Annotated in this window: 54 protein-coding genes, 1 tRNA gene, 2 rRNA genes and 1 riboswitch (2 of these 58 only partly in view); of the genes, 13 read left to right on the top strand and 44 right to left on the bottom strand. The window is 56.8% G+C overall.

Annotation, left to right across the window (positions count from 1 at the left end; translation table 11 throughout):
* Window positions 1–25, bottom strand: partial view of a translocation/assembly module TamB domain-containing protein gene (locus tag BCS37_RS01825; RefSeq protein ID WP_069179879.1) — the 5' end (the start) only. The gene continues 4,307 nt to the left of window position 1, outside the view; only the first 25 of its 4,332 coding nucleotides appear in the window; it begins with the start codon at window positions 23–25; the stop codon falls past the left edge of the window.
* Window positions 26–99: 74 nt separating this feature from the next.
* Window positions 100–1,620, bottom strand: coding sequence for a TolC family protein (locus BCS37_RS01820; protein WP_069179878.1), 1,521 nt, complete (start codon window positions 1,618–1,620; stop codon window positions 100–102).
* Window positions 1,621–1,951: 331 nt separating this feature from the next.
* Between BCS37_RS01820 and BCS37_RS01815 the strand changes: the two genes are divergently transcribed.
* Window positions 1,952–2,731 carry an enoyl-CoA hydratase/isomerase family protein gene (locus tag BCS37_RS01815; protein WP_069179877.1) on the top strand — a complete coding sequence of 260 codons (780 nt, stop codon included), beginning with the start codon at window positions 1,952–1,954 and terminating at the stop codon, window positions 2,729–2,731.
* Between the two features lie 312 nt (window positions 2,732–3,043).
* Here BCS37_RS01815 and BCS37_RS01810 read toward each other — a convergent pair whose 3' ends face one another.
* From BCS37_RS01810 to serS, 7 genes are all read right to left on the bottom strand, one after another.
* On the bottom strand, window positions 3,044–4,324 hold the full coding sequence (locus BCS37_RS01810) for an MlaD family protein (RefSeq protein WP_069179876.1): 1,281 nt from the start codon (window positions 4,322–4,324) through the stop codon (window positions 3,044–3,046).
* Window positions 4,321–5,067, bottom strand: a complete 747-nt coding sequence (locus BCS37_RS01805) for an ABC transporter ATP-binding protein (protein ID WP_069179875.1) — start codon at window positions 5,065–5,067, stop codon at window positions 4,321–4,323. Before BCS37_RS01805 ends, BCS37_RS01810 begins: the two co-directional genes overlap by 4 nt.
* Window positions 5,068–5,076: 9 nt before the next feature.
* Window positions 5,077–5,844, bottom strand: coding sequence for an MlaE family ABC transporter permease (locus BCS37_RS01800; protein ID WP_069179874.1), 768 nt, complete (start codon window positions 5,842–5,844; stop codon window positions 5,077–5,079).
* Between the two features lie 234 nt (window positions 5,845–6,078).
* Complete coding sequence (gene rnhA, locus BCS37_RS01795) at window positions 6,079–6,762, bottom strand: ribonuclease HI (protein WP_069179873.1); 684 nt, start codon at window positions 6,760–6,762, stop codon at window positions 6,079–6,081.
* 10 nt (window positions 6,763–6,772) lie between these two features.
* Entirely contained in the window at window positions 6,773–7,396 is a 624-nt protein-coding gene (locus BCS37_RS01790; protein WP_107528576.1) for an acyloxyacyl hydrolase, read from the bottom strand.
* A 5-nt stretch (window positions 7,397–7,401) separates the two neighbouring features.
* Window positions 7,402–7,956, bottom strand: coding sequence for a UbiX family flavin prenyltransferase (locus BCS37_RS01785; RefSeq protein ID WP_069179872.1), 555 nt, complete (start codon window positions 7,954–7,956; stop codon window positions 7,402–7,404).
* On the bottom strand, window positions 7,953–9,224 hold the full coding sequence (serS, locus tag BCS37_RS01780) for a serine--tRNA ligase (protein WP_069179871.1): 1,272 nt from the start codon (window positions 9,222–9,224) through the stop codon (window positions 7,953–7,955). Before serS ends, BCS37_RS01785 begins: the two co-directional genes overlap by 4 nt.
* A gap of 134 nt (window positions 9,225–9,358) precedes the next feature.
* On the opposite strand from serS, the gene BCS37_RS01775 reads away from it, so the two are divergent.
* Window positions 9,359–10,465 carry an A/G-specific adenine glycosylase gene (locus BCS37_RS01775; RefSeq protein ID WP_069179870.1) on the top strand — a complete coding sequence of 369 codons (1,107 nt, stop codon included), beginning with the start codon at window positions 9,359–9,361 and terminating at the stop codon, window positions 10,463–10,465.
* A gap of 59 nt (window positions 10,466–10,524) precedes the next feature.
* Here BCS37_RS01775 and hutW read toward each other — a convergent pair whose 3' ends face one another.
* The 3 genes from hutW to BCS37_RS01760 all read right to left on the bottom strand — a co-directional run bounded on the left by hutW (window position 10,525) and on the right by BCS37_RS01760 (window position 13,897).
* Window positions 10,525–12,177, bottom strand: coding sequence for a heme anaerobic degradation radical SAM methyltransferase ChuW/HutW (gene hutW / locus BCS37_RS01770; protein ID WP_069179869.1), 1,653 nt, complete (start codon window positions 12,175–12,177; stop codon window positions 10,525–10,527).
* A complete protein-coding gene (locus BCS37_RS01765) occupies window positions 12,174–12,674 on the bottom strand; it encodes a flavodoxin family protein (protein ID WP_069179868.1) in 501 nt (166 codons plus the stop codon). Before BCS37_RS01765 ends, hutW begins: the two co-directional genes overlap by 4 nt.
* Window positions 12,675–13,036: 362 nt before the next feature.
* Window positions 13,037–13,897, bottom strand: a complete 861-nt coding sequence (locus tag BCS37_RS01760) for a DUF134 domain-containing protein (protein ID WP_069179867.1) — start codon at window positions 13,895–13,897, stop codon at window positions 13,037–13,039.
* A gap of 135 nt (window positions 13,898–14,032) precedes the next feature.
* On the opposite strand from BCS37_RS01760, the gene BCS37_RS01755 reads away from it, so the two are divergent.
* On the top strand, window positions 14,033–14,257 hold the full coding sequence (locus tag BCS37_RS01755) for a hypothetical protein (protein WP_069179865.1): 225 nt from the start codon (window positions 14,033–14,035) through the stop codon (window positions 14,255–14,257).
* A 74-nt stretch (window positions 14,258–14,331) separates the two neighbouring features.
* Here the strand turns inward: BCS37_RS01755 and BCS37_RS01750 are convergent, their stop codons facing one another.
* Window positions 14,332–15,600 (bottom strand): methyltransferase, encoded by a 1,269-nt coding sequence (locus BCS37_RS01750; RefSeq protein WP_069179866.1) that lies wholly within the window; start codon window positions 15,598–15,600, stop codon window positions 14,332–14,334.
* 437 nt (window positions 15,601–16,037) lie between these two features.
* Here BCS37_RS01750 and BCS37_RS01745 point away from each other — a divergent pair, with 437 nt between their 5' ends.
* Window positions 16,038–16,262, top strand: coding sequence for a hypothetical protein (locus BCS37_RS01745; protein WP_069179865.1), 225 nt, complete (start codon window positions 16,038–16,040; stop codon window positions 16,260–16,262).
* A gap of 74 nt (window positions 16,263–16,336) precedes the next feature.
* On the opposite strand, the gene BCS37_RS01740 is transcribed toward BCS37_RS01745, so the two are convergent.
* A complete protein-coding gene (locus BCS37_RS01740) occupies window positions 16,337–17,581 on the bottom strand; it encodes a methyltransferase (protein WP_069179864.1) in 1,245 nt (414 codons plus the stop codon).
* A gap of 237 nt (window positions 17,582–17,818) precedes the next feature.
* Between BCS37_RS01740 and BCS37_RS01735 the strand changes: the two genes are divergently transcribed.
* The gene (locus BCS37_RS01735) at window positions 17,819–18,190 is read left to right on the top strand and encodes a cupin domain-containing protein (protein WP_069179863.1); all 372 of its coding nucleotides are present in this window, start codon (window positions 17,819–17,821) and stop codon (window positions 18,188–18,190) included.
* Window positions 18,191–18,229: 39 nt separating this feature from the next.
* A complete protein-coding gene (locus BCS37_RS01730) occupies window positions 18,230–18,589 on the top strand; it encodes a hypothetical protein (protein ID WP_069179862.1) in 360 nt (119 codons plus the stop codon).
* 49 nt (window positions 18,590–18,638) lie between these two features.
* Here BCS37_RS01730 and BCS37_RS01725 read toward each other — a convergent pair whose 3' ends face one another.
* A complete protein-coding gene (locus BCS37_RS01725; RefSeq protein ID WP_069179861.1) occupies window positions 18,639–18,899 on the bottom strand; it encodes a type II toxin-antitoxin system RelE family toxin in 261 nt (86 codons plus the stop codon).
* Window positions 18,868–19,122: a type II toxin-antitoxin system RelB family antitoxin gene (gene relB / locus BCS37_RS01720; protein WP_069179860.1), complete on the bottom strand. Its 255-nt coding sequence runs from the start codon at window positions 19,120–19,122 to the stop codon at window positions 18,868–18,870. The genes BCS37_RS01725 and relB overlap by 32 nt, the downstream gene beginning before the upstream one ends.
* 130 nt (window positions 19,123–19,252) lie before the next feature.
* On the opposite strand from relB, the gene BCS37_RS01715 reads away from it, so the two are divergent.
* Window positions 19,253–19,984, top strand: coding sequence for a hypothetical protein (locus BCS37_RS01715; protein WP_069179859.1), 732 nt, complete (start codon window positions 19,253–19,255; stop codon window positions 19,982–19,984).
* Window positions 19,985–20,064: 80 nt separating this feature from the next.
* Here BCS37_RS01715 and BCS37_RS01710 read toward each other — a convergent pair whose 3' ends face one another.
* From BCS37_RS01710 to BCS37_RS01690, 5 genes are read right to left on the bottom strand one after another with little or no spacing between them, the layout of a single operon-like run.
* Window positions 20,065–20,829 (bottom strand): amino acid ABC transporter ATP-binding protein, encoded by a 765-nt coding sequence (locus tag BCS37_RS01710; RefSeq protein WP_069179858.1) that lies wholly within the window; start codon window positions 20,827–20,829, stop codon window positions 20,065–20,067.
* A gap of 10 nt (window positions 20,830–20,839) precedes the next feature.
* Window positions 20,840–21,544 (bottom strand): amino acid ABC transporter permease, encoded by a 705-nt coding sequence (locus tag BCS37_RS01705; protein WP_069179857.1) that lies wholly within the window; start codon window positions 21,542–21,544, stop codon window positions 20,840–20,842.
* On the bottom strand, window positions 21,528–22,289 hold the full coding sequence (locus BCS37_RS01700; protein ID WP_069179856.1) for an amino acid ABC transporter permease: 762 nt from the start codon (window positions 22,287–22,289) through the stop codon (window positions 21,528–21,530). Before BCS37_RS01700 ends, BCS37_RS01705 begins: the two co-directional genes overlap by 17 nt.
* An 18-nt stretch (window positions 22,290–22,307) precedes the next feature.
* Window positions 22,308–23,168: a transporter substrate-binding domain-containing protein gene (locus BCS37_RS01695; protein ID WP_069179855.1), complete on the bottom strand. Its 861-nt coding sequence runs from the start codon at window positions 23,166–23,168 to the stop codon at window positions 22,308–22,310.
* A 14-nt stretch (window positions 23,169–23,182) separates the two neighbouring features.
* A complete protein-coding gene (locus BCS37_RS01690; RefSeq protein WP_069179854.1) occupies window positions 23,183–24,190 on the bottom strand; it encodes a uroporphyrinogen decarboxylase family protein in 1,008 nt (335 codons plus the stop codon).
* A gap of 179 nt (window positions 24,191–24,369) precedes the next feature.
* On the opposite strand from BCS37_RS01690, the gene BCS37_RS01685 reads away from it, so the two are divergent.
* Together BCS37_RS01685 and BCS37_RS01680 are read left to right on the top strand one after the other, a co-directional pair.
* Window positions 24,370–25,524: a trans-sulfuration enzyme family protein gene (locus BCS37_RS01685; protein ID WP_069179853.1), complete on the top strand. Its 1,155-nt coding sequence runs from the start codon at window positions 24,370–24,372 to the stop codon at window positions 25,522–25,524.
* 5 nt (window positions 25,525–25,529) lie between these two features.
* Window positions 25,530–26,699, top strand: coding sequence for a MalY/PatB family protein (locus BCS37_RS01680; protein WP_069179852.1), 1,170 nt, complete (start codon window positions 25,530–25,532; stop codon window positions 26,697–26,699).
* Between the two features lie 121 nt (window positions 26,700–26,820).
* On the opposite strand, the gene cysK is transcribed toward BCS37_RS01680, so the two are convergent.
* The 12 genes from cysK to BCS37_RS01620 all read right to left on the bottom strand — a co-directional run bounded on the left by cysK (window position 26,821) and on the right by BCS37_RS01620 (window position 41,860).
* Window positions 26,821–27,756, bottom strand: a complete 936-nt coding sequence (gene cysK / locus BCS37_RS01675; RefSeq protein WP_069179851.1) for a cysteine synthase A — start codon at window positions 27,754–27,756, stop codon at window positions 26,821–26,823.
* 152 nt (window positions 27,757–27,908) lie between these two features.
* Complete coding sequence (locus tag BCS37_RS01670) at window positions 27,909–29,906, bottom strand: penicillin-binding protein (protein ID WP_069179850.1); 1,998 nt, start codon at window positions 29,904–29,906, stop codon at window positions 27,909–27,911.
* Window positions 29,907–30,019: 113 nt separating this feature from the next.
* Window positions 30,020–30,715, bottom strand: a complete 696-nt coding sequence (locus BCS37_RS01665; protein ID WP_069179849.1) for a formate dehydrogenase subunit gamma — start codon at window positions 30,713–30,715, stop codon at window positions 30,020–30,022.
* 5 nt (window positions 30,716–30,720) lie between these two features.
* Window positions 30,721–31,545 (bottom strand): 4Fe-4S dicluster domain-containing protein, encoded by an 825-nt coding sequence (locus BCS37_RS01660; RefSeq protein WP_069179848.1) that lies wholly within the window; start codon window positions 31,543–31,545, stop codon window positions 30,721–30,723.
* Between the two features lie 33 nt (window positions 31,546–31,578).
* Window positions 31,579–32,451: a formate dehydrogenase accessory protein FdhE gene (locus tag BCS37_RS01655; protein ID WP_069179847.1), complete on the bottom strand. Its 873-nt coding sequence runs from the start codon at window positions 32,449–32,451 to the stop codon at window positions 31,579–31,581.
* Between the two features lie 86 nt (window positions 32,452–32,537).
* The gene (gene fdnG, locus BCS37_RS01650) at window positions 32,538–35,555 is read right to left on the bottom strand and encodes a formate dehydrogenase-N subunit alpha (protein WP_069179846.1); all 3,018 of its coding nucleotides are present in this window, start codon (window positions 35,553–35,555) and stop codon (window positions 32,538–32,540) included.
* A gap of 97 nt (window positions 35,556–35,652) precedes the next feature.
* The gene (fdhD, locus tag BCS37_RS01645) at window positions 35,653–36,450 is read right to left on the bottom strand and encodes a formate dehydrogenase accessory sulfurtransferase FdhD (RefSeq protein WP_069179845.1); all 798 of its coding nucleotides are present in this window, start codon (window positions 36,448–36,450) and stop codon (window positions 35,653–35,655) included.
* A gap of 24 nt (window positions 36,451–36,474) precedes the next feature.
* Entirely contained in the window at window positions 36,475–37,608 is a 1,134-nt protein-coding gene (gene mobB / locus BCS37_RS01640; protein ID WP_069179844.1) for a molybdopterin-guanine dinucleotide biosynthesis protein B, read from the bottom strand.
* Window positions 37,605–38,528 (bottom strand): MOSC domain-containing protein, encoded by a 924-nt coding sequence (locus BCS37_RS01635; protein ID WP_069179843.1) that lies wholly within the window; start codon window positions 38,526–38,528, stop codon window positions 37,605–37,607. The genes mobB and BCS37_RS01635 overlap by 4 nt, the downstream gene beginning before the upstream one ends.
* A 1-nt stretch (window position 38,529) precedes the next feature.
* The gene (moaA, locus tag BCS37_RS01630) at window positions 38,530–39,525 is read right to left on the bottom strand and encodes a GTP 3',8-cyclase MoaA (RefSeq protein WP_069179842.1); all 996 of its coding nucleotides are present in this window, start codon (window positions 39,523–39,525) and stop codon (window positions 38,530–38,532) included.
* 19 nt (window positions 39,526–39,544) lie between these two features.
* Window positions 39,545–40,750, bottom strand: a complete 1,206-nt coding sequence (locus tag BCS37_RS01625; protein WP_069179841.1) for a molybdopterin molybdotransferase MoeA — start codon at window positions 40,748–40,750, stop codon at window positions 39,545–39,547.
* Between the two features lie 81 nt (window positions 40,751–40,831).
* Window positions 40,832–41,860 carry a molybdopterin-binding protein gene (locus BCS37_RS01620; protein ID WP_069179840.1) on the bottom strand — a complete coding sequence of 343 codons (1,029 nt, stop codon included), beginning with the start codon at window positions 41,858–41,860 and terminating at the stop codon, window positions 40,832–40,834.
* 301 nt (window positions 41,861–42,161) lie between these two features.
* On the opposite strand from BCS37_RS01620, the gene moaC reads away from it, so the two are divergent.
* From moaC to BCS37_RS01600, 4 genes are all read left to right on the top strand, one after another.
* The gene (gene moaC / locus BCS37_RS01615) at window positions 42,162–42,644 is read left to right on the top strand and encodes a cyclic pyranopterin monophosphate synthase MoaC (RefSeq protein WP_069179839.1); all 483 of its coding nucleotides are present in this window, start codon (window positions 42,162–42,164) and stop codon (window positions 42,642–42,644) included.
* Between the two features lie 19 nt (window positions 42,645–42,663).
* Window positions 42,664–42,800: riboswitch (molybdenum cofactor riboswitch) on the top strand.
* Window positions 42,794–43,597: a molybdate ABC transporter substrate-binding protein gene (gene modA / locus BCS37_RS01610; protein WP_069179838.1), complete on the top strand. Its 804-nt coding sequence runs from the start codon at window positions 42,794–42,796 to the stop codon at window positions 43,595–43,597. It overlaps the preceding riboswitch by 7 nt.
* Entirely contained in the window at window positions 43,597–44,268 is a 672-nt protein-coding gene (gene modB / locus BCS37_RS01605; protein ID WP_069179837.1) for a molybdate ABC transporter permease subunit, read from the top strand. Before modA ends, modB begins: the two co-directional genes overlap by 1 nt.
* Window positions 44,265–45,311 (top strand): sulfate/molybdate ABC transporter ATP-binding protein, encoded by a 1,047-nt coding sequence (locus BCS37_RS01600; RefSeq protein WP_069179836.1) that lies wholly within the window; start codon window positions 44,265–44,267, stop codon window positions 45,309–45,311. Before modB ends, BCS37_RS01600 begins: the two co-directional genes overlap by 4 nt.
* Before the next feature lie 44 nt (window positions 45,312–45,355).
* On the opposite strand, the gene BCS37_RS01595 is transcribed toward BCS37_RS01600, so the two are convergent.
* The 11 genes from BCS37_RS01595 to BCS37_RS01545 all read right to left on the bottom strand — a co-directional run.
* Window positions 45,356–46,036, bottom strand: a complete 681-nt coding sequence (locus BCS37_RS01595; protein WP_083205750.1) for an ABC transporter ATP-binding protein — start codon at window positions 46,034–46,036, stop codon at window positions 45,356–45,358.
* Window positions 46,033–47,238, bottom strand: a complete 1,206-nt coding sequence (locus tag BCS37_RS01590; RefSeq protein ID WP_069179834.1) for an FtsX-like permease family protein — start codon at window positions 47,236–47,238, stop codon at window positions 46,033–46,035. The genes BCS37_RS01595 and BCS37_RS01590 overlap by 4 nt, the downstream gene beginning before the upstream one ends.
* A complete protein-coding gene (locus BCS37_RS01585) occupies window positions 47,235–47,651 on the bottom strand; it encodes a DUF4418 family protein (protein WP_069179833.1) in 417 nt (138 codons plus the stop codon). Before BCS37_RS01585 ends, BCS37_RS01590 begins: the two co-directional genes overlap by 4 nt.
* A gap of 123 nt (window positions 47,652–47,774) precedes the next feature.
* Window positions 47,775–47,850 (bottom strand) — tRNA-Gln (locus BCS37_RS01580).
* Between the two features lie 79 nt (window positions 47,851–47,929).
* Window positions 47,930–49,327, bottom strand: a complete 1,398-nt coding sequence (scfB, locus tag BCS37_RS01575; RefSeq protein WP_069179832.1) for a thioether cross-link-forming SCIFF peptide maturase — start codon at window positions 49,325–49,327, stop codon at window positions 47,930–47,932.
* A 162-nt stretch (window positions 49,328–49,489) separates the two neighbouring features.
* Window positions 49,490–49,627, bottom strand: coding sequence for a six-cysteine ranthipeptide SCIFF (gene scfA, locus BCS37_RS01570; protein ID WP_006691237.1), 138 nt, complete (start codon window positions 49,625–49,627; stop codon window positions 49,490–49,492).
* 54 nt (window positions 49,628–49,681) lie between these two features.
* Window positions 49,682–50,977, bottom strand: a complete 1,296-nt coding sequence (gene murA / locus BCS37_RS01565) for a UDP-N-acetylglucosamine 1-carboxyvinyltransferase (RefSeq protein ID WP_069179831.1) — start codon at window positions 50,975–50,977, stop codon at window positions 49,682–49,684.
* Window positions 50,978–50,988: 11 nt separating this feature from the next.
* Window positions 50,989–52,935 (bottom strand): SpoIVB peptidase S55 domain-containing protein, encoded by a 1,947-nt coding sequence (locus BCS37_RS01560; protein ID WP_237142740.1) that lies wholly within the window; start codon window positions 52,933–52,935, stop codon window positions 50,989–50,991.
* 165 nt (window positions 52,936–53,100) lie between these two features.
* Window positions 53,101–54,441 (bottom strand): MFS transporter, encoded by a 1,341-nt coding sequence (locus tag BCS37_RS01555; protein WP_069179829.1) that lies wholly within the window; start codon window positions 54,439–54,441, stop codon window positions 53,101–53,103.
* Window positions 54,442–54,647: 206 nt separating this feature from the next.
* A 5S ribosomal RNA gene (gene rrf, locus BCS37_RS01550) occupies window positions 54,648–54,764 on the bottom strand.
* A 415-nt stretch (window positions 54,765–55,179) separates the two neighbouring features.
* Window positions 55,180–56,838, bottom strand: a 23S ribosomal RNA gene (locus BCS37_RS01545); it runs 1,410 nt beyond the window's last position.

The following is a 56,838-nucleotide window of genomic DNA, read 5'->3' as shown; positions in this document are numbered from 1 at the left end:
TTCCGACACACGCCTTCCGTCTCATAGAACTCCTCTATTGTTCTCTTTAAAGATCCCCTATCACCGCAGTGGAATCAGCACACCGCTCGGAGCGCCCTCTTATTTGCTCATCTCCGCCTCATAGGCAGCATTCGCCGCCTTCACACGCGCCGCAGCAGCCGCTGCGGCGTCCATCGGCGCACGCGCAGGAACAGGCCGCACTGCCGCATCCTTCGGTGTCTCAAAGAGCGCTCCCTCATGCAGCTGTGCCTCCGCACGTGCCTCTGCTGCACGCGCACCATCCTCCTCTGCTGTACGATAGCGTACGGCATCGAGATCGACGGGCACGCCCATCGCATTGTCGAGGCTCGCCTTGCCCGTATTGTAGCTGTAGAGCGCCGTCGAGTAGTTCATGCGCGCCGTCGTCAGATTGTCCGAGGCACGCATGACCTCAAGATTCGTCCCCACGCCTGCATTGTAGCGGACACGCGCGATATTGTAGTCCTCTTCCGCCTGCTTGACTGCCTTCTCCGTGGTCTTGATGTTCTGCTCTGCCGCACGCAGGTTCAGATACGCCGTGCGCACATCGAGACGGATCTTTTCATCCGTCTCCGCAAGCGACTCCTCCGCCTTGCGCAGCTTTGCCTTTGCCGCCGTAACCTGCGCCGCCGTCACACCGCTGTCGAAGATATTCCACGAAGCGCTGACTCCAACCGCCCATGTATTGCTGCTCTTGTGATCATCCTTGAACGGACGCTCACCCGCAATCGAACGAGTCGCCGCCGCGTTCACCGTCGGATGATACCCCGCCTGTGCCGTGCGCACGCCCGCCTGCGCCTGCTTTACCGCATAGACGGCAGCAGCACCATCCGCACGGTAGATGAGTCCATAGTCCGTGCAGTCATCCAGCGAAAGGTCGTACCCCGTATAGCGCAGCTCATCGTTGATCGTAAGCATCGTATCCGTCGGCACGCCAATCACGTTGTTTAGCGTCGCAACGGCAACCTCATAGGTATTCTTCGCTGTCGTCAGGTTCTGCTGCGCGTTCGCCAGCTCCACCTCCGAGGCAAGGACATCCGCACGCGCCACCGTACCCACGCGGAACTGCGCATTCACGTCCGCGAGATGCGTCGTCAGCGTCGCCACCGTCTCCTCGCGCACCTTCACCAAATTGCGCGCCTGAAGAATGTTGAAATAATCCATCGTGGCCGTCAGACGGATTGACTGCTTCGTCTGCTCGAGTGCAAAATCTGCTGCATTCAGCCCGTAACGCGCCGCTCTGCGCTGCGCATTCAGCGCCGCATTGTAGACCGGCAGCGCGATCGTGCCCGTATTTCCGTAGTTGTATTTAACGCCCGTCCCCTCATATGCCTCACCGCCAACGCGGTTCGCCGACGTCTGCCACGTCAGCGTCGGCCCCATCGAGCGGTTCGCCTGCGCGAGCGAGGCGTGCGCTGCATCCACATCCGTCAGCGCCTGTTTGATCGTGCGGTTGTTCTCGAGCGCCATCTGCACCGAGCGCCTGAGATCCACATGCATCGTCTCTGCCGAAACGGTCCCCGTAAAAAGCCCGACTGCGGCAGTCAAAGCCAGCGCCCGTACAAGGTGCCCGACAAAACGTTCCCTGTTCTTCAAAACCATTTCCTCCTCAGCCGTTACCAGGATGCACCCAAACGGCGGGCTGTTCCAAACGTCGTCAATACAATGAAATTGTATTGACAGGTTCTTTCATTGTATCAGTTCCCCTATTTTTTTTCAAATAAATTTATTGTTAGCTGACTGGAACAGCACTCACGCAGCGAACACAACAGCTCCTCCTCGCGTTCATCGTCGACAATGACAAAGTTGTTGCCGCACGATAATTTCCGCTTGTACTGCAGGAAAAAATGCGGTACCATAAGGAGAGACATAATTTTTCGAAAACTTCTTTGTCCGATTTTAGGAGGACATCGTTTATTGTGAGGAGGTTTCCATGTACGATCATATCAAGTTATCCGTTCAGGATGGAATTGCAACAATCACGATTGACCGTCCTGCCTCGAACAATGCGCTGAATGCGCAGATGTTCCGCGATCTGATCTCTGCAGTGGAGCACTGCGGTGCGGATGATGACGTGAAGGTTCTCATCGTCACGGGCGCAGGCAAGAATTTCTCCGCCGGCGGAGACATCAAGGAGATGGCATCGTTCGACTTCATCAGCTATGAACTCTCGCTCCTGACGGGACAGGCATCACTTTCCCTGCGTCGCTGCTCGAAGCCCGTGATTGCAATGGTGAACGGCGCTGCCGCAGGTGCGGGCTGCGGGATTGCGCTCGGTGCGGACTTCCGCATCATGACGGAGGAGAGTTATCTGCTCACGGCGTTCTCGAACGTCGCACTCCCCGGTGATACGGGCTGTATCTATCATTTGAAACAGATCGTCGGGCTTGCGCGGACGATTGAACTCATGGCGCTGAGTGCTCCCGTCTACGGTGAGGAGGCACTGCGTCTGGGGCTTGCGACGCGGCTCGCTCCCGATGGGAAGCTCGCAGAGGAGACGCATGCCTTTGCCGCGAAGCTGCTGCGCCGCCCACTCGGCGCACTCGCGATGCAAAAGCAGCTCTGCTATGAGGTGTTCTACCGCGACTACATGGCGTACAGCCGCCTCGAGGCGGAGAACCTCGCGCGGGCGGGCGCGTCTGCCGATCACCGCGAGGCAGTGACCGCGTTTCTTGAGGGACGGAAGCCTGTGTTTAATCAAGACGAACATTGAAATCGAGCTGTTGTATGAGCGTCACTTACTGACCTGTCCGAGAAGCAAGCCCAAAGGGTGCAGCTGAGCGGGTAACAGGTCATATGGGAAAACCTCCCAAGAACACAAGCCGAAAGGCGAAGTGTGATTGGAAGAGATTGACCGCTCCCCCAGCATAACGGAGAAGGGGGCCCGCACAAGCGGTGGAAGGGGCACAATTTTTCACAGTTGATGCAAAATGCGATTCGCAGGGAGTGCGGCATTGGCGTGTAACCCCCCAGCACAAAACGCCGTCTGTCCTTCTGAGACAGACGGCGTTTTGTGCTGCTAAAATCAAAACTCCTGCCGTACACCCGTATAGAACGCACGGCGCTTGCTGTCGTTCACATCGTTCCACTCGCCGAAGAGGTAAGTGCTGTCACGCAGCTGATACTGGGCACGAAGCCGAAGGGTAAAGTCGTTCGGGTTGTAGGCATCGGCGGAGAACTTGAATTTCTCCCCTGCGTACGCATCCACACCGATGCCCGCCGCACCCGCAACGACCCCCGCGCGTGCACCGAAAGATGTGCCGCGCTTGCCGACCTGCGCATTGAACTTGTCACCTCCGCCGATGTCGTCCACGCCGAACGTCGCGTACATTCCCTGTTTCTCACCGACGTCGAGGTTGAAATTCGTACGCCAGTCATCCGCCTTGCCGCTGTACATCGCGTCTACTTTCGGCGTAACCTTGACGTTCTGCAGCCGCCCCATGAGCCCGCCTGCCTTGTCTGTCATAGTGCGTGCATTGTGAATGAGGGCACGCGCGTCCTCCTGTGTCTGCTTGTCACCTGCGACCGCCTCGATGCCCTCGGCGATGTGCAGGATGCGCTCAGAGGAGGCGGTGATGTTTTCAAGCGTCTTTCTGAGATTTTCCGCTGTCTGCGGGTCCGCGCCGACGGTCTCAAGATTCGCCATGATGCGCTCGACGCTCGCGGTGGTCTGCGCGAGATTCGCCGACATCGTGTTCATGTTTGCGAGCATGGCGTGCAGGTTGCCGCGATTCTCGTTCGCCATCTGTTCGAGTGTCGCGGTCAGTCCATCGAGGTGTGCCGTCATCTGCTCCATGTTGACAACGAGCTGCACCATCGAGCTCTGGAAGCCTGGTGCGCCGACGATGTTGTTGATGGAGGTGAGCATTGCCTCGACTTGAATAATCATCTTGTTCAGCTCGGTGAACATCGTGTCCATGCCCATCTCGTTCTCGCCGTAGAGATAGTCTCCATTCGCATAAAAATCGACATTGGACGAGGGTGTGATGATGACGAATTTATCCCCCATGATGCCCGGCTGACCAATGGTGACGGAAGAGCCGCGTGGGATCTTTACACCGTCTCGAATTCGCATGGAGACAGTAACCCCCAGCCCATCGCTCACGATCTCCTCGACCTGTCCAACGGGAACACCCGAGAGAAGCACCTGCGCCTCGGGATTCAGTCCGACTGCACGGCCAAACCCCGCATAGAGCATATAATCCTGACTGCCGCCAAGACGCAGGCCGCCAAAGAACATGACGACAGCGATGAGGAGTGCCGCCCCCCCAAGTGTAAACACTCCGACCTTTGCCTCTGCACTCATGCTCCAACCTCCCTGCGATGATGCAGCGTACGGAAAAACGCCTGCACACGCTCATCCTTGATATCCTGAAATCGCTCCGCCGTATCGACGGCGATGAGCTGCCCCTCGTAAATCATGGCGATGCGGTCGGCAATGCGGCTCGCACTCGCCATATCGTGTGTAACGACAATCGAGGTCACGTCGAGTTTTCGCTGCATATCAATAATCAGCTCGTCAATCTTTGCCGTCATGATGGGATCCAGTCCCGAGCTCGGCTCATCGTAGAAGATGATCTCGGGATCGGTCGCAATCGCACGCGCAAGCCCCACGCGTTTTTTCATGCCGCCCGAAAGCTCCTGCGGCATCATCGCCGCCGCGTCGGGCAGTCCAACAAGCGCAAGTTTTTCCGCCACAATGCGCTGAATCTCATCCTCGCTCTTTGTCGTATGTTCCCGCAGTCCGAACGCGACATTCTCCCCTACGCTCATGGAGTCAAAGAGTGCGGAGTACTGGAATACCATGCCCATGCGCAGACGCACGCGGTCAAGTGCGTCCTCACTCATCACAGCGATATTGTCACCGCCGAGGTAGATCTCGCCCGAGGTGGGACGATCCAGTCCGATCATCAGGCGCAGGAGGGTGGACTTGCCCGAGCCGGAGCCGCCGATAATGGCGATAGTCTCCCCTTTTTCGATGGTGAGGCTGATCCCCTTGAGTGCTTCTTTGTCCCCGAAACACTTTTTGACGTTGTTCAGTCGTATCATCGCGTGTCCTCAGAACAAGAAGAACGTCAAGACGGCGTTCAGAATAAAAATGACAATGATGGAGGTGACAACGGTCTGCATGGTCGCCCTGCCGACTCCCTCCGCGCCGCTTGGCGCGTTCAGCCCGTAATGGCAGCCGAGAACGGCGATGACATTGCCGAAGAAGATCGCCTTGATAAGTCCTCCCGTCATATCGTAGATCTCTGCAAACTGTGTGACGGAGTGTGTGAAGGTGTAGGGCGATATGCCCGAGTAGTGCACCGCTGTAAGGTAGCCTCCGAGAACACCGATCACATCACCGAATACGGTGAGGACAGGAACGACGATCATGCACGCGAGCATACGCGGCACAATGAGGTAGTTCACTGGACTGACCGCCATGACGCGCAGCGCGTCGATCTGCTCCGTGACCTTCATCGTGGAGACCTCCGCCGTAATCGCTGCGCCCACACGCCCGGCGCAGACGACGCCGACGAGGACAGGGCCGAGCTCGCGCCCGATACCGATAGCGATGACCGCGCCGATGGTGCTCTGCGCTCCGTAGCGGATGAACTCGTGCGCGATTTGGAGGGTCAGCACAATGCCTGTGAAGAGAAGTGTAAGCCCGACGATGAGGAGAGAATCCACACCGAGGTGCGCCATCTGGTAGACGATGCTCTTAACGCGAAGACGCTGTGTGACCTGCCGCGCCGTCTCAGCGTAGAGGAGGGTGATGCGCCCTATGTTCGCAAGATGTGTGAGGACAAAGCGTCCCACCGCCTCGAAGATGCGCTGCATGGATTCCCTCCTTTCGTGATAAAAATATAAGGTGTCACCTGCGTGCTCCACGCAAACGCCTCGTTACACAAGCGGTCGGGCACTTATCTGCCTAAATACCTGCGGACTTCTTAAACGCGCTTCGCTTGAACGAAAGAAATCCGTAGGGGGCAGAACGTGCCCTTTGCTCCGCTTGTTCCACTAGGGTTTGCTTTGGAGCACTGCATCGCGACAACTCCACATACGATCTATAACTCAACGAGAAAATCTCTCCGCCTCGCTCCGCGCAAGCTCGTCACAGCGTTCGTTGCGTGGGTTGCCCGCATGTCCCTTGACCCAATGGAATTGTACACGCCGTGCGGCAAACGCAGCATCGAGCCGCATCCAGAGATCCTGATTGAGCACGGGTTCGCCGTCCGCCTTCTTCCATCCGCGCTTCTTCCACGCGGGCAGCCAGAACTTCGTGAATGCATTCTTGAGATACTGACTGTCTGTATAGAGTGCGACACTCGCGCCCTCCGGCACGGCGTTCATTGCCTCAAGTGCCGCCGTCAGTTCCATGCGGTTGTTCGTCGTCTCGGGGTCGCCGCCGCTGCACTCTCTGACCTCGCCTGTTGCGAGCGTCTCAATGACGGCAGCCCAGCCGCCCGCGCCGCCGGGATTGCGGAGACACGAGCCATCCGTGTGGATGATATAGTCCGCGTCAACGGGTTCTTCGACGGTCGGCGCGGATGTTTTTTTCGCGGCTGCGCCGCTCTTTGCAGCACGCGGCGCAGACGAATCCGACGCACCATCCAGCCAGTCACGCGCTTCTGCTTCGGTCATAAAGCCCTTATACACTGCGCCCTGAAAGCCCTGCACCTGCGCGGAACACTCTGCCCATACGGTGAAGATGCCCGTTTTGCGCCCACGCTTCACGGCGTAAAATTTCTTTGCCACAGTACGTCCTTTAGTATGAATACCGATAGCCGATCGAAAAACCAATGCCGTTGTAGCCGGGGTTCTTCGTCCGCTGTCCGTTCGATACATGATGCCCGAGATAGGCAACGCTGAGTGCGCTGCGCTCGTTGAACTTATACGTCATACGCGGCCCGATGCGCCACATAAAGCCGTAGTTGCGCGTGTGCGCAGGATGCACGTCGTTGTATACGAGGACCGCGCCTGTCGCGTCAAACGATGCCTCCCATTTACTGCCGAGCGGCTTCGTCCAACGCACCATATACGCGGGACCTGCACCGACGGCGGACGAGTCGAGGCGCACGTCGGGCGTGTCCTTTTCCGCCCACGAGCCGACGGCACGCGAAACGGTCAGCCCCCAGTGGAGCGACATCCCGTGCATCTCCTTGTACTGGCGAAAAACGTGCAGATTGTAAAGGTCAATGTAACGCCGCTGTCCGCGATGTTCCAGATAGTCCATCTGGATCTCGGCTTTCTTGTCCTGCACCGAGGAATCTCCCATGTGCATCTGCATCGTATGTCCGTCCGCCTCTGCAGGTGCAGCCGCTGCCGTCCCCGCCGCGCTCAGCGCGAGCACAGCCGCAAGTGCCGTCATTTTCGCTTTGAAAAAAGTCATATCCGTCACCTCCAACGTGTAAAGAGCTCCGCCTCGATGTCGAGACGGTCGAGGATCTTGCCTACCATCATATTCACCAGATCATCCAGTGTCTCCGGTCGATGATAAAATCCGGGCGCAGCGGGCATGATGACCGCCCCTGCACGTGCGAGCCGCAGCAGGTTCTCGAGATGAATCTCGTGCATGGGTGTCTCGCGCGGCACGAGAAGCAGCCGCCGCCCCTCCTTGAGCGTCACATCCGCCGCACGCGTGAGAAGATCGTCCGTCATGCCGTGGGCGATTGCACCCGCCGTCTTCATCGAGGAGGGCAGGACGACCATCGCATCCATACGGAACGAGCCGCTTGCGATTGCCGCGCCCACGTCCGTATTCGGGTAGAGAACATCAACGCGCCGCGCAAGTTCCTCCATCGTTACGCCGCACTCGTAGTCCAGCACGCGCTGTCCGCTGTCCGTGATGACGGCGTGCACCTCGATGCCCTGCTCCCGCAGGACATCAATCAAGCGAACGGCGTATACACTGCCGCTTGCCCCCGTGATGCCGACAATAATCTTTTTCATCGAATGACCGTAACGCCGCCCATATACGGCACAAGTGCCTTCGGCACAACGACAGAACCGTCCGCCTGCTGATAGTTCTCGAGGATCGCCGCAACCGTGCGGCCGACCGCAACACCCGAGCCATTCAGCGTATGGAGGAATGCGGGCTTTGCCCCACGCTCCGGACGATACTTGATATTTGCACGGCGTGCCTGATAGTCCGTGCAGTTCGAGCAGGACGATATCTCGCGGTATTTGTCCTGCGCGGGCATCCAGACCTCGATATCGTAGGTCTTCGCCGAGGTAAAGCTCATGTCGCCCGTGCAGAGCTGCACGACGCGGTACGGCAGTTCAAGCGTCTTCAGCACATCCTCCGCCGCCTCCACCATCGTCTCAAGCTCGTCCCAGCTCGTCTCGGGTGCAACAAACTTAATCAGCTCTACCTTGTTGAACTGGTGCTGACGGATCAGCCCGCGCGTGTCGCGTCCCGCGCTGCCCGCCTCCGCACGGAAGCACGCCGTATAGGAGGTATAGTACTCCGGAAGCCGCTCCGCGTCCAGAATCTCATCGCGGTGGTAGTTCGTCGTCGGCACCTCTGCCGTCGGCACGAGGTAGTAGTCGAGCCCGTCGAGCTTGAACATATCCTCCGCGAACTTCGGCAGCTGTCCCGTCCCGACCATGCTTGCCTCGTTCACGATGTAGGGCGCGAGCATCTCCGTGTAGCCGTGCTTCTCCGCATGGAGATCCATCATGAAGTTGATGCACGCGCGTTCAAGCCGTGCGCCGAGCCCCTTGTAGAACGTAAAGCGTGCCCCCGTGACCTTCGCCGCACGCTCCGCATCAAGCACGCCGAGTTTCTCCCCGATGTCCCAATGTGCCTGCGGTTCGAAATCAAATGTACGAGGCGCGCCCCAACGGCGCACCTCTGGATTCTCCGTATCGTCCTTGCCAATGGGCACGTCTGCCTTCGGCATGTTCGGGATCTGGAGCAGCAGCTCACGCAGCTTCAGCTCTACATCGCGCAGATCCTCATCGAGCGCCGCGATCTCATCGCCGAGCGCACGCATCTCCGCAACTACATCATCTGCACTCTCGCCCGCCTTCTTGCGTACGCCGATCTCCTTCGATACAGCGTTGCGGCGCGCCTTCTTCTCCTCCACGTCCTGCAAGATCGCACGCCGACGCTCATCCAGTGCCGCAAACGGCGAGAGATCGAGCGCGTTGCAGCGGTTTTTCAGCATCTCCTGTACCGCCGACAGATTCTCGCGCACAAATTTCATATCCAACATCAGAAATCACTCCATCATATAGTTTGTTATCTGCTATCATAGTACAAAGGGCGCACTTTGTAAAGAAAAGACCACCTTCTTCATCCGCGTTTCACGTAAGGCTAGTAAAATCTCGTAAAAAGGAGAGCTCTTTCATGAAAATTTTACCGTGGGAGGGAAGCACGGTCTTCCCCGCCCTCTGCGCCACTCTGCTCGCATGGCGCAAATCCGCGCCCGATATGCGCGACCTGCCATGGCGCGACGAGCCCACGCCCTATCACGTCTGGATCTCGGAGATCATGCTGCAGCAGACCCGCGCCGCCGTCGTGCGCGGCTACTATCTGCGCTTTCTCGATGCGCTGCCGAGCGTCCGCTCCCTCTCGGAGGTGGACGATGATGCTCTCATGAAGCTCTGGCAAGGGCTTGGTTACTACAGCCGCGCCCGTAACCTCAAGCGTGCGGCAGAGGTAATCGTTGAGAAGCACGAAGGACAGCTGCCAAAGGACTTTGACGCGCTGCTCGCCCTCCCCGGCATCGGACGCTATACGGCGAGCGCGATTGCATCGTTTGCCTACGGGCAGCCACACCCTGCCGTAGACGGCAACTTCCTGCGCGTCGCCGCACGCGTCACGGCGAATCCCATCGACATCGCCAAGGACACATCGAAGCGTGCGCTTGAGGCGGCACTTGCACCCGCCTATCCGAGCGGACGCGACGCAGGGCTTCTCAACGAGGCATTCATGGATCTCGGTGCGACCGTCTGTCTGCCGAACGGAGTACCGCTCTGCCATGCATGCCCCGCTGCACAGCTCTGTCTCGCGCATGATCGCGGCACAGAGCAGGACTATCCCGTCAAGACAGCACTCAAGGCGCGCCGCAAAGAACGGCGCACCGTCCTCCTCCTCTCCTGCGGCGACCGCATCGCCATACGAAAAAGACCTGCGCGGGGACTCCTCGCAGGTCTTTGGGAATATCCGAATCTCGAAGGAAAGCTGTCGCAACGCGCTGTCCGCGCGCACATCGAATCCGAGGGCTTCGATGTGCGTGACATCGCACCGCTCCCGTCCGCACGTCACATCTTCTCGCATATTGAGTGGGAGCTGACGGGCTGGGCGGTCACGGTCGCCGACATGAACGAGCCGCCGCTCATGGCGGCAGAGGAGAATGACGCAGCCCCTTCTGCACTCCTCTGGGTGCGCCGCGAGGAGCTCGCCGATACCTACAGCATCCCCGCTGCGTTTGGGTACTTCACGCCGCAATAACAGACAGCCTGCCAAGATGCCAACGCATCCTGACGGGCTGTCATTCTATCCTATATTTATTACACAGCTTTTCCAAGTTCACGCGACTGCGTGCGCATGACGGTATTGAGATCGAGGGTGGAACGGTCTGCAGCACGTTCCTTCTCCCGTTCCTTTTCGATGAGATTCCGCAGCATTTGCATATGCGGATGGCTCTCGAGCTCGGGGGACGGCTTACCCGAGAGTGCCGCCGCCATCTGCTCCGGCATCCCATCGGGGAACATCGCTTCAAGCATGGAGCGCACGGACTTCGGAATCATGTCCTGCAGGGCGACGTTCTCCTTGCGGAGCTTCACCTCATCCTCCTGCGTGAGGGCATACGCCTCGAGGAACCCCTGGATGAGGTTGTCATGCCAGAACTCACCTGCAAGGGTCAAACGGAACCCCGTCGCCGTACGCGCAACGAGACCATTCCCCGCCCATGCGGCGAGAAGCGGCTCGAGTTCGGTGAGGAGATCGACACCGTACTTCTTCTCAAAGAACGGCGCATAGAGATAGCCATGCTCGATCTGATCGCCGATCTCGCTGTGCATACGGTGCTCGTCCGCCTGCTCGCCCATGAACTGGAACGGCTTCGTCCCCTCCTCCACCATCTTCTCATACGGTGCAAGCGCACCGTGGTTACGCCACATCATCTGACCGATGAAGCCGCCCGCTCCCGAGCCAAATGCGAGAACGTCGTTGCCGCGCTTGGCGAGCGTGTTGTAGATGCTGCGCTCGCGGTGGTCCGTTGTCCAATGCGTCGTGTCGATGCGTCGTGCCATCGGATACTCCGCGACAATCTCAAGTCCGCGCTTGAAATACTCCGCCTGTTCCTCCGTGGTTGGGAGCATCGGCAAATCACCCGTATCGATGCGGCGTGCGAGCTCACTGCCCGGGAAGACGTTGAGCTGGTAGAGGTCGCCGCCCGCAATACCGAGCTCGAACTGCGTGCGCACGTCATTCTCCCAGACCTCCATCGACTGATAGGGCAGCCCGTAGATGAGATCGGCGATGACGACCGCGCCCTGCTTTTCCACCATGCGGCGCAGCGTCTCAATCACAGTCTCGCGGTCATCGATACGTCCGATTGACTGACGAACGCGCGTGTCAAAGGACTGTACGCCGAGCGAGAAACGATTGATGCCCGCGTGCATCGCAGCATCCACCTTGCTCTCGCTGAGGTCATGGATGCGTCCCTCAAGCGTAATCTCGCAGTCGCTCGTCAGCGGCAGACGCTCGCGCACCGTACGCACAAGCCGTGCGAGATCCGCATCACTGAGTGCCGTCGGTGTACCGCCGCCGAAGAACATGGCTTGGAACGGCGCGCCCGTCACATACGGCGTATCCGCCGCTGCCTCGATCTCGTCGATGAGGACGTCGACATAGTGATGCACCGCCTCCTCGCGCGTGAAATTCTGGAAGAAGCCGCAGTAGCTGCATTTCTTGTCACAGAACGGGATGTGAATGTAGACCGCACGCTCATCGGCAGGGTCGGGAGTCTGCGCCATCAGCTCCGCCCAGATCTGCGCCTGCTCCGCCTTGTCCCCGATCATGCGCTTGCCGCCCGCGCCGGGATGCACGACACGCTTTTTCGTAAAGGCACAGCCGAGTGGATTCTCTGACTTCGTACCGAGCAGCCAGCCGCGTGCCTCCTCTGAGAGTGCCGCGAGTTTCGTCTCAAATGTATTCATGCCAGTACCTCCTTTGCCGCTGCAATGACCTGTGCGAAATCGTTTTCATCCGGGTGACTTGCCGCCGCCGCATAACGCGCCGCATTCTCCTCCGTGAACGCGTGTACGTTGTCCTTCGGCATACTCTTGAACATCTCGATAAGCATCGGGTCAATCGCGCCCTGCACGAGAATCGCGCCCAGAATCTCATTGGACGGGTCAAAGAGTGCACGGATATTTTCGATGCACTTCGCGCAGTGCTCCGAATCCGGCTCCGCGCCAAGCGTGCCATAGATGAAGACGCGCCGCCCGCGCAGACTTTCAATGTACTTCTTCGCCGCAGCATCCGCCGTCCCACGGTCAATCCATGTGCCGATGCAGAGCGTCGCACCCTCGGGCACTGCCGACGTATCCTTGACACTGTGGCAGGATGCGTCGAGTGCCTCCGCCAGACGCTCCGCGACCTTTTTCGTATTCCCCGTACGCGAGGAGTAGATCACTGCAATATCGTTTCCCATAAGAATACACTCCTATATATCAACGTGAATATCTTTGTTGTTTGATTCATGTATATAATATAACAGTCCTTTCAAAAAATCAAGAGGTTTTTACAAAAATCATAAACAATAATTATGAATCAAATTCACGTTTTCATTCATCCATAGGAATCTTATAGGTATACATATTCGTTCTCATCTATATTCTCAATTATATCAAGCTATTGAGAATATCTCTGTTCATATTTTCTTCAGAAATCAATTCTGGTTTATTTTTGTATTTTATAACAGTATGATTCATGATTATATTTTATATATAATTTTTAACTATGCTTATTCCAACAAAAAAACACCGCCGAAGCGGTGCTTTCCATTGTGTAAGCTCAGTGTGCGCCGTGTCCGCCATGAGGACCGTGTCCACCATGTCCGCCATGAGAGCCATGACCACCGTGAGGACCATGCCCTTTATGACCTTCGTGCCCCTCATGTGTGCCGTGTCCACAGCCGTGACCTTCATGCCCCTCATGACCGCAGCCATGCCCATGTGCATGATCCTTGCCGTGCTGATGCTGGTGGCGGTGCGTGCACTTGCCCTCATCCGCGCTTCGCTTAAGCGTTCCCGCGAGATGCTGCTGCACGACCTCATCCGCGCTGCCCTTCACGCCGGATACGAGCGTAATACCTGCCTCTGCAAGTGCCGTCTGTGCACCCGCGCCGATGCCGCCACAGATCACAACATCCGCTTTCGCGTTGTGGAGGAAGCTCGCAAGTGCACCATGCCCCTCACCGACCGTGTCCACAACTTCCGAGGCTTGCACCGTACTGTCCTCGACATCATAGAACTTGAACTGTTTTGCTCTGCCGAAATGCTGCTCAATCTTCTCATTTTCATAAGGTACTGCGATTCTCATTGTATGCTCTCCTTTATCCTGAATCCCGAGGACTATCGGATGTTCGATCCGATATGCGCCGCCCGCAATGCGGATGCGCTTCCCGCAGATGATTGCCTCCGCGAGCTTGTAGCGCGCCGCCTCATAGATGCTCGTCACCGTCGCACGGGACACGCCCATCGCGGCGGCACATTCCTCCTGCGTCTGCCGCCCATAGTCGATCTGACGGATCGTCTCGAGCTCATCCAGCTGGAGGATAACGGACTCCTCCGTCTCCTCTTCCGCATCCTCCGGCGCAAAACTCCAAAAATCGGGATAAGCACCGATGCGTCGACATCTCTTTGGTCGCGACATACTTCCTCCATTTCTGTCATATGACAATTATAATCTTAGCAAAGTTTTCAGCATATGTCAATTATATTTTTCTTGCGATTGACAAGTATGATAGAATAGAGATAAAAATCCATTATATTTTGGGAGGAAATGGTTATGAAAAAGATGATTGCAGGACTCTTTGCGGGGCTCATCCTCGCTACAGGTGCACAGGCAATCGCCTATGGCTGCGAGGACGGCGCATGCGAACTGCCGCAGCGTCAGAACACGGCGTACTGCTATGGCGGTAATGCAGGTTACTGCTACGACGGCGACTGCGCACAGACATCACGCGGTGCGTGCGCAAATCAGAGACGCGGCGGCTGTGGATGTGGCCGCTGACGTTAGTCGAGCAAACGAGCGGGTCTGTTTGAAGGATATCTCTTTCAAGCAGACCCGCTCGTTTCTATGTGTATTCACCGCTTGATAAAGACCACGCTCCCCTTCATAACGGAAACCAGCTCTGCCTGCATACCAATGCGATTGATATGCTCTGCATAAATACTGTTGTCGTCAGGTACTTTTCGCGCAGTGATACGCGCAATGCGTGAGCAAACTTCATAAGCATCAAGAGGACAGTCACGGTATGCATCCTCAAATTGCTCAGGATTCAGCGAAGTCTCCAAATCCTCCAAGATATAGACACCACCACTGGGGAGAACATCAAACAGGGTAAACAATGCCAACAATTGATGACTTACGATATGTGAGGCATCGTCAATGATGATTTGCGGTCGAATGTCTTTGAGCCGTATCACAGCATCCACATTCGAAAGATCTGTTTGGATAACATGGATACGTTCATCCTCATATTGGGAGCAACCTTCTCTAATATCTACCCCAAAAATCTCTGCATGCGGGAAATACTCCTGCCACATCCGAAGGCTCGCCCCTTGAAAAATACCAAGTTCCAATAAACGGATTGGCTGGTTGCGAAAGCACTGTAAAAAGAATTCATACTTTCCAAGATAATTATGTATCATGGAGCATTTGTCTGTATGGTGTTTTATGCCGATCACATCAAGATCTGATGCCTCGTCAAAGTATCCACGCGGGAGTTCTCCGTCTATATCTGCTCTCTTTTGGGTTCTTGTGCAGAAAAGCGCTCTGCACCGTGATTCTGCAGCTCCCACGCCACGAGTAAAAACAGCAGCAACAATCTCTCCGTCATCGGAGCTTGTTGTCATCTCCAAAGAGCACCCACCAAACAAACTGGAAAGATCCTGTACATCATAGCGCCAGAGGTCTTCATAGGCATTGATCTCCTGTCGCGCAGAAATGTCCTTTGGCGTCCTTGCTACCACAAAAATCTCCCCTCCAGGGCGGCAGATCTCCTGCAGCTGATGAACTCCTTCACGTATATTTCGCGTTTTCTCCATTCCGCCAAGTACGATAATGCAGTCATAGGAAGCTGTTCCAGCAAATCGCATCACATCTGTCAGATCATAAAACGAATCCAAGACATCCGTGTTAAAAAGCAGCATCTGGTCAGCCGTCGCAGCTCCCATCTCTACGAGTTGTTCCTGCAATGCTTGTCCATAAATCTTCCGCCAAAGGCCAACTCCCCCCATTGCACAGATGACCAAGCACTCTTTACCCGCGATATCTTCCGGCTTCAGTATGTTGCAAAGACGTAACTTTACAAAGAAGAGCTCCTCCGCTAAAAGATTTTCGTATTTTTCCATCTGACACCCCTCATTCATAATATTTTCGTTGTGCTCTTGTCATTTTATCACCATATCGCCAGAATTCCAATCTCTTCCTAGACTTTTCATAGGAAATGTAAGTTGTAAAATAAGCGGGTATACTACGCACATCCTTTCAGCAACTGGGAGCGTGGGAGCAACGAAAACGGGAATCGGATGCTGTGCAATTTTCTTCCCAAGGGGACGGACTTCAGCAAATTGAAACAGAAGGCACTACAGCGGATTGAGGATTGGGTCAATAACTATCTGCGTAAAATCTTCGGCTATAAGACCGCAAATGATATACATGCTGCGATTGTATAATTGGCTAAAAGTTTAACGAGGCCTTGCGACAATTAAACTTGCAATTTACCTTGCGATTGACAAGTATGATAGAATAGAGATAAAAATCCATTATATTTTGGGAGGAAATGGTTATGAAAAAGATGATTGCAGGACTCTTTGCGGGGCTCATCCTCGCTACAGGTGCACAGGCAATCGCCTATGGCTGCGAGGACGGCGCATGCGAACTGCCGCAGCGTCAGAACACGGCGTACTGCTATGGCGGTAATGCAGGTTACTGCTACGACGGCGACTGCGCACAGACATCACGCGGTGCGTGCGCAAATCAGAGACGCGGCGGCTGTGGATGTGGCCGCTGACGTTAGTCGAGCAAACGAGCGGGTCTGTTTGAAGGATATCTCTTTCAAGCAGACCCGCTCGTTTCTATGTGTATTCACCGCTTGATAAAGACCACGCTCCCCTTCATAACGGAAACCAGCTCTGCCTGCATACCAATGCGATTGATATGCTCTGCATAAATACTGTTGTCGTCAGGTACTTTTCGCGCAGTGATACGCGCAATGCGTGAGCAAACTTCATAAGCATCAAGAGGACAGTCACGGTATGCATCCTCAAATTGCTCAGGATTCAGCGAAGTCTCCAAATCCTCCAAGATATAGACACCACCACTGGGGAGAACATCAAACAGGGTAAACAATGCCAACAATTGATGACTTACGATATGTGAGGCATCGTCAATGATGATTTGCGGTCGAATGTCTTTGAGCCGTATCACAGCATCCACATTCGAAAGATCTGTTTGGATAACATGGATACGTTCATCCTCATATTGGGAGCAACCTTCTCTAATATCTACCCCAAAAATCTCTGCATGCGGGAAATACTCCTGCCACATCCGAAGGCTCGCCCCTTGAAAAATACCAAGTTCCAATAAACGGATTGGCTGGTTGCGAAAGCACTGTAAAAAGAATTCATACTTTCCAAGATAATTATGTATCATGGAGCATTTGTCTGTATGGTGTTTTATGCCGATCACATCAAGATCTGATGCCTCGTCAAAGTATCCACGCGGGAGTTCTCCGTCTATATCTGCTCTCTTTTGGGTTCTTGTGCAGAAAAGCGCTCTGCACCGTGATTCTGCAGCTCCCACGCCACGAGTAAAAACAGCAGCAACAATCTCTCCGTCATCGGAGCTTGTTGTCATCTCCAAAGAGCACCCACCAAACAAACTGGAAAGATCCTGTACATCATAGCGCCAGAGGTCTTCATAGGCATTGATCTCCTGTCGCGCAGAAATGTCCTTTGGCGTCCTTGCTACCACAAAAATTTTTCCGCCCACACGACAGGCTTCCTGAAGCTGATAAACTCCTTCACGTATATTTCGCGTTTTCTCCATCCCACTAAGGACAATGATTACGTCATAGCACAGTGAACCAATGGCCTCTTTCGTATCTGTGAGATCACAAAAGGATTCCCGAAAGTGTGGGTCAAAGAGCATGATATTATCACATCGTAACGCCCCCATACGAAGCAAGTGGCTTCTTAACGTAGGTGCATAATTCTCCCCTACAATATATGAACCGCCGACAACAAGACAATTCTTTCCCATAATGTCTTTCTCTTTGAATATGCCTTGCTTCCACAAATATTCTACAAATGCTTCTTCCATAAACAACATGCTGTGCACTCCATCTTTGCTCCACTATTTCTCTCGCAAAACTCATAAAGAATTGTATCGTAAAAGCCCAAGGTTGACAAGTGATAGGCCCTCCCAAAGTGTTTTGGTAGACTAAAGTCGTAACATGATGATCTAAAGTTCGCCCCCTATGAAGTATGCAGGACATTTATAATTTATAGCGAATCATAAATAACAGTAAATATTTTTACAAATGAACAAATAGTAGGAGAATCCATCATGAGCACGGCGATTACAAATGACTTTGAGACACGCCGCTATCGTCTCGCTGACGTGGCAAAGACGGGCGACGTCGCCACGCGCACGCCGATCTACAGTACAGAGTCGACGAGCGGCGTGGTCTGGGTGCTAAAGCCGGGACAGGAAATCAAGCCGCACGGACATGCCAAGGCCGACGATATCTGGATCTGCATACAGGGTGAGGGCGTATTCTATCCCACGCCCAATGAGGAGCGCCCCATCACAAAGGGCGACGTCATCGTCTCGGCGAAGGGCATGTGTCACGGCATGAAGAACACGGGCACGGAGGACTTTATCTTCGTCGGCATCCTTGCGCCCGTTCCGGCAGATTATTCCCCCATTGAGGGGTAACCTGTTCTCTTATTCTACGCACAAGTGGAGGTAAGGAAAATGCCCGCACAATCACACCGTCAAAATACAAAAACAGCCCCTCCGCCAAAGCCGCTCGCATGGTGGAAAAAGCTGCTGATCGCTGTGTTTGGCACATACATCGCGGCAAAGTTTTTCGGGCTCATCGTCCCCGATGTCAGTGCCGCAGGTATATTTCCGTACACGGACGGGGATGGACATACAGAGAAGCCTCCCATCCCAACAGACGAATATCCCGATGATACATGGGACTATCCTGTGGAAGATCAGTACGAGGATGAGGATATCTATGGGCATGAGGATGATCTGCCGCCCGCAGAGAATCTCTATGCCGACTGGAATGACTGGAACGAGGGGTATGACGACGATCATTTCAGCTGAAGTGGGCGACGGTACGAATGTATAACGCATACCATCGCTCTACATACTGTTAGTATATTTCCCGCCGATGCCCGATGGGAAGTGCAAGGATGACAAGGCGATCGTCCTCGATGGCACAGATCAGGCGATAGTCGCCGATGCGGTAACGCCACTGCCCCTTTCGGTTCGCCGTGAGTGCCTTGCCAAATGCACGCGGATTCTCGCAGTGGATAAGATTTTTCGTAATCCAGCCACGAAGGATACGCTGTGTATAGCGATCCAGCTTCTTAAAATCCCGATCAAACAAGGCAGTTGTCTGTACTTCGTACATCTTCAAGATCTAGTTCCTTCCACAACTCCTCAATCGGCTTTGCCTGCTTGCCGTCTTTTAGATACTCCGCATACGCCTCCTCCGCAAGCGCGATATCGTACTCATCCTCGATCTTTTCAAAGAGTGCTCGCTTGAATGCCTCGCCGAGGGAGATCGCATGCAGCTTCGCATAACTCTCCGCGAGTGCCTTCTCTGTGTCTGTCAGTCGAATCGAAAAACTCATTGTCATCCCTCCGTTTTGATTACAATGTACTACGCATGATTCACTTTGTCAAATTCTATTTAAGATGAACACTCCCCCCCCCGATAATGCTATTAGAAGGAATTGTATCCCACGGATTGGAGATGGTAACATGCGTATTGGAGAGAATGCAGGTAAGCTCCCGTTCCTGCAGACGGAGAACGCAGCGGCAGGAAAATCGGAGCAGAAGAAAAGCACGGTGACAGATATCCTGAGCCGCGCGGTCGAGGTCTATATCAGTGCGAAGGGAAAATCCCTGAACGAGAGCGCGGATATGGAGGAAGATCTGACCCCCGCAGAGCTGGCACTTGCGGCGAATGATAAGGAGCTCGCCGATAAAAAGGCAAAGAAAGCGCAGGCGGCGGAGATCGAGCAGCGCATTCAGACGGATGAAGGTCTCACGGACGAGGACAAGGCAAAGCTCCAAAAGCGTGCAGACGAATTGAAGCGTGCGGGCATGACGGACGAGGACAAGCTGAGTGAACTGCACGGAAAGGTGGAGAAGCTCGACAAGCTTGTGACGGATGGTTTTGCCACTGACAAAGAAATCGAAAAACAGCGCGATCTGTATCAGTCGCAGATCGGTCGTCTGGAATCCGAAATGAAGGCGAAAGAACACCACAATATGAAGCTGCGCGGTCAGGCACTGCAGGAGCGTGCCGACCGCGATGCGGAGATCACAAAGGCGCAGGAGAAGGAACGCGCAGCACTTGCGGCAGCGCAGCCGGATGACCTGACCGCACTTGCCGCGCTCAGAGAGTATCAAAAGACTGCCGCTGCAAAAAAACACGCAGACCGCAGCACAATCGTCATCCCGACCAATAAGAGTACAAGCGATACATAGAAGCACTGCACGCAAACGGCGGCAGCCCGCGAGGAAAACCTCACGGACTGCCGCTATTTTATGTTTTATCATGGCATCGTTCAGATCAGTGCCGCCGGCTCATACTCCTCGGGCAGGATACGGCGAAGGAAGCGGCGCGTGCGCTCCTCGCGCGGTGCGGTGAAGATCTCCTTCGCGCTGCCCTCCTCGACGATGACGCCGTCCGACATAAAGACGACGTGGGTCGCGACCTCCTGTGCGAACTTCATCTCATGAGTGACGACGATCATTGTCGTTCCCTCCTCGGCAAGTGTCTTCATAACCTGCAGGACCTCGCCCACGAGTTCGGGATCGAGTGCCGAGGTGGGCTCATCGAAAAGGATGACATCGGGTTTTGCCGCAATCGCGCGCGCAATCCCGACACGCTGCTGCTGTCCGCCCGAGAGCTGCGCGGGATAGTAGTCTGCACGCGCCTCCATACCGACGCGCCGCAGCGCCTCCATTGCGATCTCGTGCGCCTCGTCCTTTGCGATGCCGCGCCCGACGGTCAGCCCGAGCGTCACATTCTCGAGCGCGGTCTTGTTCGCAAAGAGGTTGTAGTTCTGAAAGACGAATGCGGTCTTTTTCCGCACGTCTGCAATTTCACGGTCACTCGCCTCCGCAAGGGAGAGCTGCGTCCCATGAAAGTCCATCGTGCCGCCGTCGGCGCGTTCGAGGAAGTTGAGGCAGCGCAGGAAGGTGGTCTTTCCCGAGCCGCTGGGTCCCAGGATAACGACGACATCCCCCTTGTTCACCGCCAGGCTGACATCCTTCAGCACCTCGGTCTGCTCAAAATTTTTGCGTACATTCTGAACTCCGAATAACATACTCCACCTCCTAGAGACTTCGGAACGCCCCGACACGCCGTTCTGCCGCAGCAAAGAGCAGCTGAACGATGGTGCAGAGCACGAGATAGACGATGAACACATCGAGATACGCCTCGATGTAGTTGTAGCCATAGGACGCAGCGATCTTGCCGACCGCCATGATGTCCTTGACCGTCATGAGGAACGCGAGCGACGTGCCCTTGATGAGATTGACCGTGATGTTGCAGATGCTTGGCAGTGCCACGACAAGTGCCTGCGGAATGATGACATGCAGATAGGTCTGAAATGCACTCAGCCCGCTCGCAAGCCCTGCTTCAAGCTGTCCCTTCGGGATCCCAAGCAGCGCCGCACGAAATGCCTCGGTGAGGAGGGCAATCGTATTCAACGTAAAGATAAAGACCGCGTAATAAAATGGATCGACTGCCTCAAATACGTTGATCGCCAGTCCCAAATCCTTCACTGCAGCATTGACAAGGCTCGGCAGGAGACTGTAGAGCAGGAGAATCTGCAGGATCAGCGGCGTACCGCGTACAAAGGAGACATAAAAGCGTGCGATCGTCCCGCCGACGCGCCGCCCGCGCACGCGCAGGACGGCAAAGTAGAACGCCGCGGGTGCTGCGAGGATGAGGGAAAGGGCGGTCAGAGAGAGCGTCACGCCCGCGCCCTGCCACACGAGCAGGAAGGTTTCCTGCATAAAGTCAAGATCCAGTTCCAACGGTGTCCCCTCCTCTCCCCGTCGCTTCCTTCGTATCCGCAGCGCGCAGACTTGTACCGACATCAAGGCGCTTTTCCACCAGAGCAAAGACCTGCTCCAGCAGGAGCACGAGCACCCAGTAGATGAGCAGCGCGGCAAGGTAGACCTCAATCCCATATGCTCCGAAATTCTGCGCGATGATGAGATTGCCCTTGCCGATCATATCAATCAATCCGATTGTATAGGCGAGAGACCCCTCCTTCAGCAGATTGATCGTCGCATTGCCGAAGTTTGGCAGTGCCACGAGTGCCGCCTGTCCTAGGATCACGTGCCGAAACGCCTGAAACGGCGTCAGCCCCGCACTCACCGCCGCCTCGTACTGCCCGCGCGGAACGGCTGTGTACGCCGCGCGGAATACCTCCGAGATATACGCACTGAAGAGCAGCGTAAATGTGATGATGGCAAAGACCGCACGGTGCAGCTCATTCATGTCGTACCGAAATGCCGCCTCCATGAGCTTTGGCAAACCGTAGAATACGATGAACAGCAGAACAATCGACGGTGTGCAGCGCATGACGTACACATACGAGAGAGCAGACCACCGAAGCAGCGCGTTGCCGCCGAGATTTGCCCACGCAAGAAGTCCCCCAAGAAGAGACCCGAGTGCAATGCTGACGAGAGCCACGAGGAGGGTCACATCGAGATACGCAAGAAGATCGGGCAGCACCTGCGCGATCATTCCTATGTCAAATGCCCGTGTTTCCATCCCGTATGGCTCCTTTCATCAGTTCAGATATGCCGACAGGCTCTCCCCGAAATATTTCTGCTCAAGCTCCGCAATCTTGCCCTCGGCACGCAGCTCCTCGATCGCCTTGTCATATTCATCCGCAAAAGCCTGTTCCTTCTTGTTAAAGATCGGATAGGTCGGAATCCCCTTGTAGCGGATGTACGTCAGCTTGTCGCTGAAGGCATGATAGGGCGCATCCTCCTTCTCGATGTTGTTCTTGTAGCTCAGCTCGACCTCAAGATAGCCGTCGTAACGCCCCTCCATGACCCAGCTGTATGCGTCCGCATTCTGGAAAGCCTCGGACGAGGTCAGCTTAATCTCGTTTCCGGGGTTCTCCTTGTTGTAGGTGTCGATGACCATGTAGCGCGCATCCTGCGGCGCAATCGGGACGAGCTTGCCGCTGAACTTCGCAAAGGACGGCAGATCCTTGATCTCATTCGCCGTATCCTTGCGGATCGCAAGACCGATCACGCTCGCGCCGATGTTGTTCTTCGGAAACACATACTTCTTCTTTCGTGCGTCCGTAATCCAGATCCCCTTTGTACCCACATTGTACTTGCCGGACTCGACACCGATCAGGAGATCATCATCCGAGGTCGGTACAAACTTGAATTCATACTGCGGCAGCTTCTTCGCAACTTCCTTCATCACGGCGACCTCAAATCCATCCGACTCGCCCTGCTCGTTCACGTAGTCATACGGCACATAGTAGTTCGTGTGCGCGACCGTGATGGTCTTCTTGCCGTCTGCGGACTTCGCCCCGTCCGCGCTGTCCTTGCCGCAGCCAGCGAGCCCTGCTGCGAGCGCCGCCGCGAGAAGGCCCGTGAGTGCTGCCTTGCCGATTTTCTCGAAATTCATGTTATTCGCTCCTTTTATCGTGCGCCTGCCGCGCCGCGAACCCAGTCAAAATGCTTCCAATCAATGTCGCGCGGAACGGTGCAGTCTGCCCCGAGCAGGACGCCCGTACGTCCCGCCGCTGCGAGGATACGCTCGGTCTCCGCCTCGATCTCCGCACGCGTGCCGCGATAGAGCACATCCTCGGGCAGATTGCCGAATCCTCCGAGCAGCGCGTGCTGCGGGAAAATCCTGCGCCCCTCCGCAAGAGATACCCCCTCGACAACCGCCGCCCAGTTGATCGTCTTGGCGTCGTAGTCTCTGTACCAGTCGAGCTCGTTGCGGTGCCCTGCGTAGCCGCAGATGTGGAGGATATTGTAGGGGCTTGCCGCGTTCGCGACACGCAGGATCCCCTTTTCGCCCGGCGCGAACACCTCCTCATAGACGGCGCGGTCAGCCCCCTCGCCGACGAGGTTCTGCAGGCTGAAGTAGATGCCCGTCACGCCTGCCTCCGTGATGACGCGGTGCGCGAGTTTTGCGAGGTCAGCGGAGATTACGGCGAATGCCTGCTTTACCGCCTCCTTGTCCTCGCGTACAAGCTGCGCAAGGAATGCCTCATCCTCGGCAAGCGTGCCCGGCTGCATAAACTTGATCGTCGTACCCGCGCAGAAGAGATTGTAGAATGTCGCGATGTCGCTGCCGTAACGCCGTGTAATCTCCTTTGCATACGCGACCTGCCGCGTAAAGAAGGGGTGATCGTCGGGAAGCGGCTGCACCTTTGCAAGCTCCGCAACCGTACGTGCCTTCTGTACGACGGGGTTCGGATAGGAGAAGAAGCCGTCCGTCATGATCTTCACGAAGTCGGGCTGTGCCTCCTCTATGTAGCGAATCTCACCGTCCAGTACCTTCTGCTCCAGCTCCGGATGCGTGTAGGCGTCCGCATGGATCTCATCGTCGAGGAAGTGAAACCAGAAGCCTGCGGGTACGCGCTCCACTGCTTTGCGATCCATCGCATTCAGTACCAGTTCTTTTTTTCCTGTTGCCATGTGATACTCCATTCTGCAAAACATTGTTTGTTTATATGTTTTAATCAACTGTGTGCACATCATACATGGAAATAACATTCTTGTCAAGTATGTTTTATATATTTTCTTATTGACATGGAATGGAACGGGCGCGTATAATGGAAATCACATAAAGAATATATTTGATGGAGGACATATTTATGAAGGATTTCTCTGCCGAGGTACATGGCTGTCACGCGTATGATGCGACAGGGGCACTCACCACGCCCGTCTATTTGTCCGCAACATTCCGCCATCCAGCATTCCGTGAGAGCACGGGCTACGACTACGGGCGTGTCGCCAACCCGACGCGCTGCGATTTTGAGCGCGCGATCGCCCTTCTCGAAGGGGGCGGGCGTGCATGGGCACTCTCCTCCGGCATGGCGGCGGTCAACCTCGTCTTTGCGCTCTGCAGGGCGGGCGATCACGTGCTTCTGCCCGAGGATCTCTACGGCGGCACCGTACGCCTTGCCAACGACATCTACAGCCGTTACGGCATCGACTTTGAGTATATCGACATGCGTGACACAGCGCTCGTTCGGGAAAGGATGCGGAAAGAGACGAAGCTTGTCTTCATTGAAACTCCCTCGAACCCCATGATGTTCGTCACCGACATCCGTGCGCTCGCAGAGACCGCACACGCGCATGATGCCCTCCTTGTTGTAGATAATACCTTCCTCTCACCACATTTCCAAAAGCCGCTCGAACTTGGTGCGGACATTGTCCTAGAGAGCGGCACAAAGTATCTCTGCGGTCACAATGACGTGATCTGCGGCACGCTCACAGTGCGGGATGCGGACTCCGACCTCGCGAAGGAGATCGAGCTGCTCGTCAAATCCGAGGGACCAAACCTCTCTCCGATGGACTCGTGGCTCATGCTGCGCAGCCTGAAGACGCTTGGCGTGCGCGTCGAGCGTCAAGCGGAGAGTGCGCTCACCATTGCCCAGTGGCTGCGCACACTGCCCATAGTCACGGAGGTCTACTATGTGGGTCTCCCCGATCACCCGCAGTACGCGCTCCATCAGTCCCAGAGCACGGGCTGCGGCGGCATGATCTCATTCAAAGTGAAAACGCCCGCCATCGCACAAAATGTTCTCGCGCATCTGAGGCTCATCGCGTTTGCCGAAAGTCTCGGCGGCGTCGAAAGTCTCCTCACCTATCCCATCGTACAGACGCACGCGGAGATGCCGAAGGATCTCATTGAGCGCACGGGACTGGACGACCGTCTCCTGCGCCTCTCCGTGGGGCTTGAGGACGAGGAGGATCTGAAGGAGGATCTGGAACAGGCACTCAAGAAGGCTGCTCAGGAAGGATAATAAATATGCCCATCAACTTTGACGAAATCATCGACCGCAGGAACACCTCCTGTCTAAAACACGACTTTGCCGTCGAGCGCGGCTACCCCGCAGACATTCTGCCGTTCTGGGTCGCGGACATGGACTTCCGCGCCCCTGCCCCCGTCATTGACGCGCTCAGAGCACGCGCGGAGCACGGCATCTTCGGCTATACACAGGTGAAGAACGACTATTTCGCCGTCCTTCAGAACTGGTTCCGCACGCGCCATGACTGGACGGTTGAGCGGCGCGACCTCATCCTCACGCCCGGCGTTGTCTTTGCGATCGCGACCGCCATCCGCGCCTTTACGAAAAAAGGCGATGCCGTACTTATTCAGCAGCCCGTCTACTACCCCTTTGCAAATATGATTCGACAGAATGAGCGCGTGATCGTCGACAATCCCCTGCGTCTGATCGAGGGACGCTATGAAATCGACTTCGCGGACTTCGAGCAGAAGATCATCGAGCATCGTGTAAAACTCTTCATCCTGTGCAGTCCGCACAATCCCGTCGGACGCGTCTGGACACGTGCGGAACACGAACAGATCGCCGCCGTCTGCCTCCGCCACAACGTCATCGTCGTCGCGGACGAGATTCACGAGGAGTTCATCCGCCCAGGCTTCCGTCACATCCCGTTCGCCTCGCTCTCAGAGGAGGCAGCGGCGATCACCGTCACCTGCACCTCACCGAGCAAGACCTTTAACCTTGCGGGGCTGCAGATCTCCAACATCTTCATCCGAAATGCGCAGCTGCGCCGCCGCTTCAAGGAGGAACTGAGCCGCACGGGCTACGACGAGCCGAACACACTTGGGCTTATAGGTGCAAAGGCAGCATACGAGCACGGCGCGGAGTGGCTCACGCAGCTGCTCGCCTACATTGAGGAGAATTATGCACGTACCAAGAGCTTCCTCGCGGCACATCTGCCGAAGGTACAGATCATCGAACCCGAGGGAACCTATCTACTCTGGCTCGATTTCCGTGCCTACGGACTCTCGGATGAGGCGCTCAACGAGAAGATCATCCGCGAGGCGCGTCTCTGGCTCGACGATGGCCCCATCTTCGGTGCGGGCGGCAGCGGCTTTCAGCGCATCAACATCGCCTGCCCGTGGGCGACACTCGAAACGGGACTTCAGAATCTCGCCAAGGCATTTGGCTGAATGACATATAAAAACGAGGAACGACCGCATTTTCGCCGTCATTCCTCTTTTTTTTGTTGTACCACAAAAATATAGACCTCCTCATTAAGAGGAGGTCCTGTGGATTATCTGCAATCAATATTTACTTATCCTGGAACAGATCCGTCGAGAGGTAGCGATCGCCGCCGTCGGGAAGCAGAACAACGATATTCTTACCGGCAAACTCAGGGCGGCGTGCCAGCTGCACTGCTGCTGCAAGCGCAGCACCTGAGGAAATTCCGATCAGTGCGCCCTCGCGGCGTGCGAACTCCCTGCCGTAGGCAAAGGCATCCTCGTTCTTCACCTGAATGACCTCATCGTACGCCTTCGTATCAAGGGTCGTGGGGATAAAGCCTGCGCCGATGCCCTGAATCTTGTGCGGTCCCGGCTTGCCGCCCGAGAGCACGGGTGAGTCTGCCGGCTCCACAGCAACGACATGGATGGAGGGGTTCTGGCTCTTCAGGTAGCGGCCGACTCCCGAAACCGTTCCGCCCGTACCGACACCCGCGACAAACGCGTCTACATTTCCATCCGCGTCTGCCCAGATCTCAGGTCCCGTCGTACGCTCGTGCACCGCAGGGTTTGCGGGGTTTTCGAACTGCGACGGAATGAATGAGTTCGGAATCTCCTTCTGCAGCTGCTCAGCGCGTGCAATCGCGCCCTTCATTCCCTGCGAGCCCTCCGTCAGCACAATCTCAGCACCATATGCCTTGAGAAGATTGCGGCGCTCGACGCTCATCGTCTCCGGCATCGTGAGGATCGCATGATAGCCGCGCGCTGCCGCAACAGCGGCGATGCCGATGCCCGTATTGCCGCTCGTCGGCTCGATCAACGTTGCCCCCGGAGCAATCTTGCCGTCCTTCTCCGCCTGCTCAATCATCGCAGCCGCAATGCGGTCCTTCACCGACCCCGCAGGGTTGAAATACTCGAGCTTCACCAGCAGATTCGCCGGAACATCATACGACTTTGCAAAGTTTTTTGCTGTGAGCAGCGGCGTATGACCGATGAGCTCCGTCACCGACTGATAAACGTTTCCCATAATCCATTCTCCTTTAACAATTCCAATTGCAAAAAGTAAACATACCGAAAAAGTATGTTTACATATTACTCGTTTTTAGAGGATATGTCAATAGCGGCAAGAAAAAAACTGCAGCACGAACAAGATTCATGCTGCAATTCCATATGCAAGATTTATGTCGGCTCAAAATAGACCTTCACATGCGTGCCCTGCTCAACGATATCGTTCACGCTCAGGCTCTGACCGACGGCTGCGCCTGTGCCTTCACTCTCGAAGAAGAGACCGCGCAGCTCCGCCAGACGTGCTGCCTCACGCATGGAGAGCCCCGTGAAGTCCGGTACGATTGCCTTGCCCTCGGGCGGCACGGCGGCCGCCTCCATACGCTTCTCCTCAGCGGCGTTGCGTACCGGCGCCTCCGGCTCTTCAATGGGGGTAAACGGATTGCTGGACGGCTCAACGTGTGCATAGCGCAGCAGCTGTGCGAAGATGCGCGAGGCAACGGGCGCGGCAATCTGACCGCCGTAGAAATTGCCGCCGCGCGGGTCGTCGATCATGACGAGCACGGTGAAGATCGGATCCTCGACAGGTGCAAAGCCGCAGAACGAGGCAATGTAGCGCCCCTCCATATAGCCCGAGGTATCGAGGCGGATCTTCTGTGCTGTGCCGGTCTTGCCGGCAATGCGGTAGCCGCGCACGCCTGCCTTCGAGCCGCCGCCCGTCGCAACAACCTGCTCGAGGAGTCCGATCAGCGTACGGTTCACCGTCTTCTGCAGAGTCTCGCGGATCTCCTGAGGCTTGCGCTCCTCATAGATGGAGCCGTCCGGATTCTTGATCTCGCGCACGATATGTGGGCGCATCAGCATCCCGCCGTTCGCGATTGCAGACATCGCCGTCACAAGCTGCAGCGGCGTCACTGCGATACTCTGTCCGATCGCAGTGGTCGCAATATCCGAGTCACGCATATCTTCGGCTTTGAAAAGGATTCCCTCCTCCTCACCGGGCAGATCAATGCCCGTCTGCTCGCCAAAGCCGAAGACCCGCGTATAGTGCATCAGCTTCTCCGCGCCAAGTGACAGTCCGACCTGTGCAAAGCCTGTGTTGAGCGAGTTCTTCACGATGTCAGTAAACGTGACAGCCCCGTAGCTCTCATTGCTCCAGTTCTGGATGCGCCGCCCCGAGACCATGACGTAGCCTGGATCAAAAAAGACCTGATTCGGTGTGACAATGCCCTCCTGCAGCGCCGCGCCCGCAACGATCGCCTTGAACGTCGACCCCGGTTCGTAGATAAAGGAGACGGCACGATTCTTCCAATTCTCCTGCGGGTATTCCCAGAAGCGGTTTGGATTGTACGAGGGACGCGACGCCATCGCAAGGATCTCGCCCGTCTTCGGATCCATGACGATCGCTGTAATGGACGAAGGGCTATTTTCCGCCATCGCGCGGTCAAGCTCCTGCTCCACCATAAACTGAATCGTACTGTCAATCGTAAGAACGGCCGTCTTGCAGTAGTCGCCGCGATAGGTGCGCCGCCCGACTAAGATGGAGTCGAGGATCGGCCGCCGCTGTCCGTCGACCGTCAGGCGCTCCTCACGCACCTCTCCTTTGAGCAGCGGATCAAGTGCCTGCTCCACACCGTCCAGTCCTTTGTCCTCCGTACCGACAAAGCCGAGCACATTCGCTGCGAGGGCGTCGTTCGGGTAATAGCGCTTCGCCTCGTTCTGAAAGCCAAGACAGTCGCTGTACCCCTTTTCGCGGATCACTGCGCGCACCGCCTCGTACTCACTGTGCTCGAGCCGCCGTTTGACCCAGACGAAGCCGCCGCCGACAGCGATATCATCGAGGACCTCCCTCTCCGTGAGCCCGAGGAGCGGAGCAATATCGGCAGCGATCTGCGCAGGATCGTGCGACTCGTAGACGTGGTTTGGGTCGATAAAGAGGGATTTCGTCATGCTGCTGACGGCGAGTTCCTTGCCGTTGCGGTCAAGGATCGCGCCGCGCAGGGACTGGATGCGGAACTCATAGCCGCTCTGGTCGCGCATGCGCTGTGCGAGTGCATCACCTTGAATCACCTGCAGATAGGCATAGCGGAACGTCAGGACGACGAGTGCGGCAAACATGAGCAGGGCGACGCGCGCAATGCGCCCCTGCACCGTTGCCCGAAGATTCTTCATTGTTTTGCACGCCCCCCGTCAAATCGTTCCCGTGTCATCATACCATAAATCCACATGAAAAAAAAGCCGCCGCAGCGCTCTGCGCCGCAGCGACTTTCGTCAACGGAACGGAATCAGTGATGATCCTCTTTTTCTGCCTGTTCGATCTCCTCGCGGGTGACAACCCCCTGTGCGATGAGTTCGTTCACCCACGCGCCATGGTGATGCGCCGCGTAGGAAGCCTTGATCGTACCGTCCTTCATGCCGTGCAGGGAGTCCGGATTGACCCCCGCCGCAAGATAGATGTGTCCGAGTGCCGCAGCAAAGCAGACCGCAGCCGCGATGCTGTGTACGGGGATGGCAAGTGCCGTGATGGTCGCGGGCAGGATGCTGTCGCCCATCCAGAGAATCACGCCCGAGAGGGCAATGACGAGGGCGAGCGCAAGCTGAAGCGCGATGTTCATCTTCTCACCGCCGTTGTAGAAGCCCTGCGGCGGCATATGGGGATCCTTGCCCATCAGCTCGATCGGGAACTTCTGCATGAACTCCATATCCTTCTGCCCAAAGCGGAAGACTTCCTTGATCATCGTCAGATAGCCCTCACGCGCGATGAAGAAGCCGATGATTGGAGTTGCGATAAAGATGACACCGAACACGCGGTGTGCATACATGAGCGTCTTATCACCAAAGATGTCGTACATGAAGCGGAAGGTGTCCGCATACAGCGGCAGCGCCGTGAGGAAGAGCATGAAGAACGCAAATGCGTTCAGCCAGTGACAGAGCGCAAATGTCTTCTGATGGCGCGGAACAAATTTCTTGTTGATCAGCATTGTGCTCACCCCTTCTCCTGTTCCTTCGCCGCACTCTTGGCGCTCGATTTAACCATCTTGCTGAGCACCATAGCGCCGACGATACCGGCAGCAGCGCCGCCGATGGCAAGTTTCGTAAAGGTGCGGCCTGCCTTCCAGAGGTCGATCGAGAGCGGCGTAACGGGATTTGCCGGCAGACCGAACACCTCCGGTTTGTCGGGCAGGACGTAGATCATATGCGTGCCGCCGACCCCCTCGGGACAGTAGATGTTCGCGTTCGGATGGTTCGGTTGGATCATCGCGAGGCGCTCCGCCGCGAGCTGCTTCATCTCCTCGATCGTGCCGAACTCAAGCGCGTGTGCCGTGCAGGTCTTGGCGCACGAGGGCTTCAGGATCTCCCCCGTTGTCTCATAGCCGTGCGCGATGCGGTCGTAGCAGAGATCACATTTCGTAGACTTATGACGGATCTCGTCAATCTTGGGAATGTGCCACGGGCAGTTGTGCTCGCAGTAGTGGCAGCCGACACATTTTTCCTCATTGATAACGACAGTGCCGTTCTCGTTGCGGTCGATGGCGTTCTCGGGACAGCCCTTCGCGCAGGCGGGATCGCCGCAGTGGAAGCAGTTCTTCTTGAAGAAGTCCCAGTGGAACTTCCCCTTGTCGTCAACACGCTCTTTCATTTCGATGAGCGTATAGACACGAGAGCTGAGATCCTTGTGCGACTGGTATTCGCCCTCGAACGGCGTATCCATATCAGGCGGCAGGTCGTGCCACTGTTTGCATGCCACCATGCAGCCGCGGCACGCAGTGCAGCGCGACATATCATGCAGCATTGCAATTTCCTGTGTCATGACGTTCGCTCCTCTCCTTATCTTAGTACCTGTTTATTCCAGTATCGGGTTGCCCTTTTTATGAAGTCCCTTCTCCTCGGCGAGGAGATCAAGGTGGACGCTCGCCCAGTCCTGACGATAGATCGCGTCGGCATCGCTGCCGTCCACGGGACCGCGATAGGTCTTGATATAGCTGTTGCATTCGTCACAAATATCAAGACGCATCAGATCGCTGTCCGTCGGTTCGAGCATATGCATCTTCTCCAGATCCGTATTGCCGCAGTAGACGCAGCCAATGCGGGCATAGAGCCAACGCGTGCCGCAGCCGCCGCAGACGAGATCGCGCGTGCGCCCTTGGCGGTGCTTGCGAAGATCTGCGATCACAGGCCGCCGTCCACAGACGGGGCAGAAGTTCTCACGGAAACGCGGTTTGTCCCGATCGGGATTCCACCCGTCCGGATCCTTCAGCTCTGCGGGTACAAGTGCCGCAATCATACGCCAGATCGTACTGCGCAGAAAGCCCTCGTTGAGCACGTGCTGTTCGCACAATGCCGCAAATGCCTCCTTATCCTGCGTGAGTACAGCGATGATGAACTCTTCCTTTGCCGCCTTGCGCAGTTTCTTCAGCACGGCGAGATACTCACGTGCCGATTCCTGCATGAGCGGCGGAACATCCGCCTCCGCGATGCGGGCGAACACTGCCTCCTGCATAAGGTAGACCGCACGCACCATGCGGCGGCGATAGGTCTCCTGCTGCAGGATGGGCAGCTTCTCTGCCAGTGTCTTCGTGACAGCGCGCTTCGGCAGCTGGATGGGCTCCGGCTTGCCGACCGCCTCATCGACGAGACGGTGAATGCGCTCTGCCTCCGCGAGAAACGGGTACTTCTTGAGAAAGCGCTTCATCGGATCTGTTTTTTTCGGTTTCATAAAAGGGGTCTCCCCGTCTTTTCAGACGTTATTCCTATTGTTTTTCTGTGCGGTCATGTCCCATGCGGTTCATGCCGCAGGGGGAGTTACAACCGTTCGACGTTGGCAAGGCAGGCCTTGAATTCCTGCTCCTGCACGTTCGGATCGAGCGCGTCGATGGTGAGGTAGTTTGTCGAGGGACCCTTCGAGAGCCCCTTGAATCCCCAGTTGTAGGGCATCCAGATCATGTGCGTGAGCTTGCCGTTGACCATGAGCGGCTGTGCACGCTTCGTGACCATCGCCTTGACATCCACGCTGCCGCGTGCCGTGCTGACGCGGACGAGGTCTCCCTTACGAATCCCAAGCTTCACTGCAAGCTGCTCGGACATCTCGACGAACGGTTCCTTAACCAGCTCGTTGAGGTACGGGATGTGGCGCGTGATCGTACCCGAGCACCAGTGCTCCGTGAGACTCGAGGAGCAGAGGACATACGGATACTCGTCCGGCGTGCCGATCTTCTGGTACTTCGGTACGCGCGGATAGATTACACACGGGTTAAACTCGGTCTTCTGTCCCTCGTTCATCACGTTCTTTGTCGGGCTTTCGACCGGCTCATAGAACTCGGGCATGGGACCGTCTACAGGAACATAGGAGTGATCGCGCGTCTCTCCGTTCTCCACATCGCTGTATTCGGCGGCAAAGAGACGGGCAATGCCCTCGGCATTCATGCGGAATGGCTTCTGACCGCCGGGCGTATTCGGCCCCTGTGTGCGGTCGGCAACGTCGGGAACGTCGTAGCCGTCCCACATCCCCTTTGCTTCATCCCACCAGACGAGTGCCTGACCGGGACGAACCGGCTTGCCGTTCTCGTCGCAGGAGGCACGGTTGTAAAGCATATGGATGTTGTCCGGCCAGACCCATGCAAAGTTCGGGTAGATCCCCATGTCGCCGTGGTCTTCCTGCCCGCGGCGCTTTGCCATGTGCACACCGTCGCCGTAAACGCCCGTAAAGATCCACATGCCAGCCATCGTCGTGCCGTCGTCGCGGATCTCGCGGATGCCGCGCAGGAGATGCCCATCCTTCAGATCGTAGCCGTTGCACTCCTTCATGATGTTCTCGACATAGGTCTGTCCATCGTCCGGATCGCCGTAGTTCCATGTGAGAAGCTTGACTGTATTGTCCTTTGGATCCGTGGAGTCCTTGTAGAGTTCCACGATGCGCTTCCAGAGCTTGTCAATGATCCAGTAGTCAGGACGCGAGTCATTGGCGGGATCCGGCCCCTTCATGCGCCACTGAATCATGCGCATGGAGTTCGTCATCGTACCGTTGCGCTCAAGGTAGGAGGCAGCCGGCATAAAGATGACCTCCGTCTTGATGTCCGCCGGATTATCGCCGGGGCGCTCCCAGAACGCCGCTGTCTCGTTGATGAAGACATCCTGTACGATGAGTGTTTCGAGGTTTTTAAGCCCCTCGTTGACCACCGTAAGGTTTGCATTCGTCATCTGGGGATTCTGTCCGCAGACGTAGATGCACTTGACAATACCCTCGATCGCCTTTTCGAACATGACATAGAGTGAGTCGTTGTGCGTGCCGTTGCGGATCGGCAGGGCGTTGAACATATAGTCATTCGACGCATTTGCCGCATCACCAAACCATGCCTTGAGCAGGTTCTTCAGGAATTTCGCCTTGAACGTGCCGTTGTGGTGTGTCCACTTCGCGAGCGTATCGTCCGTGTGCGTCGGATACGGCAGATATGCCGGATAGTACTGGAACATAATGCCGTAGTCCGTCGAGGACTGCACGTTCGGCTGTCCGCGCATTGCGTCAATGCCGCCGCCCGAGACACCGATGTTGCCCATGAGCAGCTGGATGATCGTGAAGCAGCGGATATTCTCCACGCCGATCGTATGCTGGCACATGCCGAGCGCGTACATCATGACGGTAGGCGTGATCGTCGAGAAGAGCTCCGCTGCCTTCTTGATATCCGCCACGGGCATACCTGTGATCGCCGATGCCTTCTCGAACGTGTAGCGCGAGAAATGACGTGCAAGGTGATCCATGACCGTGCCGGGGGTTGCAAGCGTGAGTGCCTTCATCGGTTTGCCGTTGCTGTCGAGCTTGTAGCCCCACGACTCCTTGTTGTACGTGCGCGTCTTCTCGTTGTATCCGGAGAAGATGCCCGCATCGAAGTCAAAGTCATCACGCAGGACACAGAACGCGTTCGTGTTGCGGCGCAGATAGTCGATATCGTATTTCTTGTTCTGAATAATATAATTGATAAGGGCTCCGAGGAAGGCGATATCTGTGCCGGGACGAAGCTGGAAGAAATGATCTGCCACGCGCGAGGTACGGGTATAACGTACATCGACATGAACGATGATGGCACCGTTGTCCTTTGCCTCCATGACGTTCTTCATACCCATCGGGTGACACTCCGCCATGTTCGACCCTTCGATCCAAACCATCTTCGCATGCTTGATGTTGTACCACGAGCCGTTCATCGCACCGCGCCCGAACGCCGCACTGAGTGCCGGCGGGGTGGTGGCATGGCAGACACGCGTCTGGTTGTCGAGTTTGACAACGCCGAGACCGCGCACCATCTTAATCAGCTGGTAGCACTCCTCGTTGTTGACCTGCGAACCGCCAATCAGTCCGATGGCATCCGTACGGTTGCTCATGAACTTGTAGCCGTTCGCCTCATCCTGACCGACCCAGTTCTCATCGCGCGCCTTCTTGATGGCGCGTGCTGCGCGATCAATCGCCTCTTCCCAGCTGATCTCCTCCCAGTGGTCACTGCCGGGCGCACGGTACATCGGACACTTCGGACGCTCTGCCGAGTTCGGGATGTGACCGTAGCCAACGCCCTTCGGGCAGAGGCCCCCGCGGTTGACAGGATGGTCCGCCGCACCTTCGAGGTTGATCAGCTTGCCGTCCTTGACATAGCCGAGCGTACCGCAGCCGCAGGCGCAGAAGTGGCAGACGGAGGTAAATTCGCGACCGCCCGTCAGCTTGTACTCTTTCGCCGCCGCCTCGACTTTGCCGACGTCCAGACCGAGACTCGCGAGTGCCAGCCCGACGCCGCTTAGCCCGGTGGCTTTCAAAAAGTCACGTCTGCTAAGGTTCATCGTGATTCTCCTTTCATATCGGCGGAAATCCGCCGACAGGCTCTCCTAAACCTTAATTAACATATCTATGAAAAACGGGGAAATCCCCTGTTTTCACCTAAAGTACAATGCGCTCGGGGTTCGCGTATACACAGAACGAACCGGGCGCCATACGCGCACACAGCGTAATGCCGAGTTTGCGTGCGACATCGAGCGAGAGGGTGGTCGGTACGGACTTCGCCGCAACCGCCCCGATGCCCATGCGCCCAAGCTTCAGCATCATCTCCGAGGAGCAGCGTCCGCTGAAGACGATGATTTTATCGGTAATCTCCACGTGATTTTTGAGTGCCCAGCCATAGAGTTTGTCAAAGACGTTGTGACGGCCGACATCCTCACGGAAGACGAGGATTTTCTTGTTCTCCTGATCGTAAATGACCCCGCTGTGTACGCCGTTCGTCGTGTCATGCGTCTTGGAAAGGTGTGCGAGCAGCTCATCCGCCGTCGCAAGAATATCCGACGCATGAAAACGTACGTCACGTGGACGCTCGAATATCTCCTCGGGGCGCAGTTTCAAAATTTTGCGTGCTGAGAAGTAACGGGGATTCTTGACGGCTTCTTCTGCCCAACGCTGCGCGTCCTCCGTTGTTTTGACCGAAGCGCTGAGGTGCTCTGCATCCACAGTCAGCTCCGTGATGTCGTCATACGTGCGGATGCGCCCCATCTGGGCGAGCATCCCGATGACAAGATCCTCGAAGTCAACGGGCGAGCAGAACGCCGTGGTGAAGTTCTCCCCGTTGAGGTCAATGTCGAAGTAGACCTCCTCGGAAGTATATTTATGATCGGGGACGAACGTATTCTTCTCCGATACATAGCGGGTTACGGGTACATCGATAAAGTCACTGCGCTGAATTTCCATTTCCCAGTCTTTCCATTCCAATCATTACATTGTCAAAAACATTGTACCGTCTGCGCCGTAGAGTGGCCGTCCCATCAGAAAGAGCGCAAGGCGCACGGCGGTATCCATATCGTCGAGACCAAAGGTCAAAATATCTGTTTCTGCGGTACGTCCTTTTGTAACGTATGCGACCACGCGCTCATCCAGCTCCGGTATCCCCATCCCGCGGTCCAGCATGAATGTCGGCAGAACACCATGCGCGCGGCTCTCTAAGATATATAGTTCTACACTATGGGTATCTATTTTCGCGATAAGATTCTGAAAATCCTTCCGTATCTTTGTTTTTTGTTGGATAAAATATCCTGTGGGCGAGCTGACTGCAACCGCCTCTGCACCCGCCGCCGTAAAACGTGCCGTATCCTTTCCCTCCGTGTCGAGGTCAAATCCGTGGCTGTCACTCTTGATGACCGCCGTACGTACGCCGCGCTGTGCGAGGAGTGGAATGAGCTTTTCAATAAATGTCGTCTTGCCCGTGCCTGAGGCAGGTGCGGCAACTGAGAGGACGGGCTTTGTCCGCTGCTCGTTCGCGAGCCGCCCCTGCGCAAGCCGATAGGCGGCGGGCGTGTTCACGTTGAACAGCAGCCCCGCATCCACCGTAAACGGAACTTCACGCACGGCGAGCTCCCTGAGGATGATGCCGAGCTTGCGGTCACCGCGTGCAATCGCTGCCGCAAATACCGCGCCCGCATCCCGTCGGTAGAGTGCCGCAAGCGGCTGCCAGTAATCGCTGAGGGTCGGCAGTACTGCCTGCGTATCGCCCTCTGCGTGCGGCAGGAGTGCCCGTACCAGCTCGAAATCGTAAAAGGGCATATCTGCCGAGAGAACGAGTGACCACTCCGTCTCCGCTGCCGACAGACCTGCTGCAATCGCCGCTGCAGGTCCCTGTGCAGGGATTTCATCCGTGACGAGAATCGCTCCGAACTCGGCGGCAAGCGTCGTGAGCTCTTCCTGCGCCCCCTCTGCCGCGAGGACAATGCTGCGAAAGCCCGCCGCACGTCCCTTGCGGAGCGTGCGCGCAAGCAGGGACTCACCGTCCAGCGGCAGAAAGCGCTTGTCCTGCCCCATGCGTGTACTCTTGCCACCCGCCGCCACGATGAGTGTCAGATCGGAGAGATTCATCGTGCGCACTCGCCCGTATCGCCCCGCAGAATCTCCACGCCGTGCTGCAGCTGCGGCAGGATGAACGAGAGACACTCGCGCACCGCTTTCTCGCTGCCCGGCAGATTGACGATGAGCGAGCGTTTCCGAATGCCTGCCGCCGCACGCGTGAGCATGGCACGCGGCGTCACCTGCATGGAGAACGCACGCATCGCCTCAGGGATACCCGGGGTCTCACGTTCGATGACCTCACGCGTTGCCTCGGGGGTCACGTCGCGCACAGAGAAGCCCGTGCCGCCCGTCGTGAGGATCAGGCCCACGCCGCGCTCCGCCCAGAGCTCCATCTCGCGCACAAGCTGCTCCTTCTCATCGGGGACGATGTTGAAGCCCGCGACATGGTACCCCGCCTCGGTCAGCATCTCTCGAATCGCCGCACCGCTCTTATCCTCGCGTTCACCACGCGAGCCCTTATCGCTTGCTGTAATCACAGCGGCATCGAGCGGAATCTTCTCCGTCGTGATCTCCATTTTGTCCCCGACCGTCACCCAGCCGCCATGCAGAACGCGTGCAAATACCCCCTCGCGCGGCATGATGCAGTCGCCGACCTGATGGTAGATTTGACAGTGGCTGTGACACTCCTTGCCGATCTGCGTGATCTCGAGAAAAACATCCCCGACGCGCAGCCGCGTGCCGATAGGAAGCTCCTTAAAATGAAAGCCGTCCGCAACGACATTCTCACCAAACGCCCCGAAATCCACATCCGCGCCGCGCGCGCGGAAGTCGTCGATCTCGCCAAGTCCGAGAAGGCTCACCTGACGATGCCAGTCGCCCGCATGAGCATCGCCGTCGATGCCGAACTCCGTCATAAAGAAGACGCGATCCATCGCATGCTTCTGCGTCCCGCGCTTCTCACTGATGCAGAGCGCCCGAATCTCTCCCATATTAACCCCCTACCTGATACATGGCGCGACGATCACGCGTCTCCGTGTCCATCTCGAAATAATGTTCCTCTGGCTTCTTCCAGACGGCGTGCGCGATTGCATCCGCCAGCTGTGCATCCGTCGCTCCGCCGCGCAGCAGCGAGCGTGTATCGAGACCCGCATTGCTGTAAAGGCAGAGCTTCAAGAACCCCTCTGCCGTCAGACGCACGCGGTTGCACGTATCACAAAATTTATGCTCCATTGCGTCGATAAAACCGAGCGCCCCACGGAATCCGGCGGGCTGTACGTACGTGGCGGGCCCCTTCGGAACAGCGCGTCCGTGCGTCGCCTCACCGACGGGCAGGAGTGCACCAAACGCCGCTTTGAGCCGTGCACGCACCTCATCCATCGGTACGCCGCGATATCCCTCCGTGCGGGCACAACCGATCGGCATGAGCTCGATAAAACGCATCTTAATCGCATGATCACGTGCAAGTGATGCGAGTGCCGTGATCTCATCGTCGTTCACGCCCGCAATCGGCACACAGTTCATCTTGATATCGAGCTGCGTCTCGCGCGTCAGGCGTTCCAGAGTCTCCATGACCGCACCGAACATTGGGCGCCGCGTAATGGAGAAGAACTTGCCCCCGTCGAGCGTATCGAGGCTGAGGTTTACCGCATCCAGTCCCGCGTCCAAGAGCTCGTCCATCATCGCACCGAGCAGGACACCGTTCGTCGTGATCGCAACCGTCTCAATGCCCGGTGTCTCCTTCAGCCCGCGCACGAGATGTACAATGTCGCGGCGCACAAGCGGCTCGCCGCCCGTCAGACGCACCTTGCGAATCCCCACCCCCGCAAGTGCACGCACGTTCCGCAGGATCTCCTCATAGGTGAGCACATCCGCGTGCGCCATCTTCTTCACGCCGTGTGCAGGCATGCAGTAGCGACAGCGGAGATTGCAGCAGTCCGTCACCGAAATGCGCAGATATTCAATTTTCCTCTGAAACTGATCCTGCATAATAGCCTTCTATCTAAAACTAAAGGATTACAACCTCTACCTCTGCACCTGCCGCAAGCGGCTTTGTCCCCGCCGGCACGTCCACGAACGCATCACAGCCCGCCGCCGAAAAGAGCGAGCCGGACTCGTGCTGATCAGGCAGCGAGATGCGCCCGTCCGCCTCGATCCGTGCACGCAGGAACCGCCGACCGAGGCACGCCTTTGGAAATGCGTCGGCGAGCACCGCACGCCGACGGGGGCGCGTGACCTCCGTCTCACCCGCAAGATGCGCCAGTGCCGCACGCGCCATCAGCTCGAACGTCGCGTATGCAGCGAACGGATTGCCCGAGAGCGCAATGCCGAGCATCTTCCCGCGCGTATAGGCAATCGCGGGCGCACCCGGCTTCATGCAGACGCGCCAGAAGAGGCGCTCCGCACCGAGCGCAGGCACAACACCATGCATGATGTCCTTCTTGCCGACGGACACGCCGCCCGAGGTCAGAAAGAGATCCACCTTGTCCGCGTAGGAGGCAATCACCGATGCTGCCCGCTCCACATCATCCGGCACAGAGCCGACAACCGTCACCTCTGCACCGAGCTCCTTCAGGCGCCCTGCGAGCAGGTAAAGGTTGCTGTTGTAGATCTTGCCGGGACGAAGAGACTCGCCCGGTTGGAGCAGTTCATCGCCCGTACTGGCGACAGCGACGCGCACGCGCCGACGGACAAGAACGTCGCCATAGCCCTCACTTGCGAGCACCGCCAGATGCGCCGCGCGGATGCACTGCCCCTGCCGAATGAGGACAGTTCCCTTCTTGATGTCCTCGCCCGCATAACAGTAGTTCTCGTACGGCTCAGACGTGAACGGAACGTGAATTTGCTCCCCGTCCTCGCGTACATCCTCCTGCCGCACCACACAGTCGCAGCCCTTTGGAATCGCGCCGCCCGTCATGATGCGGACGCATTCGCCCGCACCGACAACCCCATCGAAGAAATCACCAGCGCACTCCTCGCCGACGACGCGCAGCGTAACGGGATTCTCCGCCGAGGCGCCACGCGTACTTGCCGCAGCGAACGTATAGCCGTCGAGCGGCGAACGGTCGAACGGCGGGTTGTCAAACCCCGCACGCACGTCCTCCGCCGCGACACGTCCCACAGCATCCAGCAGGGGAACGCGCTCCGTTTCCGCAACCGGTGTTGTATGTGCAAGCAGCACCTCTACTGCCTGTTCGAGTTCGATGTCCTGCATCGTAGCCGCCCCCTCCCTGATGTTCATACACGTATCTTTATACAAAATATTCGTCTCTATGTCTGTGCGGAATATCACATCTCACTTTCCGAACGGACACACGGGATAGTGGCACACCTTGCACTCCATGCAGAGTCCGCCGATGCCGAGGCGCGTGATTTCGCGCCTCGTCCACTCACTGCCCGCAATCACGCGCGGCATGATGATATCAAAGATCGTCGCGGGCGAGTACATGACGCAGCCCGGCAGCCCCATGATCGGTACGCTGCGCCCGTCCTTCTCGTAGTAGGCGAGCAGGAACATCGCACCCGGCAGCACGGGTGCGCCGTACGTCACCACGCGTGCCCCCGTCGCACGAATCGCGGCGGGCGTGCGGTCGTCGGGATCGACACTCATGCCGCCTGTACAGAGTACCATGTCCATGCCAAGGGCAAGCAGTTCCTCAATCGCCGCACGCGTATGCTCCGTCCCGTCATCTGAGAGACGATGCTCGTCTACCTGTAGTCCGAACGCGCGCAGTTTGCTGTCAATGACGGGCGTAAAGGTGTCCTTGATGCGTCCGTGAAAGACCTCCGAGCCCGTCGTCACAACGCCGACCTTCATCTTTCGATAGGGAAGAATGCGCAGCAGCGGCTCGGAACCTGCCGTCTCACGCACCTTTTCCATAGTGCTCTTATCAATGACGAGCGGAATCACGCGCATCCCTGCGAGCTTCGTCCCCGCCTTTACGGGATAGTGCTGCGCGATCGTCGCGATCATCACATCCGTGATATCGTTCACCGCATTGAGTGCATCCTCGCGCACCTCGAACACGCCGTCCACTGTCGATGTCAGCTCGATCTTGCCTTCCTTCGGCTCGCTCGCCGTCATGTAGTCGCTCCGGCAGAGGTCACGCAGAATCACTGCCGCATCGTTCTCGTGCAGCATATTCTCGTCGTCCTCCCAGACGTAGATATGCTCCTTGCCAATGCGCAGCAGCACCTCGACATCCTCCGCGCGGATCACATCGCCCTTGCGGAATCGCGCTCCCTTGCGCTCCCCCCGCACGATCTCCGTAATGTCGTGGCAGAGCATCATCCCTACTGCGTCCTGAACGCGAACCTCCCGCATAGTCCCTCCCGTTCCATCGATATGTATTTTTGAAAATACATAGTATATAATACACATTCGCGATCAAACAAGAATAGTTTTGCGACGAATTAATCTTTCTCTAAAAACCATTCTCATTTATACATTCTTCTTATTGATTATACCACATAAAATAAATTTTCTCTATGATTTTTCGTAAATGAGAAAGGTTTTTTGCGCCCTTTGTCCCTCTTTTCTGTAACAGAAGATTGCGCGCAAACGATTGATTTTCAATGCAAGGTACGCTATGATTAAAACATTCGGTCAGAAAGGAGGAATACACATGCCGAACGCAGGACTGACGCACTTCGATGAGGGCGGCGCCGCGATCATGGTAGATGTCAGCGGCAAGGAGAAGACGCACCGCGAGGCGATTGCAAGCGGACGCATCTATGTGAGCGATGCGGTCTATGCCGCCATCGAGGGAGGCACTGCGGCGAAGGGCGATGTACTCGGCGTTGCACGCATCGCAGGGATCATGGCGGCAAAGCGCACATCGGACACCATCCCGCTCTGCCACCCGCTGCCGCTCGCCAAATGCACGCTCGACTTCGCGCTTGAGGAGATTCCGCGCCGCGCCGTACGTGCGACTGCGACTGTAAAGGTCACAGGCGAGACGGGGGTCGAGATGGAGGCACTGCACGCTGTGAGCGTTGCACTCCTCACAATCTACGATATGTGCAAGGCAATTGACAAGCGCATGGAGATCGGAGACATTCATCTCGAGCGCAAGTCCGGCGGCAAGAGCGGCACATTTGTCCGCTGATTCGGGGAAAGGTCAGCTTTTCCAACACACACTCCGAGCAAGGATTATCTAAGGCAAATTTGCTACGACGCCTTGCCTGACGGATTCCGTCACGGGGTACGACTTGGAAACGGTCGTGCCTACTCTATTTTGTAAAGGAGAATACTACCATGAAACTTAGGAACTTACTTACGGCAGGTCTCACCGCCATGGCACTCTTCACCGCTGGCTGCGTGGGCGGCGGCGACAGTGCAAACAAGATGGACACGCCGAAGGAGGGTCCCATCGAGCTGCAGGTCTCGGCGGCGGCGAGCCTCACAGACGCGATGAAGGAACTTGGCGGAATGTACGAGAAGGAGCACGGAAATACGAAGCTCGTCTTCAACTTCGGCAGCAGCGGTGCACTCCAGCAGGCGATCGAGAACGGCGGCGCCGCCGATGTCTTTGTCTCCGCTGCACAGAAACAGATGAATGCACTCGACGAGAAGAAACTCCTAGCGGACGGCACGCGCGTCGATCTGCTCATCAACGACGTGGTGCTGATTACGGCGAAGGACAGCAAGCTGAACCTCCCCGACTTCAAGGCAGTGCTTGACCCGCAGGTCGCACACATCGCGCTCGGTGAACCGAAGGGCGTACCCGTCGGACAGTACAGTGAGGAAGTCTTTACAAAGCTCGGCATCCTCGATGATGTCAAAGCGCGCGCCGTCTACGGCTCGGATGTCCGTCAAGTGCTCGCGTGGGTCGAGACGGGCGATGCGGACTGCGGCGTTGTCTACGCAACCGATGCCGCCATCTCGGATAAGGTAAAGGTCGCCGCCGTTGCTCCTGCCGATACACATAAACCTATCGTCTACCCCGCCGCCGTCCTCAAGGATGCGAAGAACATGAACGAAGCAAAGGATTTCCTCGCGTTCCTCCAGACGGACGCTGCGAAGAAAGTCTTTGAGAAATACGGCTTCAAAGTGAAATAATGACGGACGAAACGCTATCCCCGCTCATCATCTCGCTTGAGGTCGCGGGTCTTGCGACGGTCATCACCTTCTTCGTCGGCATTGCTCTAGCCTACGGTGTCCTGCAGATCCGCAGCCGCCTCGCGGGCACGATCGCCGACGCCGTGATTACCCTGCCGCTCGTTCTGCCGCCGACCGTCGTCGGATTCTTCCTCCTGCTCTTCTTCGGAAAGCGCAGTACGATTGGAAGTTTCCTCCTGTCAATCGACCTGCCGCTCGTCTTTACTTGGCGCGCGGCGGTCATCGCGGCGGTCATCGTGAGCCTCCCGCTCATGTACCGCACGGCACGCGGTGCATTCGAGGCGATTGACCAGAGCATGATCCACGCGGCGCAGACACTCAGCGTCAACAACTGGCGCATCTTCTGGCGTATCATTCTGCCGAATGCACGGCACGGCATCCTCGCGGGGCTCGTCCTCTCGTTTGCCCGCGCACTCGGTGAGTTCGGCGCAACCATCATGTTCGCGGGCAATATTCCGGGACGTACGCAGACCATGTCCACTGCCATCTATGCGGCGGTACAGGCGAACGACTACAACCTCGCCTTTCGCTGGGCGATCATCATCTCCCTGTTCTCACTCTTCTTTATCGGAGCGATGAACCTGTACCTCAAACGGGAGGTGCGTGAATGAAGCTCGTCGTCAACATCAAAAAACGCCTGCGTGACTTCACTCTTGCGGCAAACTTTACGCTCACGGACACGACCCTCGCCCTCCTCGGCGCATCGGGCAGCGGCAAGAGCATGACGCTCAAGTGCATCGCGGGGCTCGAGCGTCCCGACTGCGGACAGATTGTCCTGAACGAGCGCATCCTCTTTGACAGTGAAAAGGGCATCAACCTCCCGCCGCAGGCGCGGAACGTCGGCTACCTCTTTCAGAACTACGCCCTCTTTCCGAACATGACCGTACGCGAGAACATCATCTTTGCGCTGGACGGCACGCGTGAGGAAAAGGAGCGTATCTTCAAAGAGAACGTCGCACGGTTCTCGCTGGAAGGGCTGGAAAACGCCTATCCTGCGGGGCTCTCGGGCGGACAGCAGCAGCGCGTCGCCTTCGCACGTATCCTCGCACGCGGCGCGGATGTGCTGCTCCTCGACGAGCCGCTCTCCGCGCTCGACACTCACCTCAAGTGGCAGATCGAGCTTGCACTGCGCGAAATCCTCGCCATGCAGGACATCTCGGCGATCCTCGTCACACATGACCGCGACGAGGCATTCCGTATCGCACAGGAGATCGCGACCGTCGATCGTGGGCAGCTCACGCCGCCGACGGATAAGCACGAACTCTTTCGAAATCCCGGCACGCGTGCCGCGACCACACTCACGGGCTGCAAGAACATCTCTGCCGCTCACCGTGTAGACGAGCACCACGTCGAGGCGATCGACTGGGGCATCACGCTCCGCGTCGCAAATGCGGCGACGGACGTGCGCCACATCGCCGTCCGCGCGCACTATCTTGTGCTTGCGTCAGAGAACGATGTGGATGCGCTCCCTGCACACATCGCCGAGGTCATCGAGAGCACCTTTACCTACATCGTCATGCTGCGCTTTGCAGATGGAGCGATGCCCATCCGCTGGGAAATCGACAAAGCAACGTGGCACGCGCACGAAGGCGGCATCGGCGATATATTGTATTTCAACTTCCCCGTCGAGGAGCTTATGCTTCTGAGGGACTAAAGTGCAAAAATCCCGAACAGTGATTCGTCACCGTTCGGGATTTCTTATGCGATTTTTTCCAACTTCCCCGCCGTCATTGTATAGCAGGTATCGGCGTAGTTTCGCGCTTCACTCTCGTGCGTGACGAGAAGGACGGCAGTGCCCGCATCTGCCGTCTCACGCAGGAGACGGAGGACGCTCTGCGTATTCTCCTCATCGAGATCGCCCGTCGGCTCGTCCGTGAGCAGAATTCCGGGCTGCATCACGAGCGCCCGTGCAATCGTCACGCGCCTGAGTTCCCCGCCCGAGAGTTCCGACGGAGTGACCGATGCGAGCTTACGGATCCCGAGACGTTCCATCAGTTCATCCGCACGCAGAGCAAATTTTTCTGCCTCGCCCGCAAGCAGTGCGGGCAGCAGGATATTCTCGCGCACCGAGAGCGCGGCGAGCGACATCAGACGCTGCGGAACGATGCCGATGCAGCGGCTGCGCAGACGGGTACGTGCGTCCTCCCCCATCGTATAGAGATCCACATCATCCACGAGCACGCGCCCCGTCACGGGCTTCATCAGTCCCCCAAGGATATGGAGCAGCGTACTCTTGCCGCTGCCCGAGCGTCCCGTCACCACTGTGAGAGCCCCCGCTGAAAGGCGGAAATCCGTCTCCTGCACCGCTATGAAATAGCCATCCTTTGCACTATAGCGCAAAAAGTCCTGACTGATTTTCTCCGCACGAAGTTCCATCATCCATCCTCCCGCAGCATCTCACTGATCTGCGTATTCGTCACGCGCCCCACCGTCCACGCTGCTGAGAGAGTTCCCGACAGGATCGCCACAGCGAGTGTATTCACGGCGAGCATTGCAATCGTTCCGACATCCGGCAGGAGATAGGGACGCATCAACCCCTCCTTCATGAGTCCGGCAAACGGCAGCAGGACAAGCGCGCCGATGGCGATACCTGCCGCTCCGCCTGCCGCCGAGGTAATGACCGCCTCCGTCAGCATCAATCGCAGCAAGAAGGAGCGTGTTGCGCCCGCGATGCGCAGGATCAGGAACTCACGCCGCCGCTCCCGCGCCGACAGATGGAATCCGATGCCGAGAACGACAACGGCAATGACCCAAACAAATACAATCAGGACACCGACCGTTTCGAGAATGCCGCCGAGCCCCGCCTCCACATGATGCACCATCCCATGCGCTGGCTTTGCTGAGAGCGCAGGATACATCTGGTTGATGGCAGCCGCGAGCCCATCGGGCGTGAACCCCTCCGCTGTTCGAATCATCACGGCAGAGACGGCATTTCCCGTGGGAATCCCTTGGAAATAATCGAAGTCAAGCGATGCCGCATTAGCCATCATCGCACGCATCGTCTCCATATTCGTATAGACTGCCGTATCCATCCCCGTTCCTGTCGGACTCAGCCGCCCGACCACGCGGCATGGCGTGTTGTAAAATGTCAGCATCGCATCCGCGGGAACCGATATCCCGCTGCCGACGAGGATGTCCCCGAAGCCCATCTCCGCAGCACGGCTCTCCTGCATCCATGGGCGAATCGTGAAATCGGTCGCGGGGTCAAAGCCGATCAGCTGCACCGCCACCGAGCAGCACCCCGCATGCGCCGAGGCGAGAAAAAACTGTGGTGTTGCCTGGGCGACTCCCGCCATTCCGCGCAGTTCATCCAGATAACGCGCCTCCATATAGAAATGTGCAGGCACGCCCTGTACAAGCACGCCCTCGAGCGCCTGTGCCTCTCCTGCCTCCTTCGGCAGTACCACAACATCTGCCCCAAGCCGCTGCTGAAAACGCATGAGCCCCCCTTGAAGTCCGAGCAGCACCTCGGAGCCGCCGAAGATCACGAGTGCGAGAATTGATACCAGCACTGCAAGTGCGGCGAAGCGCGTCGTATTCCTGCGGAAGGTGCGCATAGCAAGCAGATATGCGAAGTTCATCCGTTCTCCCCTTTTTGATAGACATAAATATCAGCAGCAGCAAGCAGCACGTTCAGCAGCGAGAGTACCGTCACCGCCGGCTCCATCACCGTATGGCAGTGCATCGTCTCCATCATGCAGAGATCGATGAGATGATCCGGCACAGCGAATGCCAATACAGAGACCGGAATCACGGCAAGTGAGAGTCCAATCTTGACCTGTGTGCGCGGAATGACAAGGTGCATGACTGCAATCGCGAGCAGTGCCGCCGCAATCCCAATGAGTGCCTGCCCCGCCCAGTGACATGTCATCCACGAGCCGTCGGGGCGCGCCTCACAGGGCGCAAATACTGTCTGTATGCCGACAAAGAAGATAAGATTCAGCACGAGCAGCAGTACGTCCGTGATGCCGCATCTGCGTTTCTTTTCGTTCATGGTAACAACTCCTTCGATGAGATTAATCGTCTCCATATCGTAGCAAAATTAAGAATAGTTTTCAATGATTTTTTCAACAAATACAAAAGGAGCCGCAAATAATTGCGGCTCCGAATTTACGAATGGCAGGGGTAGCTGGACTCGAACCAACGCATGCGGGATTCAGAATCCCGTGCCTTACCAACTTGGCGATACCCCTGTGTCGCTCTCAGCAACATGGGCAATTATAGCGGATATGCCCCGCCTTGTCAAGGAAATTTTTAACGTTCACAAATAAATCACGCCCGCTTGCGCATTTCCTCCTGTGTCTCCTCCTCCGCCTCCTGTTCGAGCGCAAGCACCGCCTGTACGAGGATGGCGCACTCAAGGCGCTTCTTCTGAATCTCACAGCCCAGCTCGTACGGATGCCGGATATCCCCGTGAAAGAGATCCGCGTTCGCATGACAGCCGCCGCTGCAGTAAAACCGCGCCCAGCAGTCACGGCAGAGAGGTTTATTCAGCACATGCGAGTTGCGGAAATACGTCGGAAGCTCCATGCTCTCCACACCCGTAAAGACCGAGCCAAGCCGGTAGCCCTCACGTCCGACGAACTGATGGCACGGATAGAGGTCGCCGTTCTCCGCGACAGCATAGTACTCATGCCCCGCGCCGCAGCCCGCAAGCCGCTTTGCAACGCACGGGCCGTGATTCAGATCCATATTGAAGTGGAAGAAAAAGAACCCCTTGCCCGCGCGCACGCGGCTGAGATACGTTTCGGTCAGATGATCGTACTCGGCGAAGATACGCGGCAGATCTTCCTCCGTAAAGCCGAGCGGACTGTCCTTGAGCACGACCGGCTCCATCGAGAGGATGTCAAAGCCCGCCTCGTTCATCGCGAGCACGTCCTTCGTAAAGTCCAGATTCTCACGTGTATATGTGCCACGCAGGTAGTAGTCGTTCCCATGGCGCGCATCGACGAGCTTCTTGAAGTTTCTCATCACGACATCATATGAGCCGTTGCCGCGCACATCGGGACGCATGGCATCGTGCACCTCGCGCCGCCCATCCGAGGAAAGTACAACCGAGATGTTGTTGTCGTTCAGCCACGCGATATTCTTATCTGAGAGGAGCATGCCGTTTGTCGTGAGCGTCAGCTTGAACTCCTTTCCCGTCTCCTGCTCACGCCTGCGGACGTACGCCGTGACCTCCTTCACTGTGCCGAGATTCATGAGCGGCTCACCGCCGAAAAAGTCGATCTCGCAGTGCTTCCGCGGGCCGCAGCCATTGATGATGAAGTCCACCGCCGCACGTCCGACCTCGGGGCTCATGACGGCGCGGTGTCCGCCGTAGCTGCCGCCGTCGCCGAAGCAGTACTTGCAGCGCAGATTGCAGTCCTGCGCCACCATCAGACAGAGGGACTTGACAAGACCGCGCGACTTGAACGTCGGCGGCACATCTATATCGGGAGCAAAGAGTGCGCCCGCCGCCATCAGCTCATGGAGCTCGCCGCACGCCTCACGCAGATCTGCCTCAGAATAGCGTCCCGCAAGGTGCGCGACCACCGCCTCGTCGTTTGTCCCGTCGAAGTCATCCATCATATCATAAATCATCTCGTCAATTACATGGACAGCACCGCTGTTCACATCAACAAGGATATGCATACCGTTCTGTTTGAACTTATGCGTTCGGACTTTCATTTCTTCTCCTTCGTAAACACTCTTGGAAATGCAGTACGCCTAAGCAAGCCCTAGTGGAACAAGCAGGAAAACGCAGCTAAGCGTCTGCGTAGTGTATGCATGACAAAATACACAGAAAAAGCCCCTCTCGCAAGCGAGAAGGGCTGCGCCGATTCCCCCGTCTTACTTCGCGCAGGGCTGGTTGCCCACCGTGCAGGAAGTCTTGCAGGCAGACTGGCAGGACGCCTGACATTCACCGCAGCCGCCCGTGTAGAGCGTGGACTGCATCGTCGGCTTATTGACCGTCTTGATATGCTTCATGACTCATTCCTCCTCAATCGGTCTTGTCTTTCAATTCTATCGCATAAATCCTATTTATGCAAGTGATTTTTCATCCTCGTTCCATTCCGCCTCAACGCGGCTGATGTCCGCACCGAGTGCAACGAGCTTTGCCACGAGATCATCGTATCCGCGGTCAATGTGATGGATGTAGCCGACGCGCGTCTCGCCGTCTGCCACGAGACCTGCAAGCACCATCGCGGCACCCGCACGCAGATCCGTCGCACGCACGGCAGCACCCGTCAGGCGCTGTCCGCCCTCGACCGTCGCCGTCCGCCCGTCTACACGGATCTGCGCCCCCATGCGCACGAGCTCCTCAACGTGCATAAAGCGGTTCTCGAACACCGTCTCCGTCACAACACTCGTTCCCTCCGCAAGGGTAAGCAGTGCCATGAACTGCGCCTGCATATCCGTTGGAAAGCCGGGATACGGCATTGTTTTTAGGTCGATTGCCTTCATCTTCCCATCCGCACGCACGCGGATGCCTGCGATGTCCTCCTCGATCTGTGCCCCCGCCTCTGTGAGCTTTGCCACAACAGGCTTCAGGTGCTCGCTGATCGCATTTTCGATAAAGACATCTCCGCCTGTCATCGCCGCGGCAACCATGTATGTCCCCGCCTCGATGCGGTCAGGGATGATTGTATAGTCCGCCGCCGAAAGCTGCGGCACACCGTCAATCTTGATCTGATTCGTTCCCGCGCCGCGGATGTGCGCCCCCATAACGTTCAGATAGTTTGCGAGATCGACGATCTCCGGCTCGAGCGCGGGATTCTCGAGGATCGTCTGCCCCTCAGCACAGGATGCCGCCATCATCACGTTCTCCGTCGCTCCCACGCTCGGGAAGTCGAAATAGATTCGCGCGCCCTTCAGCCCGTTCGGCGCAGAGGCGTGAATCGCGCCTTGTGTGATCTCAATGTTTGCGCCCAGTGCCTCAAACCCCTTCAAATGCAGGTCAATAGGACGCGTCCCGATCGCGCAGCCGCCCGGCAGAGAGATCTCTGCGCGCCCCTCTCGCGCAAGCAGGGGGCCCATGATGAGAAACGAGGCGCGCATCTTGCGTACCAGCTCATAGGGCGCTGCAAGTGTCTCGATCTTCGACGCGTCGATCGTCAGCCGATGCTCTGCAGCAGAGTAGTCCGCCTTCACCCCGAGCGAGCGCAGTACCGAGGAGATTGTATAGACATCCTCGAGTGCCGGTACATCGTCGAGCACACTCACCCCCCGACTGCCGAGAAGTGCCGCCGCGATGATCGGCAGCACTGCGTTTTTCGCTCCACCGATTTTCACGCGGCCGCGCAGTGGATTGCCCCCGTGAATCACCAGTTGTTCCATTCGTCGTTCCCCTATTCCTCTACCTTTAGCGTTGCGTGTATCACATTCTCAATCACATATGGTGCGAAGAACTTCTCTTTCTCTTCCTTCTTCTTCGGATCGGCGAGAAGGGTCACGCGCTTCTCCGGCTCATTCTGTGCCGCGTGCGCCGATGCCTTTGCCGCCGCCTTCATGCGCTTTTTCATCTCCTTCTCGGAGGTCGGTGCAGGAGCGGCGCCCGGAGCAATGATGATCTCGTTGTTCTGTCCCTGTTCCGCGAGCTCACGCAGACGGTCGCTCGTCGACTTGAACTTCTCCTCATCGTCGGGCACCTCAAGGCCTGCCTGTGCAAGAAGCATCAGCGGATTCACAGGCACAAAGCCGCCTCCACGGATATCGAGGTTCAGCGTCCCCGCCGGCTGCGCCTTTGGTACCTTGTAAGGAATGGAGAGCGTCTCCTCCGCCTTCCGATAGGGACGGATCGTTGTCTTGAACGTCACCGTCTCACCGGGTTTCACCGTCATCTTGTCCGGCGTTGCCGAGACGAGGAGTGCCGTCTTCCGCTCGCCGTCCAGCTCCACATCCACATTGACATCAATGACATCGGACTCCTTCTCTGAGTTCGTCACGATCAGATTCACCGCCTGCAGGAGTTCTGCCACGGCGACCTGACCGACATCCGCCGCACTGTAATACATATTGCGGCGCTCGAAAATACCGCCCTCATAGGCATTCGTCCGAATGGCAAAGCGGATGCGTGCCGTGCTGCTCCCGAGCGAATCCGCGACACGGCTCATCGCCGCATAGGCGACACTGCCCGAGAGAATCGGCAGGAAGTCCTCATCGTACGCAATCTGCGCACCAAACGTCTCATCTTTGCCGAGTGCATTGTCCTTGATATGGATCTGCACCGGCACCGCCGTCGGGAACGTTCCGAGTACCCCCGCGACCCCCGTCTCACGATCCTGATTGACACGCCCGATCACACTGCCAATGTTCGCGATCTTCACGCCGTTGCTCTGCCCCGCAATCGTCCCGATGACATCAGCATCCGTCATGAAATAGTTGACATTTCCCTTGTGCATGAACGAATGACCAAACGCGACGACCTTTTTGCCATCCACTGCCGTCACCGTGCCTGTCGCACCGATGCTGAAATCCCCGTAGACGAGCGCCACACCGACGGGCTGACCGCCCGTGAGCGTCGCATCATAGCGTGTGTGCAGCTTGGAACTTGCGCCAAAACCGCCGAGCGGCAGGAAGGAGGCTCCATTCATTGGAAGGTTGTTCTGCAAATAGCGCAGCCCCGCAGCGTTAAAGCCCTGCGTAAAGAAATATGCCTTCTCCTCCGCCGCATTTCCAGACTTGGCTTCCGTATCCTCGGAGGCGCTGTCCGTATGTGCGGCAGCAGAAGACGCCTCCGCTGCCGCAGACGTGTCGGAGTTCGTCGCAGTGTCCTCCGTGTCCTCCGTCTTCTCCCCCTTCAGTACCGCGATCATATCGCGCCACTCCGCTTCGCGCTCGGCGCGCGACATCTTCGCGAATTCCTTCTCACGCTCGCGCAGACGGCGTTTCTCCTCCGCCTTCTTGCGCTCCTCAAGCTCCTTTACAATATCGACCGTATCAATATTCGTCTGATTCTTCGTGTCCGGCATCGACCAGATTGGCGTCATGTCCTCGATCGGCGTGATGAAGAACGTATAGGGGCTGAGATCCTTCAGACCTGCAGCAAGCGCACCAACAAGACGACCATCCACATAGATCGGGCTGCCGCTCATCCCCTGAAGCACACCGCCGACCTGTTCGATGAGATCGCCGCTCGTCCGTGCCATGATCATGCGCTGTGAGCCCTTGCCGCCCTCCATCGCGCCGAGGATTTCAACGGGAAATGTGCGAATCTCTCCCGAGGTATCAAGCACCGTATATGCCGTTCCCTGCATGCCCGCTATCACCTCGCTGTACGGAAGGATCGGCGGCATCGCATGAATCTCCGGCGTATGAAAATTTATTGCCAACGCAAAAAGAGACGCCGCTGCAAGACGTTTCAAACAATATCGCAAAATGTCACCTCAAAAAAATGTGCTACAATAGAGTTTATCCGCTCCATTGTAGCACAGTCAAGAAATTTTCGCTAGTTTTTTCCGTCAGCCGAGTGAATGCTCCAATTCCTCGAGCGTCTGCTGTTTGCTCTCACGCCCGAGAAGAATAACCGCCCCCGAGATCAGTGCGAAGACCGCCGCGAACATCATAAAGATGCCGCTCATCGGGAATGCATGCGCGAGCATCACGCCTACAAGCATCGGCGCAATCATGCCGCCGATGCGCCCGAAGCCCGCCGCCCAGCCGCTGCCGAGCGCACGCATCGACGTCGGATACTGCTCCGGCGTATAGGTGTAGATCACGCCCCATGCTCCGAGGTTGAAGAAGCTCATCGCCGCACCCCAGACAAGGAGTGCCGTGACATCGCCCGCATTGCCGAAGAAATAGCTGCACACACCGCTCAGAAGCAGAAACAGCCCAAGCGTATAACGCCGCCCGATCACATCCACCAAGTACGCCGCCGCATAGTAGCCCGGCAGCTGTGCGAGCGTCATGATGAGCACATACTCGAACGTCTTTACAATCTCGAATCCCTGTGCATACACAATTGACGGCAGCCACATAAAGATCCCGTAGTAGCTGAACACAATGCCGAACCACGCAAGCCAGAGCATCGTTGTACGGCGTCGCATTCCCTTTGCCCAAAGGGTCATAAAGCCCGGTGTCTCCACACGCTCCGCCTGTACTCTGCCCGGTGCAAGCTGATCGAGGAACGGACGCTCCGGCATCTTCAGCTGGTGTTCGATGTCACGGATAATCGCTTTTGCCTCATCCACACGCCCCTTTGAGAGCAGATAGCGAATCGACTCCGGCATATGCAGACGCAGGAGGAACACATAGAGTGCAGGAAGCGCACCAATGAGGAAGGCAGCCTGCCACCCAAAGACGGGAATCAGGAGATAGGCGATGCACGCCGCCGCGAGCCAGCCTAGTCCCCAGAAGCTCTCAAGGAGAACAATGAAGCGGCCGCGCAGCTTTGCAGGTGCATACTCGCTCATCAGTGTCGCCGCAACAGGCAGCTCTCCGCCCAAACCAAAGCCCACAAGGAAGCGGAACACAAGCAGCGACTCATAGCTCCACGCCACAGCACACAATCCTGTCGAGATACTATAGAGCAAAACCGTGATCGTGAACACCTGCTTGCGCCCAATGCGGTCTGCAATCGTTCCCGCAAGCACCGCACCGAGTGCCATGCCGATGAGACCGATCGACCCGATCCATCCCGCCTGCGCCGGCGTGAGACTCCACTCCCGTGCAAGCACCGGCAGGACAAACGCAATCAGTCCCGTATCCATTGCATCAAACAGCCAGCCAAGGCCCGTCACAGCAAGCAGCTTGTACTGGAATCTGCCAAGCGGCAGATTCTCCAACCGATCCAAAATCATGAAACAGCCTCCTTCATGGCGTGCCGTCAAGAAATCGCTGATAAAATGAATTTATCAGTGCTTTCCATGTGTACCGCCGCCTCATCAGAGAAAGAACGAAACATTCCCTATTATAGTCAAACTATAATGAAAATGCAAGAAGATACGTCACATGTTTGAAGCAATCGAAAGAAAAAAGACCCGTGAAAGCTCACGAGTCTTTGATTGTGCGGCAACTACCTACTCTCCCACGTCGTCTCCAACGAAGTACCCTCGGCCTTTGAACGCTTAACTACTGTGTTCGGAATGGGAACAGGTGGAACCGTTCAGGCATCATCACCGCATTACTGACTTGTTCCAAGAGCAAAGCCCATCAGGGCGTATGCGATTGGCTCAACAAGTCGTACGCATAAGTGTCCCAAGAGTCAAGTCCATAAGGACACAGACGATTGGCTGACACTACCTGCGCTCTATAGAGTAAACTGTCGTTCACTCAAAACTTCACAGAAGAAACTTCAAGCAAATTGTATTTGTAGGCTTGTACCTTTGAGTTACTGTCGACATTGACTGCGTCAACGTCGACTAAGTGACTCACACAAAACTGCTCGTTCGCTTTCGCTCACGCAGTTTTGGTTCGCTACTTAGCGGTCAACGTCATCCAATCACACTTCGCTGTCGCTCGTGTTCTTGGGACGTTTTCGCATACGACCTGTTTCCCGTTCAGCTTCATCCTACGGATTCGCTTCTCGGACAGGTCAGTAAGTCAAGCCCTCGACCGATTAGTGCTGGTCAGCTGCACACATTGCTGTGCTTCCACATCCAGCCTATCTACCTTGTCTTCTTCAAGGGGTCTTACTTCCTCATAGGAATGAGATACTTCATCTCGGGACGGGCTTCACGCTTAGATGCTTTCAGCGTTTATCCCTTCCGGACGCAGCTACCCGGCCGTGCCCTTGGCAGGACAACCGGTACACCGTTGGTCCGTCCACTCCGGTCCTCTCGTACTAGGAGCAGCCTCCCTCATGTATCTTACGCCCGCGATGGATATGGACCGAACTGTCTCACGACGTTCTGAACCCAGCTCACGTACCACTTTAATGGGCGAACAGCCCAACCCTTGGGACCTGCTTCAGCCCCAGGATGTGATGAGCCGACATCGAGGTGCCAAACCTCCCCGTCGATATGGACTCTTGGGAGAGATTAGCCTGTTATCCCCAGGGTAGCTTTTATCCGTTGAGCGATGGCAATTCCACTCTCTTTCCACCGGATCACTAAGCCCTACTTTCGTACCTGCTCGACCCGTCAGTCTCGCAGTCAAGCTCCCTTCTGCCTTTATGCTCTTCGCGCGATTTCTGTCCGCGCTGAGGGAACCTTTGGACGCCTCCGTTGCTCTTTCGGAGGCGACCGCCCCAGTCAAACTGCCCGCCTGGTACTGTCCCGAACACTGTTAATGTTCCGGTTAGATCCTTAGCATATGAAGGCCGGTATCCCAACGGTGACTCCTCCTACTCTAGCGAGTAGGTCTCCCAGTCTCCCGGCTATCCTGTACGTCATATGCCAAAGACCAATGCCAAGCTGCAGTAAAGCTCCATGGGGTCTTTCTGTCCAGTCGCGGGTAACCTGCATCTTCACAGGTATTTCAATTTCACCGGGTCCCTCGTTGAGACAGTGCCCAAATCGTTACGCCTTTCGTGCGGGTCGGAACTTACCCGACAAGGAATTTCGCTACCTTAGGACCGTTATAGTTACGGCCGCCGTTTACAGGGGCTTCAGTTCGCTGCTTCATCTCTAGGACTAACAACTCTCCTTAACCTTCCTGCACCGGGCAGGCGTCAGCACCTATACTTCAGCTTGCGCTTTCGCAGGCACCTGTGTTTGTGGTAAACAGTCGCTTGGGCCTCTTTTCTGCCGCCGCCAACAGCTCCGGTGGTAAACACCTTCACCATCAACGGCCATCCTTTTCCCGAAGTTACGGATGCATTTTGCCGAGTTCCTTAACGAGGGTTTTCCCGCGCACCTTAGGATTCTCTCCCCGCCTACCTGTGTCGGTTTTGGTACGGGCAGACGTCTTCTCGTTAGAAGCTTTTCTTGGCAGTGTAGTGCAGCTGAATTCAGATTGACCGTAGTCTTTCCTATCTATCGGTTCTCGGCCTTATAGTATGGGGATTTGCCTCCATACAAGCCTACCGCCTTCGACGTGCTCTTCCAATCGCACGCTCAGCTTCCTTCCTGCGTCACTCCATCCTCAAACGAAGACGCCCGGTACTGGAATTTTCGCCAGTTGTCCATCGCCTATGCTTTTCGCCTCGGCTTAGGTCCCGACTTACCCTGGGGCGACGAGCGTTGCCCAGGATCCCTTAGGCTTTCGGTGGACAGGATTCTCACCTGTCGTTTCGCTACTCATACCGGCATTCTCAC

Origin of the sequence: Selenomonas sp. oral taxon 920 (genome assembly GCF_001717585.1) — a bacterium.
In the GTDB taxonomy this organism is placed as follows: Bacteria; Bacillota; Negativicutes; order Selenomonadales; family Selenomonadaceae; genus Centipeda.
This window is presented reverse-complemented; position numbering and strand designations above follow the sequence as displayed.

Bases quoted from the DNA above. Each gene is read 5' to 3' on its own strand.
- BCS37_RS01820 (WP_069179878.1), bottom strand. From the start codon at position 1,620: ATGGTTTTGAAGAACAGGGAACGTTTTGTCGGGCACCTTGTACGGGCG.
- BCS37_RS01815 (WP_069179877.1), top strand. From the start codon at position 1,952: ATGTACGATCATATCAAGTTATCCGTTCAGGATGGAATTGCAACAATC.
- BCS37_RS01810 (WP_069179876.1), bottom strand. From the start codon at position 4,324: ATGAGTGCAGAGGCAAAGGTCGGAGTGTTTACACTTGGGGGGGCGGCA.
- BCS37_RS01805 (WP_069179875.1), bottom strand. From the start codon at position 5,067: ATGATACGACTGAACAACGTCAAAAAGTGTTTCGGGGACAAAGAAGCA.
- BCS37_RS01800 (WP_069179874.1), bottom strand. From the start codon at position 5,844: ATGCAGCGCATCTTCGAGGCGGTGGGACGCTTTGTCCTCACACATCTT.
- BCS37_RS01790 (WP_107528576.1), bottom strand. From the start codon at position 7,396: ATGACTTTTTTCAAAGCGAAAATGACGGCACTTGCGGCTGTGCTCGCG.
- BCS37_RS01785 (WP_069179872.1), bottom strand. From the start codon at position 7,956: ATGAAAAAGATTATTGTCGGCATCACGGGGGCAAGCGGCAGTGTATAC.
- serS (WP_069179871.1), bottom strand. From the start codon at position 9,224: ATGTTGGATATGAAATTTGTGCGCGAGAATCTGTCGGCGGTACAGGAG.
- BCS37_RS01775 (WP_069179870.1), top strand. From the start codon at position 9,359: ATGAAAATTTTACCGTGGGAGGGAAGCACGGTCTTCCCCGCCCTCTGC.
- hutW (WP_069179869.1), bottom strand. From the start codon at position 12,177: ATGAATACATTTGAGACGAAACTCGCGGCACTCTCAGAGGAGGCACGC.
- BCS37_RS01765 (WP_069179868.1), bottom strand. From the start codon at position 12,674: ATGGGAAACGATATTGCAGTGATCTACTCCTCGCGTACGGGGAATACG.
- BCS37_RS01760 (WP_069179867.1), bottom strand. From the start codon at position 13,897: ATGTCGCGACCAAAGAGATGTCGACGCATCGGTGCTTATCCCGATTTT.
- BCS37_RS01755 (WP_069179865.1), top strand. From the start codon at position 14,033: ATGAAAAAGATGATTGCAGGACTCTTTGCGGGGCTCATCCTCGCTACA.
- BCS37_RS01750 (WP_069179866.1), bottom strand. From the start codon at position 15,600: ATGGAAAAATACGAAAATCTTTTAGCGGAGGAGCTCTTCTTTGTAAAG.
- BCS37_RS01745 (WP_069179865.1), top strand. From the start codon at position 16,038: ATGAAAAAGATGATTGCAGGACTCTTTGCGGGGCTCATCCTCGCTACA.
- BCS37_RS01740 (WP_069179864.1), bottom strand. From the start codon at position 17,581: ATGTTGTTTATGGAAGAAGCATTTGTAGAATATTTGTGGAAGCAAGGC.
- BCS37_RS01735 (WP_069179863.1), top strand. From the start codon at position 17,819: ATGAGCACGGCGATTACAAATGACTTTGAGACACGCCGCTATCGTCTC.
- BCS37_RS01730 (WP_069179862.1), top strand. From the start codon at position 18,230: ATGCCCGCACAATCACACCGTCAAAATACAAAAACAGCCCCTCCGCCA.
- BCS37_RS01725 (WP_069179861.1), bottom strand. From the start codon at position 18,899: ATGTACGAAGTACAGACAACTGCCTTGTTTGATCGGGATTTTAAGAAG.
- relB (WP_069179860.1), bottom strand. From the start codon at position 19,122: ATGAGTTTTTCGATTCGACTGACAGACACAGAGAAGGCACTCGCGGAG.
- BCS37_RS01715 (WP_069179859.1), top strand. From the start codon at position 19,253: ATGCGTATTGGAGAGAATGCAGGTAAGCTCCCGTTCCTGCAGACGGAG.
- BCS37_RS01710 (WP_069179858.1), bottom strand. From the start codon at position 20,829: ATGTTATTCGGAGTTCAGAATGTACGCAAAAATTTTGAGCAGACCGAG.
- BCS37_RS01700 (WP_069179856.1), bottom strand. From the start codon at position 22,289: ATGGAAACACGGGCATTTGACATAGGAATGATCGCGCAGGTGCTGCCC.
- BCS37_RS01695 (WP_069179855.1), bottom strand. From the start codon at position 23,168: ATGAATTTCGAGAAAATCGGCAAGGCAGCACTCACGGGCCTTCTCGCG.
- BCS37_RS01690 (WP_069179854.1), bottom strand. From the start codon at position 24,190: ATGGCAACAGGAAAAAAAGAACTGGTACTGAATGCGATGGATCGCAAA.
- BCS37_RS01685 (WP_069179853.1), top strand. From the start codon at position 24,370: ATGAAGGATTTCTCTGCCGAGGTACATGGCTGTCACGCGTATGATGCG.
- BCS37_RS01680 (WP_069179852.1), top strand. From the start codon at position 25,530: ATGCCCATCAACTTTGACGAAATCATCGACCGCAGGAACACCTCCTGT.
- cysK (WP_069179851.1), bottom strand. From the start codon at position 27,756: ATGGGAAACGTTTATCAGTCGGTGACGGAGCTCATCGGTCATACGCCG.
- BCS37_RS01670 (WP_069179850.1), bottom strand. From the start codon at position 29,906: ATGAAGAATCTTCGGGCAACGGTGCAGGGGCGCATTGCGCGCGTCGCC.
- BCS37_RS01665 (WP_069179849.1), bottom strand. From the start codon at position 30,715: ATGCTGATCAACAAGAAATTTGTTCCGCGCCATCAGAAGACATTTGCG.
- BCS37_RS01660 (WP_069179848.1), bottom strand. From the start codon at position 31,545: ATGACACAGGAAATTGCAATGCTGCATGATATGTCGCGCTGCACTGCG.
- BCS37_RS01655 (WP_069179847.1), bottom strand. From the start codon at position 32,451: ATGAAACCGAAAAAAACAGATCCGATGAAGCGCTTTCTCAAGAAGTAC.
- fdnG (WP_069179846.1), bottom strand. From the start codon at position 35,555: ATGAACCTTAGCAGACGTGACTTTTTGAAAGCCACCGGGCTAAGCGGC.
- fdhD (WP_069179845.1), bottom strand. From the start codon at position 36,450: ATGGAAATTCAGCGCAGTGACTTTATCGATGTACCCGTAACCCGCTAT.
- mobB (WP_069179844.1), bottom strand. From the start codon at position 37,608: ATGAATCTCTCCGATCTGACACTCATCGTGGCGGCGGGTGGCAAGAGT.
- BCS37_RS01635 (WP_069179843.1), bottom strand. From the start codon at position 38,528: ATGGGAGAGATTCGGGCGCTCTGCATCAGTGAGAAGCGCGGGACGCAG.
- moaA (WP_069179842.1), bottom strand. From the start codon at position 39,525: ATGCAGGATCAGTTTCAGAGGAAAATTGAATATCTGCGCATTTCGGTG.
- BCS37_RS01625 (WP_069179841.1), bottom strand. From the start codon at position 40,750: ATGCAGGACATCGAACTCGAACAGGCAGTAGAGGTGCTGCTTGCACAT.
- BCS37_RS01620 (WP_069179840.1), bottom strand. From the start codon at position 41,860: ATGCGGGAGGTTCGCGTTCAGGACGCAGTAGGGATGATGCTCTGCCAC.
- moaC (WP_069179839.1), top strand. From the start codon at position 42,162: ATGCCGAACGCAGGACTGACGCACTTCGATGAGGGCGGCGCCGCGATC.
- modA (WP_069179838.1), top strand. From the start codon at position 42,794: ATGAAACTTAGGAACTTACTTACGGCAGGTCTCACCGCCATGGCACTC.
- modB (WP_069179837.1), top strand. From the start codon at position 43,597: ATGACGGACGAAACGCTATCCCCGCTCATCATCTCGCTTGAGGTCGCG.
- BCS37_RS01600 (WP_069179836.1), top strand. From the start codon at position 44,265: ATGAAGCTCGTCGTCAACATCAAAAAACGCCTGCGTGACTTCACTCTT.
- BCS37_RS01595 (WP_083205750.1), bottom strand. From the start codon at position 46,036: ATGATGGAACTTCGTGCGGAGAAAATCAGTCAGGACTTTTTGCGCTAT.
- BCS37_RS01590 (WP_069179834.1), bottom strand. From the start codon at position 47,238: ATGAACTTCGCATATCTGCTTGCTATGCGCACCTTCCGCAGGAATACG.
- BCS37_RS01585 (WP_069179833.1), bottom strand. From the start codon at position 47,651: ATGAACGAAAAGAAACGCAGATGCGGCATCACGGACGTACTGCTGCTC.
- scfB (WP_069179832.1), bottom strand. From the start codon at position 49,327: ATGAAAGTCCGAACGCATAAGTTCAAACAGAACGGTATGCATATCCTT.
- scfA (WP_006691237.1), bottom strand. From the start codon at position 49,627: ATGAAGCATATCAAGACGGTCAATAAGCCGACGATGCAGTCCACGCTC.
- murA (WP_069179831.1), bottom strand. From the start codon at position 50,977: ATGGAACAACTGGTGATTCACGGGGGCAATCCACTGCGCGGCCGCGTG.
- BCS37_RS01560 (WP_237142740.1), bottom strand. From the start codon at position 52,935: ATGCCGCCGATCCTTCCGTACAGCGAGGTGATAGCGGGCATGCAGGGA.
- BCS37_RS01555 (WP_069179829.1), bottom strand. From the start codon at position 54,441: ATGATTTTGGATCGGTTGGAGAATCTGCCGCTTGGCAGATTCCAGTAC.